Genomic DNA, 53,864 nt, shown 5'->3' on the forward strand with positions numbered 1-53,864 from the left:
GAAAGCTCTCTTGCCATTCACTCCAAATGTGGTCGTCGATGGCCGCTTGGTGACAGGCCAGAATCCCCAATCTGCCAAAGCAACTGCCGAGCAGGTAGCGGTACTGCTCCAGAAGAAGACTGCGTGAGATCCCTCGTTTAACGAGAGGAGCGAAGTCTGCGCCATAGAGTGGTACGGCTGATGCCGAGGCGACGCGCAGCCTCATCTAGATTGCCTTGGCAGCTTTCCAGCGTTTCTTGAACATGACGTAGCTGCGCGGCCCTGCCGACCATGTTCAAGTCGGTTTCGCGAGATGGCGTTTTTCGTGCAGGTGGCTGCTGCGGCTGCTGGGCCTCACACAGCTCCGGCAGCACACGGGCCAGGTACTGCTCGTCTAAACCGTGCTCTCGTAGAAGTTCGCCCGCCGAGAGCATCGCGCGCTCGATCACGTTCTCCAACTCCCGGACATTGCCCGGCCAGACATGTCGTACCAAATAGGGTTGCAAGGCGATCACTATGTCTGCGGCCCCTGGCGGTTGGCCCTGAACCAGTAGACGTTGGCTGATGCCGCGACAGATCAGAGCGATGTCCTCTGGCCGCTCACGTAGTGGCGTAGTCTGCAGGCGCAGGATGTTGAGCCGGTAATACAGGTCGGTACGAAACGCGCCATCTTCCATGGCCGCACGCAGGTCTTGATGGGTGGCGGCGATGATGCGCACGTCGATGGTTATCGGCTCTGTGCCGCTCAGGCGCAGTACCTCGCGCTCTTGCAGCACACGCAACAGGCGTGTTTGCAGCGACACTGGCATGTCGCCAATCTCGTCAAGGAACAGCGTGCCGCGGTGGGCTGCTTCGATCAGGCCCGGCTTGCCGCCTTTGCGCGAGCCGCTAAAGGCACCCTCCTCGTAGCCGAACAGCTCGCTTTCGAGGAGTGACTCCGGAAACGCTGCGCAATTGATGGCGACAAAAGGCCCTTGTCGGCGTGGGCTCTCATTATGGATACCCTGGGCGAGCAGCTCTTTGCCAGTGCCGCTTTCACCCGTAATCAGGATGGTCGAATGGCTGGTGGCAAAACGCTTGGCCAACTGCAGCATTTCGCGATTGGCCGTGCTATTGCCTTCCAGTTGGTCGAGCCTGTATCGAGCAGTGAACGCACCGGGGCGACGCGTGGAGCGGATGCGCTGGTCGGCGCGCTGCACAGCGGTGATGTCCTGGCAGGTCAGCACCAGACCAGTACGTTCGCCGTTCTCCAGGATAGGCAATAAATTGCTGACCACAGCGTGCGAGCCGAGCCGCATCACACGGTTTTCTTCGCTGGCACCATCCTGCATAGCCTGCTGCAGGTCCAGTTCCGGGCATAGCTGCTGCAGCGGTCGACCCAATGCGGCACTAACCGGCATATCCAGCAACTGTGCAAGCGCGGGGTTGAGCGACTGCACCACACCCTGGTTGTCGACGGCCGTGACCATGAAGTTACGTGGCTCGCCGTAGAAGTTGCCACACGAAACAGCCCCACGCTCTGATAGTGGTGCCGCTGAGCTATTCGCATCGCAGATACCGAGCGACTGACAGTCACTCCTCACATCGACTGTATCCATTTGTATCCTGCCGCGCGCTGCGCGGACTTTTCTTACAAATGCGGCTTCTCCCGGATACGCCTCGGATACATGCCACAAGTCAAATGAGCCTGCCTGAACGAAACGGCCCACGGGCCTCGTTCCCTGGCTCGTTCGTCCCTGAGGCCTAATCGTATCGAAACCCGGAGAAGCACCATGTCTCGTCACCCGTTCCCCAACAAGACCCGTCTCGGCCTGCTGACCATCGCCCTGGTCGGCGGCATCAACATGACCTCCGCCGCCTTTGCGGTGGAAGCATTGCCACAAGGCTACCAACTCGCCGCGGCCGAAAAGGCCGGTGAGGGCAACTGTGGCGAGGGCAAGTGCGGTGCTAGTGGCGCCCAGGCCAAAGCCACCCAGGCCGAAGGCAAGTGTGGTGAAGGCAAGTGCGGCGACGCCTCCTTCGCGCGCACCGACGCCAACCATGATGGCCGTGTGTCCCGGGCCGAATTGCTGGCGGTAGCGCCCAAGGCCAATGCCGAGTTCGACGCCATCGATGCCAACCACGACGGCTATCTCTCCGAAGGCGAGGTCTACCAGTTCCGCAAGAACCAGTTCGACGCCAACGGCAACCCGTTCCCGTCCGACCTGTACAGCAAGCTGAGCCAAGCCAAGAACTGACCCCGCTGATGCCCCTCTCCGAGCCGCCGGGGAGGGCACCGGGTGCCAAGGCAAGGTGCGGTGCTTGGCACGCACCCAGCCCATCCTGCTAAAACCTGCTTCAGAAGGAGAACGCCGTGACCCACGCGCTGGTAACAACGTTGTATACCGCCCAGACCCATACCACCGGCGGCCGTGATGGCCGTGGCCGTACTGCCGACGGTCAGCTCGATCTGCCCTTGAGCCCGCCCGGCTCCGGGCGCCCCGGCACCAACCCCGAACAGCTGTTCGCCATTGGCTGGTCCGCGTGTTTCATCGGTGCACTGCGTCGCGCCGGGCAAAAACACAATGTGCGGGTGCCTGAAGACGTGGCGGTTAATGCCGAGGTATCGCTGGGCAACACCGAGGACGGTGGTTTCGCCCTGGCTGCTCGTTTGACGGTGCATCTGCCTGGCCTCGACGCGCCGGTCAAGGAGACGCTGGTGGCCGAGGCGCATCGGATCTGCCCGTACTCCAAGGCAACGCGCGGGAACATCGAGGTGGTTTTCGTGGTGCCTTGATTGCCTCGCATTGCAAAAAAGCCCGCACACCCTCATCGGTGCGTGGGCTTTCAGGTCTGTGTGGGGCTGGGCTTGTTCGCTTGAGCGCCAGCGGTGAGTCAATGAGCGTCGGCGGATGGCTGACTCGGCGGTTGGACTTTGCGCATCAATGGCACCAACACCGTGGCGACCAGGAAGCACACCATGATCACCAGGAAGGCGTCGGCAAAGGTCATCGTTTGTGCTTCGCGCCACGTCAGCGCCCAGAGCTGGTGGAGCGCGGTCTGACTGGCGTCCAGGCTGTTCTGGCCCAATGCCTGAGCATTGCTGCTCCATTGATCGAGCCAGGTGTTCATGGTTTCATTCCGCACGTTCAGATGCTCGGCCAAACGCAGAAAGTGCAGGTTGGTGCGATCGTTGAGCACCGTGGCACACGCGGCGATCCCAAGCGCGCCCCCCAGGTTGCGCATCAGGTTGAACAAGCCCGAGGCATGCTTCAAGCGGGCCGGCGAGAGGGCGCCCAGGGTGAGGGTCACGGTCGGTGGAACCGCCATCTGCTGGGCAAACCCACGGATGGCCTGGGGCAGGAGCAGTTCCCTGGCGCCCCAGTCGTGGGTGATGGGTGAAAAGTCCCACATCGAAAGACCAAACAGGGCCAACCCCAGCATCAGGATCCAGCGCAAGTCCATGCGGTTGGCGAGGAAGGCGTATACCGGGATGGCCAGCAGTTGGAACACGCCGGTGGAGAACACCGCCAAGCCAATATCCAGTGCGCCGTAGCCGCGTACACGGCCCAGGAACAGCGGGGTGAGGTAGATCGTGGCGAAAATGCCGATCCCGGTGATGAAAGAGAACAGGCAACCCAAGGCAAAGTTGCGGTCGCGCAAGGCGCGCAAGTCGACGATGGGCTCGGCGATCTTCAGGCAGCGCCAGATGAACAGCATGCCGCTGAGGCCGGCCACCCAGGCGGTGGTGGAGATCGTGATATCGCTGAACCAGTTCCAGCGTGGGCCTTCTTCCAGCGTGTATTCCAGGCACCCCAGGAACACCGCCATCAGCCCCATGCCCAGGTAGTCGGCGCCTTTGAGCAAACCCAGGTTGGGGCGGTCGACCTTGACCAGCAACGGTACGGCGACGGTGACGAACAGGCCGGGCACCAGGTTGATGTAGAACAACCAGTGCCAGGACGATACGTCGGTGATCCAGCCGCCAACCGCTGGGCCCAGCGTGGGGGCAAGCGATGCGATGGCACCGATCACCGAGGCCGCGATCACGCGCTGCTTGCCGGTGAAATAGATGAACGCTGTGGTGAATACCAGCGGGATCATCGACCCGCCAAGAAACCCCTGCAGTGCGCGAAAGGCGATCATGCTCTGGATGTTCCAGGCCAGTGCGCAGAGCAGGCTGGTCAGGGTGAAGCCTGCAGCCGAGGCCGCGAACAGCCAGCGGGTGCTCATCACCCGCGACAGCCACCCGGAGAGGGGGATGACGATGATTTCCGCGATCAGGTAGGCCGTCTGCACCCAGGCGGTGTCGTCCGCCCCAGCGCTGAGCCCGCCGCCAATGTCCTTGAGCGAGGCCGAAACGATCTGGATATCGATCAGGGCAATGAACATCCCCACGCACATGCAGGCAAAGGCCGCTACCTTTTGAGCGGGCGTGAGCGCCGGCAGCTCGGCGTTCACGGCCGGCCTGCCGTGGCGACGGTCGGTTGCGCCAGAGGTTGTGCCTTGGTATCGATTTCGGCGAATACCGAAAGCCCCGGGCGCAGGGCGCCGAAATCGGCATCGCTGCCTTCCAGGCGCACCCGTACCGGCACGCGCTGCACGATCTTGGTGAAGTTGCCTGTGGCGTTCTCAGGCGGCAACACGCTGAACTGGGCGCCCGTGGCAGGCGCGATGCTCTCGACGCGGCCATGGAAAGTCCGGCCCGGAAGAATGTCCGCGGTGACGCTGACGGCCTGGCCCACTTGCATGCGCGCCAGTTGGTCTTCCTTGAAGTTGGCGTCCACCCACAGGCCGTGAGCCGGGACCACCGAGATCAACTGGCTGCCGGCCGCGGCATAGGCGCCGACTTTGGCCCGGCGGTTGCCCACATAGCCATCCACCGGCGCGCGCAGCTCGGTGTAGGCGATGTTGAGGCGCGCCTGCTGGCGGTCGGCTTCGGCCTGGGCCAGTGCGGCGCGTGTCTGCTCGCGTTGGGTGTCGATCACCGCCAGTTGCTGCCGTGCGGCGAGCAAGCCAGCCTCGGCGTGAGTGCGATCCGCCTGGGCGGTTTTCCAGGTGGCCTCCACGCGCTGGGCGCTTTGCACGGAGACCGCCTGGCTGCTCAGCAGGTTCTGGTAGCGGACCCGGTCGTTCAAGGCGCGCTGCGCTTCGGCATTGCGTGCGTCGATCTGCGCTTTGGCCTGGCCGATGATGGCCTGTTGCAGCAGTTCGACCGCATCGAGGTTGGCCAGGTGGGCGCGCTGTGCGGCGACGGCGCCGTCCGCCTTGGCCAATGCCGCGTTGTAGTCGCGTACATCGATGCGGGCCAGAAGGTCGCCGGCTTTGACGAATTGGTTGTCCACCACCGCGACCTCGGTGATGTAGCCCGGCACCTTGGCGCTGATCACGGTGGTGTCCGCACCCACGTAGGCATCGTCGGTGTCTTCGATGAATCGGGCGGTCGACCACCAGTGGCTGCCGTAGCCTGCCCCGGCAATCACTGCGAGTGTCAGTGTCGCCAGGCGCAGGGCGGCTCTCTTCCCTATCGGTTTCTTTGCAGCGGCTTCGGTGGTTCCGGCCGAGTCGGGGGCTACGCCAACAGGAGCGTTCATGACGGTCAGTCCTCTGAAGAGGCTTGGGTGGGGAAGGGGCTCACCAAGGTGTTGCCTTGGCGATGGGCCTTGCCGGTTTCAGCGCGCCAATGGGTCAGTGGGTCGGCATCGGGGGAAATACGCACACGGTGGTCATCCACGGTAATGCGCTTTCCGGTATTGGCGTCCATCAGCGCCAACGCCACGGGTTCGCCGGTGTGTTCGTCGGCGAGGTAGACCTTTTGCGAGCCTTCGGCGTGCTTGGCGCCCCATGCCATCAAGGTCAGGATCACCGGGCGCAGGTCACGCCCGGCCTCGCTGAGCAGGTATTCGAAGCGCGGCGGGTTGTTTTGGTACGGGTGGCGTTCAAGCAGGCCCGCAGTGACCAGGTCGCCCAGCCGGCGGGTGAGGGTATTGGTGGCGATGCCCAGGCTGTGCTGGAACTCATCGAAGCGACGCAATCCATAGAAGGCATCGCGCAGGATCAAGAGGCTCCAGCCGTCGCCGATGTGATCGAGCGCTCGGGCCACCGGGCAGGGCATGGGTTGGAAACTGGCTTTCTTCATGGTGTCGGCCTCAGGCGTCATCTTCGAATGAAGTTACTATCCGCTTGTAACTTTCATTATGCAAGTGACTGTGGCCGCACTTTTGATGCCCGCTCGTCGGCTAGCCCAACCGCTTACTCCGGCAGTCCGGCCAGGCGCAGCCCGTCGGCAAGTCGGGCAAGGTCTTCGTCCCGGTAGATCGGCAGCCAATCGCGAAGGCCTGATACCCGCAGGCTCGGGTCCAGTACCCGTAGCCGTGCCATGGCCTCTCGGGCTTCATCCAAGCGCCCGCTGAGCGCATGGCTGGCGGCCACCAGCACGGTCGCGGCCAGGAGGCTGGAGAGGTTGCCCAGGGCCTTTTCGGCCCAGCCCAAGGCGCAGTCGAAACGTCCGGCAAAGAAGTGCGCCAGGGCCATTCCCACGTGCATCCTGAACATTTCCGGGTCCAGCGGGCTCAGGCGTGCGGCGTGGGTAAGGTTTTCGATGGCGACGTCGGTTTCACCCCGCAGCGCACGCAATATGCCGCCGAGGAACCAGGCTGGCGCCAGGTTGGGGTTGAGCAGGCGCGCCCTGTCCAGCAGGGCGATACTGCCATCGAGGTCTTTGGTCAGGTGCCCCAGCGCATGCCCGCCACGTGTCAGGGCGACGGCGTCATCCCGGCCAAGTTCCACGGCCAACCGCGCCAATCGCGCACCTTCGGCGATCTCTCGCGGGCGGTCGACCATCCAGCCATTGAGCTTGCGCCAGAAATGGCACCAGGCCGCCATGCCGTAGGCCGAGGCGAACTCCGGGTCCAGCTCGATGGTTGTGTAAAACAGGGACAACGCGTCTTCCACCGCTTCACGCGTGCCGTTGTGCAGTTTTGCCGTGCCGCGCAAGTAGTAGTCGTAGGCGCACAGGCTGTCGGTGGGCTTGCGCTTGGCCCGCTCTATCTCGGCGCGTTCGAGTTGCGGCGCGATGGCCCCCACCACGCTTTCGGCGACCTGGTCCTGGAGCTCGAAAATATCGTCGAGCAAGCCTTCGAAGCGTTCCGCCCAGATGTGGGCACCGCTGGTGACGTCGATCAACTGGCCGGTGATGCGCACTCGGTTCGCAGCCTTGCGCACACTGCCTTCGAGCACATAGCGCACGCCAAGCTTGCGCCCCGCCGCGATGATGTCGACCTGGCGGTCCTTGAAGGTGAAGCTGGAATTGCGGGCGATGACGAACAGCCAGCGGATGCGTGACAGGGCGACAATGATGTCTTCGACAATGCCATCGGCAAAGTAGTCCTGCCCCGGGTCGCCGCTCAGGTTCTGAAAGGGAAGGACCATGATGGAAGGTTTGTCAGGCAGGCTGAGGTTTTGCCCGGGCGCCTGGTCGACGAGCAGCGGCGCGGTGTGCTCCTGGCCAGGCACCTCTTGGGCGTCACCGACGAAGCGATACCCCTTGCGGGCGACCGTACGCAACAGGCGCTGGGCTTCGCCCGAGTCACCGATGGCCTTGCGAACCGCATTGATATGGCTGGCGACCGTTGACTCGGAAACCACCCGTCCGCCCCAGACCGTTTGCAACAACTCGTCCTTGCTGATCACCCGGTCGCGATTGCTGACCAGCAACAACAACAGGTCGAAGACCTGCGGGCCGATGGTCATGACCTCACCGCGCAAGGTCAGCTCCCGGCGTTGTTGGTCAAGCACGTAGTCTTCAAACGCGAATTGCAACGTCTTGTCCCCTGGCCGGGCGCCTTGGGCATCGTGCCCGAGGCGATTGCTCAAAATGTCCGTCGTCGATAATACGGCAGCGCGAAAAGTGCTGCACTGTCCGTACCGATTTGGACGTAAAACCAAGCATTCCTGAAGGTAAATCCAGCCTCTCTGCAAAGACGCCCGAGGTGGATGGGCGCATCGTTCACCTACATCGACGGCAACGGTTGCGGTCGAGCAGAGGAGAGACCCCATGAAAATCGTTGTCATTGGAGGCACGGGCCTCATTGGATCGAAACTGGTCAAGAGCCTGGGCGAGCGCGGCCATGAAGCCGTGGCGGCGTCGCCCAGCACCGGCGTCGACAGCATCACCCGCGAAGGCCTCGCTGCGGCGATGGACGGTGCGGACGTGGTCGTCGATGTCGCCAACGCGCCGTCCTGGGAAGACCAGGCCGTGCTGGACTTCTTCCAGACCTCCACCCGCAACTTGCTGGCCGCCGAGGCCGCTGCCGGGGTTCGCCACCACGTCGCGTTGTCGATCGTCGGTTGCGAGCGCCTGCCAGACAACGGCTACTTCCGCGCCAAGGTCGCGCAGGAGGCGCTGATCAAGGCCTCGGCCATCCCCTACACGCTGCTGCGGGCCACGCAGTTCTTCGAATTCGTCGGCGGCATTGCCCAGGCGGCCACCGTCGGTGACGAGGTGCGTATTTCCCCTGCGCTGATCCAGCCCCTGGCCTCGGTTGACGTGGCGTCGGCGCTGCTCGACGTGGTGCTTGCGGCGCCGGCCAACGGCACGCTCGAAGTGGCTGGCCCCGAGGCCTTGCCGTTGGACGAGCTGGTTCGCCGCTTCCTGCGGCTGACAGGCGATGCGCGCAAGGTCATCCCGGATGTGCATGCCCGTTATTTCGGCTCTGAGCTCGATGACCAGTCGCTGACCCCCGGCGCTGACGCGCGCCTTGGCCGTACCCGCTTCGAAGATTGGCTGGCGCGGTCCTGACAAACCACTTTCACAAGGAGTTACATCATGTTCAGTCGAATCCTGTGCGTCGCGGCGATCGCGGCCCTGTCCATCACCTCGGTATCGGCCGAGGAGCGTCCGGTCAGCAAGGTGTCGGTCGTGTTCGATCATCCCTTGCCGAACGTCCCGGGCAAGAGCATGCGGGGCGTGATCGTCGACTATGCGCCTGGGGCGTCGTCACCGTCCCACCGGCACCCGAAGTCGGCGTTCATCTATGCCACGGTGCTCGAGGGTGAAATACGCAGCAGCGTCAACGGCGAACCGGCGAAAACCTACAAGGTCGGGGAAAACTGGTACGAAGCGCCAGGGGCGTTCCACGGTGTGAGCGCCAACGCAAGCGATACCAAGCCTGCGCGGTTGATGGCCGTGTTCGTGCTCGACAGCACGGAGACGGTGTTGGTCACCCCCAGTTCGAAGTGAGTGACGCCACAAGCCACGGCGCCCGGCAACCCGCCGGGCGCAGTCAACAGGAAGCCAGATGATGAGCACGCTCGAGGAGCCTGTCGCGACGAGCGACAGCACTGGGGCCACGGCAGCACGGCCCAGCAGGAAGAAGCGGGTGGGCATACTGTTGTGTCTGTTGGCCTTGACCGTACTGGTCGCGGGTTGGGCCATTGCCCGCTCGAACAGCGCGACGTCCACCGACAATGCCTATGTTCGCGGTGATGTCACTTCGCTGGCTGCCAAGGTGGCGGGTTATGTCGTCGCCGTCGAGGTCCAGGACAATCAACGGGTACAGGCGGGGGACGTGCTGTTTCGCATCGACGATCGCGATTACCGGGCGCAGCTTGCGCAGGCCGAGGCCAACGTCAAGGCGGCAGAGGCGAGCCTGGCCAATGTCGAGGCCCAAACCCAGCTGCAACAGGCGCAGATCCGCGAGGCGGCGGCCAGTGTGCAGTCGGCAGTGGCACAGCGCAGCCTGGCCAACAAGACCCACGAGCGCAGCCGCAAGCTGATCGTGTACAGCGCCGTCAGCCAGTCGGTGGTCGACCAGACAGACGCCGCCCGCAGTAGCGCCCAGGCAGCGGTATCCGCCGCGTCGGCCACCCTCGATGCCCAGCAGCAGCGCATCGCCGTGCTGATCGCCCAGCGCGAATCGGCCCTGGCGGCGATCGCCCAGGCGCAGGCCGCCCGCGACCTGGCCAGGATCGAGCTGGAGCACACCATCGTGCGTGCGCCGGTGTCCGGTGTCGTCGGCAACCGGCAGGTACGTGTCGGGCGGTTCGTCACCCCAGGCGGGGCCTTGCTGGACCTCGTCCCGGTCGACAACGTGTGGGTCGTGGCGAACTTCAAGGAAACCCAGGTCGAGCGCATCCAGCCGGGGCAGCGGGTGCAGGTGACGATCGACGGCTACCCGGACGGTGCGCTCGAAGGCGTGGTCGACAGCTTCGCGCCCGGCAGCGGGGCCGCGTTCAGCCTGCTGCCACCGGACAATGCAACGGGCAATTTCGTCCGGGTGGTGCAGCGGGTGCCGGTGAAAATCCGCCTTGTGCAGAACCCGCTACCAGGGCGCATCGTGCCGGGGCTGTCGGCGCGGGTCGAGGTTGAAGTCGGCGGTGACTCGTGAACACCTCCGGCTCCGGGGCTCAGGGCGTTGCGCCGATCCAGGGGCAATCACTTCAGGGGCTGCTGCTGATCGCCGGCATCATGCTGGCCGCACTGACCGAGGCCATCGCCAGCAGCGTCCTGGCGCTTGGCCGTAACGACATGTTGGGCGACACCTACGCGACGCCTGACGAATTCGCCTGGCTGGATGTTGGCTATACCGCCTGCAAACTCATCGGCTTCATGAGTGCGGCCTGGCTTCTGGCGCGTATTCAGCCACGTAACGTGATCATCGCGGCGACCTTCGTCATGGGCCTGGCTTGCGGTGTCACGGCCTTCACGGCGAATCTTGAGCTGCTGATCGTGCTTCGCATTCTCCAGGGGCTTGCCGGGGGCGTACTGTTGGTAGGCGGGCAGGCCTTGATCTTTCTCGTCTGTCCACGAGGCCAGCAGCCCATTCTTCAAGCGTTTTTTGCCATGGGGGCGGTCGTTGCACCGGCTACTCTGACGCCAGCCTTGCAAGGGTGGTTGATCGATAGCCAGTCATGGACCTGGATTTTTTTCAGCGTCTTGCCCTTGGCACTGGCCGCGATTGGCGTCCTGCTGATCGCGGGTGTGCCGACCGTCGCGATGCCGACCGCGTCCCGATCTGACGTGGTGGGTATGCTGTTGGTTTTCTCCAGCCTGGGCTGTCTGACCTACGTACTGAGCCAGGGCAGCCGTTGGGACTGGTTCGAAGCACCGCACATCCTGGGGGCCACGGTGATCGGCATCGCGACATTGCTGCTGTTCCTCGGCCATCAGTTCCTGACCCGGCGCCAGGGCGTACTCGACTTCAGCCTGTTCCGTTGCACCGACTTCACCTTCGCGTTCATCGTCAGTTTCGTCGCCGGAGCCGCATTGTTCGGCAGCGCCTACCTGATTCCGGCATTTGCCCTGTCGGTGCTTGCTTTCACGCCCACGGACGCGGGTTTTTTGCTGTTGCCCAGTGGTGCGTGCTTCATCGGCGCGCTACTGCTCGCGGCTTACCTCATGCAGGCCCGTGGTGTCGCGCCATTCGCCACGGTGCCGTTCGGCATTCTGATGATCATGGTCGCGATGTGGATGTTGTCGGGTTCGACCAGTGAAAGCGGGGGGCCTGACATGATGGCCGGCGTACTGCTGCGCGGTCTGGGGCTCGGATTCCTGTTCCTTTCCATCACCCTGATCGCATTCGGCGAGCTTGCGCCTGAAAACCTCGCCAGCGGGATCGGCCTGTTCAACGTCGGTCGCCAGCTTGGAGGGCTGATGGGCGTCGCAGGGCTGCAAACGCTCATCGACCATCAACTGGTCAGCAATGCGGCAATCCTTGGGGCCTATGTCACGAACGGGACGACCGCTGTCGTCGAGCGGCTGGGTAGCATCGCCGCCGTGCTGGGAGGCAAGGGTATGGATGCCCTGGCGGCTGGCCGGGCTTCGATGGTGCTGTTGGCGCGGGCCGTGTCGGGGCAGTCGGCGGTCATTGCCTTCGATATGGCGTTCAACGCGGTGGTGCTGTTGTTCGCCGTCGCGGCGCCGATGTTGGTATGCATCAAGGTTCTGCTCGCGCGCCACGCCAAAAAGCCTGAACCGGAATACCCGGTTCAGGCTCAGTAGGCAGGCAACGCTTACGAAGCGAAATCAGTGGAGAGCGACAGTTCCCGCCACTGCGCCAGCTCTCGCTCGACCGCGCTGTTCTTGGTCTCGATACGCGCAACGGCGTCGCTGCCAAGGGCCAGGCGCAGCGGCGGGTTGGTGGCATTGGCCAAGGTCATCAAGGCTTCGGCCAGTTTCGCAGGGTTACCAGGCTGAGCATGGTTGGCCGCTTGCGCATGGCTGCGCATCATGCCGACGGTGGTGGCATAGTCCGGCAGTTCCAGAGCCGTCTTCACCAGGGATTGGTCATCCAGGAAGTCGGTGCGGAAGAACCCGGGTTCGACGACGGTCACCTTGATGCCCAAGGGCGCCAGCTCCTGATGCATCGCTTCACTGATGCCTTCGACGGCGAACTTGGTCGAACCGTATACCCCCCAACCCATATAGGCTTGGTAGCCACCGAGCGACGAGATGTTGATGATGTGGCCACTGCGTTGGCGGCGCATGTGGGGCAGCACGGCGCGGGTCACGTTGAGCAGGCCAAAGACGTTGGTGGCGAACAACCGTTCGGTTTCGCTGGCGCTGGTTTCTTCGACCGCGCCCAGTACGCCAAACCCCGCATTGTTGACCAACACATCGATCTGCCCGAAATGCTTGATGCCGGCAGCGACCGCTGCGTGGGCGTCTTCCTCGCGGGTCACATCCAGGCGCACCGCCAGCAGGTTGGGGTGTTGGCCCAAGCGGGCCTCGATGTCTTCAGGCTTGCGCGCCGTTGCAATGACCGCGTCGCCAGCCGCCAGGGCGTGTTGAGCGATCAGGGTGCCGAAACCACGGGAAGCGCCAGTAATGAGCCAAGTACGCATGTCAACTCCTCCTGTATCCGACCCTGCACCATGCGGGCCTTCTCGATGAGTTGAGTGAACTTTAAAGCGCTGCTATTCATGTGATAATCCCACTAATTTGACATTGGCCTTTGAGTGATTTTCATCAATGAAGCCGACCAGTACCGCTGACCTGTCGTTGTTCCTGTGTATCGCCCGGCACCTCAACCTGAGCCGCGCCGCGGTAGAGCTGGGGCTTACGCCTTCGGCCTTGAGCCATGCGTTGCGGCAACTGGAAGCTCGCCTCGATGTGCGCCTGTTCAACCGCACCACCCGCAGCGTGGCCCTCACCGAGGCGGGGGAGCGCCTCCATGCCCGGTTGCAACCTGCGTTTCGCGACATCGCGGATGCGCTGGAAGACCTCAACAGCTTTCGCGACAAACCCTCGGGCAACCTGCGGATCACGGCGGGGCGCGCTGCCGCCGAGCTGGCGCTTTTACCCCTGGCCAACCGTTTCCTGACCGCCTACCCGGACGTGCGCCTGGAAATCGTCAGTGACGACGCGCTGGTGGACATGGTCGGCGCTGGCTTCGATGCTGGGGTGCGCTTGGGTGAGCGACTACAGGCCGACATGGTTTCGTTGTCCCTTGGCCCTTACCTGCGCTCGGTGGTGGTCGGCTCGCCCGCGTTCTTCGAGCGTCATCCCATGCCACAACACCCGCAGGACGTGAAGGGGTTGCCTTGCATCGGACACCGCTTCCCCAGCGGCACGCTCTATCGGTGGGAGTTCGAGCGTGGCGGTATCCGGCTGGAAGTCGATGTCCAGGGGCCGTTGATCCTCGGCGATGTCAGCCTGATGTTGGCGCCGGCCCTACAAGGCCTTGGCCTGGCCTATGTGTTCGAGGACATGGCCAAACCGTACCTGGAGTCTGGCCAACTGCAGCAAGTGCTGGGCGATTGGTGCCAGTACTACCCAGGGCTGCACCTGTATTACCCGAGCAGGCGCCAGGTGCCGGCGGCGTTGAAGGCGTTCATCGAGTTTGTACGGGAACATCGCTAGTCTGGTGTTTCAGAAGGACCGCTGAAACAACACCCTAGGGAGGGTGCGGGCAGTTTCGTCGACCAGGGCACAATGATGATCTATACCCAATAGGCGACTTGCAGTGCACTCCGGACGCAGCTTCCGGAAGCGCCCCGACTCTCGCCAGGAGACGCTTCGTGATCAATCTACCCACGACCCGCATGCTGACCCAATACAAGCGTTGGGCAGACCAGTTGTTCTTCAAAAGCCTTGCCCAATTGGCGCCCGACGAGCTTGAACGGCCGCGTGCAGGCCCGATGAAAACCATGATCGCCACGCTCAATCACATGTATGTGGTGGATCGCATCTGGCAGGCACATTTGCAGGGCAGCGAGCACGGTTTCACATCACGCCAGGCCATGCCCCACCCGCAGCTGGACGCACTGTGGCAAGCGCAGCACGAGGTGAACGAGTGGTTCGTCGACTGGGGCACGGCTCAGACACAGGCGTCGCTGGAGAGGTCGATCGATTTCGCGTTCGTTTCTGGCAACCGCGGCACCATGACGGCGGGTGCCATGCTGTTGCATGTGGTCAATCACGGGACCTATCACCGTGGCTGGTTGGTGCAGATGTATTTCGAGATACCTGCCATGCCGCCGATGACCGACCTTTCGATTTACCTCACCGAGGCCGGCTCGTCCCCGATCGTCAATTGCTAGATGTCATGTGTTCGACGATCTTGCTGCGCAACCAGCGTTCGGCAGGGTCGTTGTCGGTCACTTCGGCCCAGGCCATGGACAGCTCCGATGTAGCGATGGGGAAGGGCGGGTCATCGGCCCGCAGGCGGGTGCCATCGATCAACGCCGCCGCAGCGTAGTCCGGGACGCACGCGAGCAGTTCAGTACCCGGAAGGATCGAGCGCAAGCCACTGAACTGAGGCACCGCCAGTACGACTCGCCGGGTACGCCCGACACGGGCCAGGTCGTTGTCGATGTTGCCGCACAAGTCACCGGAAAACGACACCAGCGCATGAGGGCGTTCACTGAAGTCCTCCAGGCTCAGGGGCGCTGGGTCGTCGTCGCCACGCAGGACCTTGACCGTCATGTCACGTAGCTTGCGGCGCTTGGCGTTGGCAGGGAGGTCCGTTGTGTAGCTGACCCCGACAGAGATTTCGCCCGAGGCCAGCATCCCCGACATCATCAGAAAATTTACCCGACGCACCACGATGACCACGTCTGGGGCCTCCTCGCGGATATGCGTCAGAAGGCGCGGGAACAGACCGAACTCGGCATCGTCGGACAGGCCGATGCGGAACGTATCGCGGTTGGTTGCCGGGTCGAAGTCCCGTGCACGGCTGACGGCACTGGAGATGGTGTCCATCGCCGGTTGCAGCTCCCGAAGGATCGCCAGGGCACGCAAGGTCGGCTCGAAACTCCTGCCGTTGCGGACCAGCAAGGGGTCGTCGAAAAGATCGCGAAGCCGGGCCAAGGCGGCGCTGACCGCAGGTTGGCCAAGGAACAGTTTTTCCGCGGCGCGGGTCAGGTTCCTTTCGAACATCAAGGTCTCGAAGATCACCAGCAAGTTCAGGTCTATACGGCGCAGGTCGTTGCGGTTCATCCCGGCTCCTTTTGGGGCTGTTCAGGCAACAAGTATCGTGCAAGTAACACACACTGCTGAACGGACTCGCTTGATTAAATATCAATTGAGCCGCGCGTTTTAATCCTTTGTCCTGCACCTGCCTCATCCCTAGCATTTTTTTCAACGGGTTTCGCTCGTGTTGAAAAGAATAAGGAACCTCCGAACAAGTCACCCAGCAACTGCCAATGGGCGACTTTCGCCCTCCTGCCAGATCACTTGCCGCCCTTCATGCTCTGGCCTTTTCTCCACGCCGGTGTAGCCCGCATCGGCGCATACGACGTTTTCATTGCCATGTAACAACTGAGCGACTTCCGTCACGTCAGCCACATTCGCCGCGGTGCCGTGGACATGATGCACCAGACCCGACTCAGCATCGGCACCGATATGCGCCTTCATGCCGAAGAAGTACTGGTTGCCTTTCTTTGTCTGATGCATTTCCGGATCGCGCTTGCCTGCCTTGTTCTTGGTCGAACTGGGCGCATGGATGATGGTGGCGTCGACAATCGTGCCCTGACGAAACGACAGGCCTTTGTCTTGCAGGTAGTTGTTGATAGTTTCCAGAATTCCTGCCGCAAGCTGATGCTTCTCCAGCAAGTGCCGAAAATTCATGATCGTCGTGTCTTCGGGAATCGGCGCGCTGAGCGTCAGTCGTGCAAACTGGCGCATCGAAGTGATTTCGTACAGTGCTTCTTCCATGGCCGGATCGCTCAGCGAAAACCAGTTCTGCAGCAGGTGAATGCGCAACATGGTTTCCAGTGGGTACGGCTTGCGACCACCGCCGGCCTTTGGGTAATGCGGCTCGATCAATGCCACCAAACCGCTCCACGGTACGACCTGCTCCATCTCGGCCAGGAAGCGCTCACGGCGGGTTTGCTTGCGCTTACCGGCATACTCGAAATCGGAAAAGCTCATCCGACTCATGGTAAGGCTTATTGGGGCGGCTCGTGCTGACTTGATCGGAGAATCCTTATACGTCAGATGCCTGCAAGGTGTTTTTATTTTATGTGATTGAACTCTGGTGCAAGCCTTACGTTGCCTCGAGCAACTTAGCCGGTTTGAGCGGCGTCGCTTGATAGACCAGCAGTTGCCATTGCTCATCGGTTTTCTGCCACGCCATGATCGTTCGATTGTGCAGATGTTTTCGCACGCCCCCGGAGGTGACGTTGGTGATCATCTCGCCAAACGCGATCGCCAGTTCACCCACCCGGGTAACCTTATCGATTTGATGATTGAGGGTGTGATAGATGAACTCCCGAGAGCGACATTTCTCAAGGTAGCTCTTGAGATTGTCGACCACGCCATTGGAGTGGATATAGGTCAGATCCGGGTGGAACAGGTAGCTGAAGATATCCAGATGACCGCCGAGCATGGCGGCACTACGTTGTGCTTCGCAGGTTCGGATCACCAAGTCGATCTGATCGTTATGCGTCATCAGCCGTTCCCCGCGCAGCCGTGACGATGATTTCAATCAGCAGTTTGCCGCCCAAGTCGACGCCGTAACAGGCACGCTGGGGCCAGTGCTGCGGATTGTCGCCGATCCACCGGGCCCAGATTTCATCGACCACCGGCTTGCTGCTCATGTCCGCCAGCAGCACCTGAGCCGACAGCATGCGTGAGGTGTGAGAGCCGAGGCCTTCGAGGTTGGTACTTAACGCGGCCAGGGCCTGGTGAGTCTGGCCGACGATATCCAGCGAGGTGTCCGCAGAGGTTGCCACGGTGTAAACGATGTTGGCGTAGGTGCAGGAACGGCTACGTCCTGCGTGGCCGCTCGGGATGCGTTCAATTTTCTGCATAGGGGGCTTCATCCAGGTTGAAGTAGTGCAGAAGCCAGCATCAACTAGCTTCTGTCATCCGTAATTAAACCGGCTGCGTTGCTTCTTCCGCGGCAATGGCGGCTTGTACGCTTGGACGTGCTTCGATGCGCACCATGAACGATGCCAGTTCCGGCCAGTCCTTGACATCGATATTGAAGAAGGGAAGCCACTTAAGCACGGTGAACAGGTAGGCATCGGCCAGGCCGAAGGTGCCCATCAGGTAGTCTTTGTTCACCAAGCACTCGTTCAGATAGTCCAGGCGCTTGAATAGTTTCTGCCGGAAAATTTCTTTGGTGGACTCAGATATGTCAGCGTTGAACAGCGGCGCGCTGCCGCCATGGATTTCCGAGGTTATGAAGTTCAGCAGTTCCTGTAGACGAGTGCGCTCCCAGGTGCCGTTGGCCGGAGCCAGGGAATTGCCCGGCACCAGGTCGGCCAGGTATTGCAGAATGGCCGGGCCTTCGGTCAGCACCTGGCCGTTGTCCAGTACCAGGGCGGCGACGTAACCCTTGGGGTTGATGTCACGGAAGTCGCGGCCATCGGCGGTGGCTTTGGTCTTGTTGTTGACTCGGATCAGTTCGAAGGGCAGGCCCAGTTCACGCAGCACGATATGCGGCGAGAGGGAGCAGGTCATGGGGGCAAAGTACAGTTTCATGGGTATCTCCTTATAAGCGGGCAGCGCGTACCCGAACGTGTTGCCGTTCCACGCCGGAAACGGCTGTGAACCTCGTTCCAGACATATTGGTGTCATGTCTTCAATTGGTAAAATTACGATCTTATGCACCCATCATTAGGGACTCTTATGTCCATTCAGGCGACTTTTGCTTCGGTACTGCGAACGGTCAGCGGTATGTTGCTGCCGAGGGTCGACTTGCGGATTTCATTGAGAAACGCCTGGGCCGAAGGCGTGCGTTCGCCGGCGGGCGAGCAGACCAAACCGAACTCGCGATAGATCGGTTTGCTCAACTCGAAGACTCGCATACCCCGACGATCCACCGGCAGGGTCGAGGCCGGCACGATGGAAATGCCCATGCCTTCGCTGATCAATGCAAACGCCGTGGTCCAGTCGCGAACGGTGATCTTGATGTCCTTGAGCTTGAGGCCTTCGCGTTCGACCAGTGACTGACCATTGAGGTGGCAGCCGCCGGTGGCGAGGATGAATGGCTCTTCCACCAGATCCTTGAGGGCCACGCTACTGGACGAGGACTTGCGCGCCAGTTCGTGGTTGGCGGGGACGGCCGCCACCCAGGAGTCGCGGCCCAGCAACAGCGCGCCACGGGACGGGCAGGGGTTCATCACCACCCCCAGGTCGATGCTGCTGTTGGCCAGCCATTGTTCGACTTCTTCGTCGGTGCCTTCTAGAGAGACGATTTCGATGCCGGGATGCAGGCGGCTAAAACTTTGCAGGAGCGGCGGCAGCAGGTTAGCGAACACCGAAGGAAAACTGGCGAGTTTGATCCGCCCCAGGTGGCAGCCGCGCGAGGCATCCACCAAGTTCTGGATCGATTCGAACTCGCTGAGCATGCGGCGTGCGCGATCAATGATCTGCTGCCCGATGGCGGTCGCGGTGGTCTGGCGACGGTCGCGCACGAAGACTTTAACCCCCAGAGCTTCTTCCATTTGTGTCAGGGCCTGGCTGGCGCCCGACTGGGTAATGCCATAGCGCTCAGCGGCGCGGGAAACATTTTCGGCGTCAGCCACGGCGACCAGCAATCGCCAATGCATCAGGTTCATCATCTCAGTAGTTCCTCTTATGTTCGGTTAATCGAGATTTAATTTTACGAAGCACCCGCACCGCCTCAGGATCGTCCCTGAATACACAGTGAGGTGTTGGAAAGTGGACAAAACTCTGTCAATGGATCTGGCGGCGAGACCCGCCTCGGCGGCTCCTGTTCTGGTGAGCGTGGCGTTGAGTTCGTTCATGGTCGCGCTGGATGTCACGGCGCTGAATGTGGTGCTGCCGAGCATTGGGCATGACTTGGCAACGGGGATGGATCGGCTGCAATGGATTGCCGGCGCATACACCCTGGTGTTTGCTAGCCTGATGTTGTCCGCCGGGGCGCTGAGTGATCGGCTGGGGGCGAGGAAAGTGTTTCTGTTGGCCCTGTTGGTGTTTACCGGTGCGTCTGTGGCCTGCGGCCTGGCGCCAAGTGTGGTCGAGCTGATTGCAGCCCGGGCGATTCAAGGTATCGGTGCGGCGTTGATGTTACCCAGTTCCATGGCGTTGCTGGTCGAGGCGTATCCCGATGCCAAGGCGCGGGCCAGGGCTGTGGCGCTGTGGGGCGGGATCTCGGCGCTGGCGCTGGTGAGCGGGCCAATGCTCGGCGGCCTGCTGGTGGAGCTGGTCGACTGGCGATCGATTTTCTATTTGAACGTGCCGTTCTGCCTGATTGCCCTAGGCTGCTGCGCGCTGCGCCGCAGTCGCTTGGTCATCCAGCCGCGTTCGATTGATTGGTCGGGGCAGGTGCTTTCGGCACTGGCGCTGGTGTCGTTGGTCTTCGCCCTGATCGAAGGGCCGGTGTGGGGCTGGAGCAATACCTGGGTGATCGCGACGGTGCTGGTGGCGCTGGTTTCGGGCGTGGCGTTCATCTATTCGCAGAAGACCCGGCGTGAGCCGATGCTGCCGCTGAATCTGTTCGAGTCGAGAACCTTTTCCGCCGCCATTGGCGCTGGGTTTCTGCAAACCCTGGCGTATTACGGCAGTCTGTTCGTCCTGCCGTTCGCGTTGCAGGGCCAGGGCCGCACGTCGCTAGAGATTGGGTTGGCGATGATCCCGATGACTATTGCCACCGGGGTGATGGCGAGCCTTTCGGGGCGTTTGTCAAATGCCTTCGGCGCCCGTTCGATCGGTGCCGCCGGCATGCTCTGCGGGGCCCTTGGGGCGGCATTGCTGGCATTGTATGGCCTGGATCGCGTGAGTCTGGTGATCGGTGGGCTGCTGATTGGCCTGGGCGGTGCGACGTTGCCGGTGATCGTCGGCGCCTGTCTGGCGAGTGTACCGAGCGGCAAGGTAGGCGTCGGCTCCGGGGTGCTCAATGCCGCGCGCCAATGTGGCGGCGTGACCGGCATCGCCTTGCTCGGTGCCACTCTTGAGGGGCCGGGCCGCGCCACTGGCGCCTTGTCGATCATTGCCCTGGCGTTTGTTGCCGCTGGCCTGTTGACCGTTTTGCGACTGTACACCGACGAGGTCGATGTCGTGAGTGAGTGCTGACCGGCACGTAGAAGCGCGGCCGGTAAGTGTTGCAATGAAGCGACGTTGCGCTGCCTATCCCCGTATCGAGTGGGCAGGCAACGCAACGTTGTTCTTTGGCGTCAGGTTGTGAAAGAGCGAGCCGGCAAGGCGCCGAATGACGCCTGCCGAAGATGCAGCCAACAGCGATGTTTCAACCCCAGCGACGTACCGTCCCGGTGTCCAGTCCCAACAGGTCGAGCATGCGGCCTACCGTGTGGTCGACCATGTCCTCGATGGATTGTGGCCGGGCATAAAACGCAGGCGCCGGTGGCACCACGATGCCGCCCATTTCACAGATCTGGGTCATGCTGCGTAGGTGCCCCAGGTGCAGCGGAGTTTCCCGCACCATCAGAATCAATGGCCGGCGCTCCTTGAGCGTCACGTCGGCAGCGCGACTGAGCAGGCTGCCGGTGATGCCGGTGGAGATTTCCGAAAGGCTTTTGATCGAGCAGGGTGTCACCAGCATGCCCAGGGTCTTGAACGAGCCGCTGGAAATCGAAGCGCCGATGTCTGCCGGATCGTGTACGACGCTGGCAAGGGCTTTGACATCCGCCACTTTCATGTCGAGTTCATGGGCCAGGGTGATTTGTGCCGATTTGGTCATCACTAGATGCGTGGTGATGCCCAGCTCCCGTAGCAGTACCAGGGTACGTACGCCGTAAATCACCCCACTGGCACCGCTGATGCCGACCACGATACGTCGCTCAGGGCTATTCATGGAAATCCAACGCATTGTCGAAGGCGCTGACCACCGGCGCTTCGCCCGGCAGACCCAAATCGCTCCAGCGCTCGCGCACCCGTTCGTAAACCGTCGGGCGCAACAGGGTGCGGACCGGGAAGTTGCGGATGTTGCGGTAGTCCTTGCAGGCGTTGATCAGCGCCTTGGAGCCGAAGAAACGTTTTTCCGGCGGGTTCTGTGCCGGGTCCAGCGGCGAGCCGCGGGTGTTGCGCAGAATATCGATGTCATCACTCGGCGTGGCGCGGGTGGCCATGGCCCACAGCACCTGATTCATGTCGGTAGGGTCGACGTCCTCGTCCACCGCGACGATCCCTCTGGCCGAGACACCTTTGCGCTTGCCTAACTCCCGCATAAAGGCCGGAGCTTCCGCGTAGGGGAGGGATGCGTGATGTTCAACCTTCTGGACTTTGCTTCTTGCAGGTAGCTCATGCTCCAAATGGCCTTTCCAGCGTGCTGGGTTTTCACCTTGGCGGTATCCGCGGAAAGTCGCCCAATCGAGAATGTTCTCGATCCGGCCTCTGAGCCGGCTGGCAGTTTCTGCCTTCGTGTACCAGAACTGTGCCGGTTCGCTAGGCGAACCGACTTGTTGCTGTAGAACCTTCAACACCAGGTTCGTGTCGACCGCTCCGATAGCCAGTTCACCGATGATTGGATAGGCATAGGCCTCAAGCGTATTTTCCCACTGCTGGACGTGTTTGGGAGTTTTCCAGCCCGCACGGTTGGCTTGGATGTAGGCCGGCGCACACTCTTTGAAGGTCTTATGCCGGACAGCCTCAAGCTTGGCTGCCTGCTGCTTCGCCTTTTTTGCTTCGAGAGGGTCGATACCCTCAAGCAGGCTTTTTCGATGCTCCAGGCTCTTCGAGCGCGCTTCGCTGAGAGAAACGGTGTGTACAGGGCCAAGTCCCATGTCGTGGGTCTTGCCGTTTCTGGTGTAGCGGAATACCCAGGACTTCCCACCTAGTTTGCTGACCTGCAACCAGAGACCGCCGCCATCCCCGTAATAGCCAGGGTCCTTTGCTTTTTGCACCGCGAGAGCGGAGAGCTTGTTGATGCCACGCGCCATGATTCATACCTATTTTTCTACCCACGTTTTACAACTGGATTTGAGTAGATGGTGCAAGACGTTGGTGGACGTGATGTGCAGTGGAGGCCAGTAAAATCGGGGTCTCCATGGAAGTATGTGGATGTTGATGGATATTGCTCGGGCGGACTACGCTTCCGCCACATTTCTCATCAAAGCCCCTGAAAATGGGGCTTTTTTGTGGGTGATGGCTTTTCGACCCGCTTGCAAAAGGCTGCCTGTGATAGCGATTTTTTGGATGAAAAATCGAGTCGAGTCCACTGGCGAGACAGGGCTGGAGGGGTATAATTTGGCAAATTTTGTCAAGCACGGACAAAAAGCCATGAGCACCATGAATATCTCTCTGCCGGATGCCCTCAAGTCCTTTGTCGATGATCAGGTCAGTCAGCGAGGCTACAGCACCAGTAGCGAATATGTGCGGGAGCTGATTCGCAAGGACCAGGATCGGCAGCGTCTGCGTGGCTTGCTGCTGGCTGGAGCTGAATCGGTCCCCGTTGCTCCTGTGGATGGCGACTATTTCGAATCTCTACGCGCCAAGGTTCGTCAGGCTCACCGATGAAGGCCAAGCCCGTCATTCCACGGGCTCTTGCCAACCAAGACGTAGAAGACGCTATCGGCTATTACCTTGGTGAGCAGGCGGAGCAGGCTGCACTCGGTTTTATCGATGCCCTGGAAAAGGCCTATTCCCACATCAGCCGCCACCCGGCCTCGGGCATGCCTCGCTACGCTCATGAGCTGGATTTACCAGGGTTGCTCTACTGGCCGCTGAAACGTCATCCCTATCTGGTGTTCTATGGTGAGCGCGATGACCATGTCGATGTATGGCGCGTTTTACATGGCGTGAGGGACATTCCTGAAGGTTTGGTTGAAAGCGCCTCTCATTAGTGGCGGGATATACCTAGGTGCCGGATGTAAGCATGGCGTTGCCCGCATACGGTACATGAAGAACCGTATCTACGTTTCCGCCTGGCATAACTTTTTTGTCGATGATGTTCTCCATCTACAACGTCCGCAGCATCTCCCAAAACGATGCTCCTACCCCAAGAATACTCTCACCAGCAATCAACCCCGCTGCCGCTGTAATCGCAAACCGCTCAGTGACGTTTGGCCAACGACAGCTGACCAGCCAGGTAAGTACTGCCCCCAAACCCATCATCATGCTGATCGACGCCGGCAATATGAAGGCCAACCCCAATGCGGCCGTACTCGGCAGCCAGCGAGCCGCCCGTTGCGGCAGCAGGCTGTCCAACGCGCCCAGCAGCACGCCAACAAAGCTACCGGCCACGATCGCAAAGCGGATTTCCGGGGAAAGTGCCTGCAGCCCCTGCGTCAGCGTTTGGGCCACGGCCTTCCAGGTCGCCACGGCCGGTGCGGGCCACTGCTCGGTGAGCAGCAGGGCCTGCGGATCGGGAATCAGCGTCAGGTAGACCAGTACGCCAAATACGCTGCCGATAAGGATTCCGATGCATTGCGCGATCAGCTGCTTGTGTGGCGTGGCGCCGATCGCCTGGCCGACCTTGAAGTCGTTCATCAGGTCGGTGGATTGCCCGGCCGCGCCACCTGCCGTGTTGGCGCTCATCAGGTTGATGGTCACCTGGCCCGGGGCGATCAAGCCGAAGCTCAGTTGTGACAGCTTGCCGATAGCACCAATCGGCGCGATGCCGGTGGCGCCGACCACGCGCGCGGCGACCACGGCCAGGCAAACCGCCAATGGAATGCTCAACAGGGCCATCCACCAGTCGATCCCGAACAGTAGTGCTTGCAGGGGCACCACCAGCGCGATGGAGAGCAACAGCCCCGAAGCAGGCCAGGGGGAGAATCGAATCTTGGTGCACGGTGCGCGAGGTGCCCTAAGGTCGGCGGGCAATCGTCGGCGCTCTTGCAACAGCCGAACCGCCAAGGACGTCAGGGGCGCACAAACCATCAGGCTCACGCCGGGCCACAACAACCATTCCACCAGTGCGGCAAACTGTGGGCCGCTGGCGTCTGGGGCGAGCACCACCCAGCCATGGCCGATCAGCCCCGGCGCTAGCCCGCCCCATGCCAGCGCGGCGCCGAACAGCAATGTCAGGCCCACGCGAATGCCGATGATGCTGCCAAAGCCGATGAGCATCAGAGAAGGGTCGGCCGTGAAGGTCAGGCGTTCCAGCGTAGAGGTGGGAGACCAACGCGGTATCGTCCAGGCGAACACGTCAATCCATTTCACCAACCCTGACAGCAGCGCGGCGCTGAAAAGAACCCTGATCCGCGTCATGGCTTCCCGCCCATGGTTGTAGATCTGTTGCAGGGTCTCCAGGGTAGCCATGCCTTCGGGAAACTTCAGGTTAGGGTCGGCGAGCAGGGTGGGGCGCAGGTACCAGGCAATCCAGATGCCCAAGAAACTCACGGAGAAGACCCAGGCCATCATTGGCACCGGGTCCAGTTGGTGGCCGGTGAGCAGTGTATACGCGGGAATGGGCGCGACAAGCCCGCCGGAAACGATGGAGGCGGAGGCCGAAGCCACGGTCTGGTTGATGTTGCTTTCGTGCAGCGACCATGCCGGGCGGCCCTTCCTGCTCCCCGCCAGGCCCTGCCAAAGGGCAAAACCGACCAGCAAGGCGATGATCGACATGTTGAACGACCAGCCGATCTTGAGCCCTGCATAGACATTCGATGGCGTGAGCAAGATGCCCAGCACCACGCCGGTGAGCACTGCTCGCAGGCTCAGTTCACGTTCTACGCGAATCGCGGGAAGAACGGTGGGTGAAGCATGTCCCATGGCAATCCTTTGTAGAAGTTGCAGGCGCCGTCTGGGTTACTGAGTTCCGAATGCCATTAAGGTTCACCGCGCAATGGCCTGTCGCAAGGTGTTTTAGTGGATGAATAAGAGGTTATAAAACCATGTGCGGTCCATGTGGGTTTACCCGCGAACACCGGCGAAGCCGGTGCCCTATACCGCGTCGCATCGTTCGCGGGTAAACCCCACCTAGAGGGGCGTAAAGCAGGAGAGAATCGAGCAAGGCAATTGCAGCCTTACCCCTCAGGCGCTGTTACGCCGCAGATAAAATCATCCGACCCCAACCGGTGCGAGCCATATTCTACGACATAGCCCTCGCCGCGCCGCTGCGCTTCTGCCCGGGCCGTCTGCTGGTCGGCATAGACATCCACGAAATGCCAGGGGTGCCGGTCTCTGAGTACGCCCCAACCCAGGACCCTGCCTTCATGATCAGGGTCTGCCGGGAGGTTCTTGGCCAGGCTGCGAATGCTCATATCGCCCCTCCGTGATACCGGTAATGCCCCACGCTACTACGCTGTGGCCACCTCTGGTTACTGGCTTTGCATCCACCTGGATGGGCGGCCAGCCATGATCCCGGTGTCAGCGCGACAAACGTCAGAGTTGCTCTTCATCTTCCTCGTTGTGCAACACGGCTGGGGCTTGGGCCAGATCGCTAACGGATAGCTGGTCATTGACTCTCTGTACCACAGGTCTATGCTCGAAACGTGGGAAAAAATCCCACGCAGAACAGGCTGACTGGCCTCGGAAGGAATGTGCATACGCACATCGGCACAGACACCGGGATGGAGCACCCGCTGGTTGGCTGGTTGCCCGTAAGGCAATCGGGATTCGTTGGTTGTTGCGTTTGTTTCGAGCGTGAAACTGCAACCCTGAAGCGGAGATTCATCATGCTGCTCAAGAAATGCTTGTTGGCGCTCGCCATTGGCGGCGCTCTTTCGGCATCGCTGGCGTTGGTTCCTGACCAGATCAGTGATTTCTCCAGCGCTTATGCGAAAGATGGTGGTGGTGGCCATGGCGGTGGAGGAGGCGGTCATGGCGGCGGTGGTGGCCATGGCGGTGGAGGGGGCGGTCACGGCGGCGGCGGTGGGCATGGTGGAGGTGGAGGCGGTCACGGCGGCGGCGGTGGGCACGGTGGCGGCGGAGGTGGTGGTGGCCATGGTGGTAGCGGTGGTGGCGGCCATGGCGGAGGTCACGGCGGCGACGGCGGCGGCCACGGTGGCCACAGCGGCTCGGGCCACAGCGGCGAGGGTGGGCATGCCGGCAACAGTGGCCCGGGAAGCGCGAACAGCGGGCATGGCCGCGATGATGGTCGTGATCACGATGAAGGCGGCCTGCATGGCGTTGGCCATGGCGCTGACGATGGCCCCAACCATGATGTCGGCGAGGCGCATGGCGTAGGTCACGGCGCCGACGATGGCCCCAACCATGATGTTGGTGAGGCCCATGGTGTTGGCCATGGCGCCGATGATGGTCCCAGCCACGATGTCGGCGAAGCCCACGGCGTCGGTCACGGTGCCGACGACGGCCCGGCCCATGACGTAGGTGATGATCGCGGCGGTGCTTGACCGCTGAACCCAGGACGACGGGGCCCGGCGCGATGGTCGGGCTCCGTGGTGGGGCAGGGCGTAGGCCAGGATGGTTGTGATGCCTTGGGCAAGCTGCTGGAATGGCCTGGGACCACACCGCTCGCCCGTCGATAAGGAAGACCTGCAATGCAATTGCCTACCTTGCCTCCTTCCCTCTTGCCTGCGTTGAAGCATGTCATGCGGCCGCTGGTGAGGCTGATGCTGCGCAAAGGGGTCACCTTCAACAGCTTCACCCACGTGCTCAAGGAGATCTTCGTGGAGGTCGCCGAGCAAGAATTCCGTATTGATGGCAAGCCGGCGAGCGACAGCCGGATCAGCCTGATCACCGGCGTGCATCGCAAGGATGTGCGGCGCTTGCGCGCCCAACCAGCGGCAGGCGACACCGGCATGCCGGAGGCGGTTTCCTTCGGTGCGCACCTGGTGAGCATCTGGCTGAACCAGGCCCCGTTCTGCGACCAGCCCGGCCAGCCGCGGGCCTTGCCGCGCCTGGCCAGCGTGGGGGGCGACGGCTCGTTCGATAGCCTGGTCGCGGCGCTGAGCACCGATATTCGCGCGCGCGTCGTGCTGGATGAATGGCTGCGCCTGGGCGTGGTGCGGGTGGACGAGCAGGACCAGGTGCACCTGCAGACCCGGGCGTTCATCCCGCAGCGGGGCTTCGAGGAAAAGGTGGCGTACCTGCGCCACAATCTGCATGACCATGCCTGCGCCGCGGTGCACAACCTGACAGAGACAGGCGAGCCGTTCTTCGAGCGCGCGGTGCACTACGACAGCCTGTCCTCGGCGGGTGTCGAGCACCTCAAGACGCTGGTGCAGACCGACGGCATGCAAGTGCTCGTCGCTCTGAACCAGCTGGCGGCCGAGCTGGAAGCGCGCGACCCACCGCCTGCCGATGCCCGCCAGCGCATCACCGTCGGGCTCTATTTCTACACCGAACCCAGCCCGGCCGAGGCGCCCTCTGAAGCCAAGGCCAGCCCGCCATGAACAGGATTGCGCGTCTGGTCGCCAGCCTCGTCGTGCTGTTCGGCCTGCTTGTGCTGCCACCTTTGGCATCGGCAGCACCGGCTTGCGTCGAGCCTGGCGGTATGGGCGGCACCGGCGCGCCAGCGGACAATGGGGGCATTGGCGGCACCGGTGCGCGGCCAGGTGGCGGAGGAATCGGTGGCACCGGGGCTCCGGTCGGGGATGGCGGGGTCGGTGGCACCGGCATTGTCGGCACCATCACCGGCTTTGGCTCGATTTGCGTCAATGGGGCGGAAGTGCATTTCGATGACCAGGTGGCCTTCAGCGAGAACGGCCTGCCAGCGAGCAGCCGGCGCCTGGCGATCGGTCAGGTCGTCGCGGTGGAGGCGTACTCGTCACGCCGGGGGCTGGAGGCGCGCAGCATCGCCATCCTCAATGCTTATGAAGGTCCGGTAACAGGACTTGCCTCTGGCGATACGGCCCTGCGTGTGATGGGCCAGCCGGTGCACGTGGCCACGGGTGCCCGCTTGGCACCCGGCCTGCGCATCGGTGAAACGGTGCGCGTCAGCGGCCTGCGCAATGCCCAGGGCGAGGTCATGGCCAGCCGGATCGATCGTGCGCCAGGCCTGAGGCAGGCCAGCGCTATTGGCGATATCCGGCAAGCAGGCAACCTGCAGGGCCTGGCGCTGAGCAAGCCGCTGCCGGCCACCGGTGAAATACTGGTGCGGGGTGCATGGAATGGCCAGCAACTGGAGGTGGCCAAGGCGAGCCGGGATCCCGCTTTCCCCTTCGCTGGGCGAGTGCGCAACGCGTTGGTGGAAGGGCTGGTGCGCGGGCGACACGGTGATCGCATCGACGTTGGCGGTTTCACGGCCCACGTCGGCGGCGGCCAGGCGTCGAGCCTTGCCATCGGCCAGCGAGTTCGGGTGAGCGGCGTATTCGAGCAGGCGCGCCGCATTCGGGCCGATCGGGTCGAGGTTCTGCACGGGCATTCCGGCGAGGTCGACCACGCGAGCGGGCGGAAGGTCGAGTCGCAAAACCATGAAGGCGCAAAGGCCGGGCACGGACAGGACGGACAGGCTGGAGCTCGGGTGCGCATCGAACACGATGGATCCGGTGGCAAGATCGAGCGCCAGGACGTGTCAGGTTCGGGAGCGCTCGAGCGCCGGGAGCGGATCGAGACGCGTGACGATGGAGACCGTGTGGAGACCCGCGAGCGGATCGAGGTGTTCGAAAACGGTGTGCGTGTGGAGCGCATCGAGCGGATCGAGAAAATCGAGCGCTCCGACCGGTCGGACAAGCCCGAGCGCATCGAAAAAATCGAGCGGGTGGAACGTGTGGAGCGGCCGGACAAAGTCGAACGGCCAGAGAAGGTCGAACGCCCCGAAAAGCCCGACCGCCCGGAGAAAATCGAGCGCCCGGACCACTCGGGGCCGCATTAGCACTGGGCCTGGCCTGATCGCTGGGTGAGCGATGTAAACGTCGATAGGCAATCGCCACGAGGTGAGCATGATACCGATGCGCGCGCTGTTTCCCTGCCTGATGACCCTGGCATTGCCTGCCTTGGCCGATGACCTCAGCCTTTCGACGGGGCTGGACTATTCGCGGGGCGACTATGGCACGGCCGCCACCAGCGAGACCTGGTACATGCCGGTGATCGGCAAGTACGAAGCCGGCCCGATGGTCTACAAGCTCACCATCCCCTACCTGCGCATCACCAACCCTGCAGTGGGCCCCGGCGGCGAGCCGTTGGCGGGTGATGATTGCGGGCGCGTCGAGAGCGGCCTCGGAGACACGGTGGCCAGCGTCGACTACGCGTTGTTCGATGGCCGCGACGGCGGCAACCTGTTGGTGGACCTAGTGGGCAAGGTGAAATTGCCCACGGCTGACGAAGACCGTTGCCTGGGGACAGGCAAAACCGACTACTCCGCCCAGGTCGACCTGGTGCGGGCCTTCGGCGCCATGAGCGGCTTCGCCACGTTGGGCTGGAAGAAGTTCGGTGACCCGGCGGGCAGCGAGTTTCGCGATCCGATCTTCACGTCCGTCGGCCTGGTCGCCCGCCTGGCGCCTGGCACGTCCGCCGGGGCGGCCTACGACTGGCGGCAGAAAGTGACCGCCGATGGCGATGAAATCCAGGAGCTCACCTTGTTCCTGACGCAAAAGCTCGATGCGCATTGGAAGGTCCAGCTCTATGCATTGAAGGGCTTTTCCGATGCGAGCCCCGACACTGGCGGTGGATTACTTCTCAACCGTGCATTCTGAGGCTGGCCTGGCCAGTCACTGTAAGGTCGGTACGGCTGGTAGGCCACGAAGCGTCGCCTCGATATCGGCGATTCGCTTGGCAAGCCTGTCGGCTTCTTCGTGACGTGCCTGGGACCTCAACAGGTCGCGCTTCTGGCGCAGGTTGAGCAGGTTTTTTTGTAGGGCGAGGGCAGAGGTCTGATACGGGTCCATGTCGGTCTCGTGCTGCTGGCATCCGTGCCGCTGTAGGAAAGCGGCGACCGTATCAGCTCGTTCAAACGGGTGAAACTGATGTTTCATACAGGAACTGGGCTTTATGTAATACATGGGCTACGTGTACTTCGGATGGGTCCTACAAAGCGAGTGCTAGATCCGTTTCCATTGATGAGCTGAAACAGGGTGTTTACCCCGTAGGCAGGGGGGCAGGTGCTCGTTACGCGTTCGAACGGCCTGCAGGGGCCACGGCCGGTCATCCCGGGTTTATGGGAAAAGAAATGTTTCAATTGCTTGGCGCAAAGCACGTACTTGCAGGCGGAAAAAACAGAGGGATTGAACCCTTCAACTGATGCACGGCTCGAACCCTGCAAAGGTTCGCACCGAGGTGGATCATGAAAAAGAACACCGGCAGCACGCCCACTCAACGCACGCCAGGTGAAGTCGAACGGGACAACGATGCCTTGCGACCGAACGCCCGACAGCCCGAAGGTGGCAAGACCACGGCCCAGCGCACTGCCGAGCAGGAAGGCGATACGGGGCAGGGGAAGAAAGGGGTCCAATAATGGGCGGGACGCCTCATGCCGATTGCATCAAAAAAGTTGCAGCAAAGTTGCAGTGAAGGCGTGCTGGCTGATCCGGGCCAGGCCCTGAATACGGCTGGACAGCCCTCTATGAAAAGGGTTTCGAGTGTTGTTCAGGTATTCGTTTTATTGCACTCAACCCCCATTTAATTTCAATTAATTTCAGCGTGCCAGCATTCTAAGCTCGTCCTGTCGCCGCGCAGTCCAGCGGCTTCAGGAGTTTTCCATGTCGCATGCTTGTGAATCACAGGGCCCTGCCGTACCGCCTTCCGATGACCTGATCGACTGGTTGCGCATGCTCATGCGCGCCGAGCGTGCCGGTGCCCGGCTGATGCTCGACAGTGCCAGGCAGACCAACGACCCCTTGCTGCTCCAGCGCCTGGAGCAGCTGCACCACGGCGAGGCGGAGAGCTGCCGCCGCCTGCGCAACTGCCTGGAACGTCTCGACGCCAAGCCTGGCGGAGGCATGGGCGAGTTCTATGGCAAGGCCATGGCCATCGCCGACTTGCACGAGCGGCTGCTTTTCATCGCCCGCGGCCAGCGCTGGGTCGCCCGCCAATTGCAGGCCCGCCTGCCTTCGATTGAGCAGCCCTGGCTACGCCAGGAGCTGCAAGTGGTGCTGGGGCTGCACCAGGACACCCCCGACGTTTGAAGCGCGTCCGATTTCCAATACCCACAAGGACACACCATGCCTTTCGAGTTTTCCTCCAACCTGCCCGGCGCCGCGCCGGCCAACCGTACCACCCGCTTCGCCCGTGAACTGCTGGCCCAGGCCGGCCTTGGCCTGGAAGGCGAGCAGCCCTGGGACATGCAACTGCACACCGCCGATGTACCCCAGCGCGCCCTGGCCCAGGGCAACCTTGGCCTGGGCGAGGCCTACATGGACGGTGACTGGGACTGCGAGCAACTTGATGAGTTCTTCACCCGCCTGCTGCGCGCTGGCGTGGCCGAACAAGTCAGCCCGATGGCACTGATCTACCATACGCTGCAGGCTCGCCTGCTCAATCGCCAGACCTCCCGGCGCGCCTGGACCGTGGGCGAGCGCCACTACGACCTGGGCAATGATTTCTACGCCGCCATGCTCGACCCGCGCATGACCTACACCTGCGGCTACTGGAAAGAGGCCGGCGACCTCGCCCAGGCCCAGGAAGCCAAGCTGGACCTGATCTGCCGCAAGCTGGGCCTGCGCCCTGGTATGCGTGTGCTGGACATTGGTTGCGGCTGGGGCAGCTTCATGGGTTTTGCCGCTGAGCGCTATGGTGTCGAGTGTGTCGGGGTGACCATCTCCCGCGAGCAGTGCCAATGGGCCGAGAAACGCTACAAAGGCCTGCCGCTGGAGTTTCGTCTGCAGGATTACCGCGAGCTCGACGAGCGCTTCGACCGCGTGGTCAGCATTGGCATGTTCGAGCACGTGGGGCGCAAGAACCATCGCACGTTCATGGAAGTTGCCGCGCGTTGCCTGGAGGAGGATGGCCTGCTGCTGTTGCACACCATTGGCAAGAACCGACGGCGCGACGTGCCGGACCGCTGGATCGACAAGTACATCTTCCCCAATGGCGATCTGCCTTCGATCGGCCAGATCGGCGATGCCGCCGATGGCCTGTTGGTGGTCGAGGACCTGCATAACTTCGGCGCCGACTACGACCGCACGCTGATGGCCTGGCACGAAAACTTCGAGGCCCATTGGCAGTACTTCGCCGATGAGCTGGGCGAACGCTTCCGACGCATGTGGCGTTACTACCTGTTGTCCTGCGCGGGGGCGTTTCGTGCCCGGGACATCCAGCTGTGGCAATGGGTGATGTCACGCCGGGGTGTGCGCGGCGGTTACCAACGGGTCACTTGAGTCCACGCACCCCCCTGTAGGAGCGGGCTTGCCCCGCGATTAGGCCCGCCCCGATATCACCGTCGCCTGGCAACGGCTTCGCCCTTGATCGCGGGGCAAGCCCGCTCCTACAAGGATTTCACCAGGGGCACTCAAGCGGGCACAGGCTGGTCGCCAGCGTTCATCTGATACGCTTTTTTTCCATGAACCTGAATCTGTAACTGTATCAGTCTCGCGCCGACAATACCCATCAGGCCCAGCCTTTCCAACCGGAGAGCGCTGGGTACGCTGAGCTGCGCCGCATCCGCGCCAGCCAGCCTCCCCGTTCCCGTACATCTCTGTAGAGGTTCCGATGGGCAAGCTCGCACTGTTCCTGGGTGGTTTCCTGTTCCTGACAATCCTGATCGGCCTGCTGGGTACCATTCCGCCCAGTTGAGCCCGTTGTTCGTGGCCCGCTCCCGGGGCCCCAGCTTGTACGATAAGTCGTTCTTTGCGCTGGGAAATCTGTCCACAAAAAACGTGGGTAGGTCTGTGGATAAAGTTCTGCAACCCAAGCTGGCGGCGGGCTCTGTTAAATTGAACAGAATTTGAGCAGCGCTGTCGAAGCCAGCCCGAACCGTCGCTCATGGGCAGACTCGACGCAGCATCTGCAACAGTTCCCGTACCCGCGCCGGCAGCTCGCCGGCCGGATACAGGGCATGCATCTGTGGGTCCTGGCCCGTGCTGGAGGTCAATCGGTAGTCGGGGCAGACCTTTACCAGGCGCCCGGCGCGCACGTACGGGTCACCCACCCAATCTGCCAGGCGCGCGATGCCGGCGCCGGCCAGGGCGCTTTGCAGCACCGCGCCACCTGAGCTCAGGCGCAGGCGAGGGTGCGGGCGCAGGCTGGTGATCTGGCCATCGCGATAGAAGTGCCAGGCCTTGAGGATGCGGGGTGCTGTATGCAGGATGATCGCGTGTTCTTCCAGGGCTTCGGGGTGCCCAGGCGTGCCTTCCTGGGCCAGATAGTCCGGGCTGGCGTACAGGTAGCGTCGGTAGCGCCACAGCGGGTAGCCGATCAGCTCACTGGACTGCGGGAAGGCACCGCGAATGACGAAATCGAACTTGCCTTGCAGCGGGTCCAACGCCAGGTCGCTGAACTGCACATCCAGGGTGACCTGGGGGTGTTGCCGGGCAAACCCTGCCAAGACCTGGGGCAAGCATTGTTGGCTGAGCAGTTCCGGCGCGGCGAAGCGGATCCAGCCTTGGGCGGTGCCGCTGAGCGCGGCCAGTTCGTCCGTCGCGTCCCGTTGCACATCCAGCAAGCGCTCAGCGTGAGGCAGCAGGCGTTCGCCCGCCTCGGTGAGGCTCACGGCACTTGCGCTGCGGTTGAGCAGCTTGGTTCCGGCGTTGTCTTCCAGCGCTTGCACCGCGCGGGTCACGGAGCTGGGCGAGCGCCCCAGGGCGCGGGCCGCGGCAACGAAGCTGCGCTTGTGCGCGACGCTTACGAACGCCTGGATCTCGCGCAGCATATCCAATGCCATGAAAGGCTCCTTGATTGCAGTTTTCGCAATGCGGCATTTCACCATAAGCGCGCGGCTTTGATTAGCCTTGGCGCTCGCCTTGATGCCTGGAGCCCGCCTCATGATGGATATAGCCCTGCTTTCGCTGTTCGCCTTCGCCGCAGGCCTGATCGATGCCGCTGTGGGCGGTGGTGGGTTGATCCAGATCCCTGCGCTGTTCAACTTGTTGCCGAACGCGCAACCGGCAGCACTGCTGGGCAGCAACAAGCTGGCCTCGGTCTGTGGCACATCGTTCGCAGCGCGCTCATTCGTACGCAAGGTGAAACTGGACTGGGGGTTGATCGTCCCGGCGATGCTCAGCGCCTTCGTCATGTCGTTCGTTGGCGCGGCGACGGTGTCCCTGGTGCCGCCAAGCCTGATGCGCCCGGCGGTACTGGTGCTGATCGTGCTGATGGCGGTCTACACCTTCTGCAAGAAGGATTTCGGCACCTTGCACAAGCCCGCCCAGATCGGCCGCAAGGAGCAGTGCCTGGCGGTGCTGATCGGAGGCGCCATCGGCTTCTACGACGGGTTGTTCGGGCCGGGCACCGGGAGCTTTCTGATCTTCCTGTTCATCCGCTTTTTCGCCCTGGATTTTCTCCACGCCTCGGCCTCGGCGAAGCTGGTGAACATCGCCACCAACTTGGCCGCGCTGGTGTTCTTCATCCCATCGGGCAATGTGCTGTGGGCCATCGCCTTGCCCATGGCGGCGTTCAACATCCTCGGCGCCCTGACCGGTACTTGGCTGGCGGTACGCAAGGGCGCAGGCTTCGTGCGCGGGCTGTTCCTGGTGCTGCTGTGCGCGCTGATCGCCAAGTTGTCCTGGGACTTGCTGGCGGGGTAGGTCACATCGCCTGGCGCTGGGCCTCGGCCTGTTCGACGCGGTTGCGGCCATCGGCCTTGGCCCGGTAGAGCGCCTGGTCGGCGCGGGCCAGCAAGGTGTCCAGGTTCACGGCACGCTGCTCGGGGGCGCAACCGGCCACGCCGATGCTGACGGTCACCTGCAGGTGCTGCTCGGCCTGGACCACGCGCAGTTCCTGCACGGCACGGCGCAGGCGTTCGGCGGTGAACTTAGCCTGCTCCGGCGCCAGGCCAGGCACGATGATCACGAATTCTTCGCCGCCCAGGCGGGCGAACAGCTCGCCTTCGTGTAGCTGGTCCTGCAGGGTGCGGGCGAACTGGCGCAATACCTGGTCGCCCACGGCATGACCATGCTGGTCATTGATGCCCTTGAAATGGTCGATGTCGAGCATCATCAGGGTCAGCGGCAAGGCCTGGTCATGTTGTTGACGGCTGTCGAGCAGGGCCATGGCACGTTGGGTGAAGGCGCTGCGGGTGAGGGCGCCGGTCAGGTGATCCACCGTGGCTTGGTGCGCCAGGCGCGCCAGCAGGCAGCGGTTGGCCTGGCTGACACAGGCCACCACCAGCGGGCCGAGCACCAGCATGGCGATGCCCAGGCGCGCCGACATCAACGTGGTGACCCCAGGCACACTCTGCGGCAGGCTGAAATGCATGAGGCTCTGGGCCACGGCGACGATCAGCGTGGTGCCAGCGGTGAAAGCCAGCACGCACACCAGGAACGGTGAGTAGATCCAGGCACACCAGAGCAGCGCGGCGATGGGAAAGGCGATGGCGCCTGGCCCGCCGAATGCGATGCTCAGGGCCAAGGAGGCCAACAACACCAGGATGGGCGTCACACGGATCGCCTGGGTGCCACCGCGTACCAGGGTTCGCAGGTTCGGTGCGGTGAGCAGCATCGGCAGCACCAGCACGTTGGTGGAAAACTGCTCGCTGAACCAGGCCAGCCAGGTGGCCCGCAGCGATTCCTGGAACCACGGCGCTGCCACTACGCAGGCCAGGCTCGCCGCCACCGTGGCGCTTACGGCACAGGCGCCGAATACCCATAGCACGCCCTGTGGCGTGCGCATGCGCCGATGCACACGGGGCAAGCGCGACAACACCTGCCAGAGGGTGGCGACCACGCTCAGGTTGCACAGGTTGAACCACAAGGCAGGCTTCCACGCGCTGCCACTGGCCAGGTCGGCGGCGACCATGGCTACCCAGATGAGCACGAAGCCCCTTGCATTGGCCTGGCGCGGATAACGCAGCAGCAGGCCAGCGAGCACGGCGTTCACCGGCCAGAACAGCGACAGGGATTCGATCGGCCGGGCCAGGATGCCGCCCACGGTCAAAGCGAACGTCAGGCCGAACAGGACCAGGAGGGGAAGCAGGCGCGATTGGGCTGGAAACACCATGGGCTCGACCGGCAAGCGGGAACTGAATCCAGGAAAACGACCGAAGGCACCTGGGGCAATATCGTGTCAGTGTGTTTCGAGAGCGGGGACAATGTCAATTAGCTGGTGTCCTGTCGGTCGAAATGTGAACACATTGATTTTTCGTCGGTTTCTTGACGTCAGCTAGAGGCCGAAGAACCATGGCACCATGAACACCGTGACCAGCATCACCAAAAAGGTGAACGGCACCCCGACCTTCACGAAGTCGGCGAAGCGGTACTGGCCTGGCCCCAGCACCAGGGTATTGACCGGGGAGGACACCGGCGTCATGAACGCTGCCGAGGCCGCCAGGGCCACGGTCATGGCGAACGGGTAGGGCGACATGCCCAGTTGTTGCGCGGTGCTGATCGCCACCGGTGCCATCAATACCGCCGTGGCGGTGTTGGAAATGAACAGGCCGATCACGGCGGTAACCACGAACAGGCACGCCAGGATCGCGCCCGGGCCGGCGCCGCCCAGCAGGCCGACCAGGCCGCTCACCGCCAGGTCGATGCCGCCGGTTCGCTGCAGGGCCAGGGCGAACGGCAGCATGCCGACGATCAGCACCAGGCTTTGCCAATGAATGGCGCGATACGCGCTGTCCATGTCGATGCAGCGCCCGGCGCCCATCAGCAGGCAACCGATCAGGGCGGCCATCACATTGGGCACGGCGCCGCTGACCATCAGGCCCACCATGACCGCCAGGCTCAGCAGCGCAAACGGCGCCTGGGTGCGCGCCGGCGCCACCTGGTCGATTTCCGCCGGCAGGCTCAACACCAGGAAGTCCCGGGGTTGGCCCTGCAACTGGCGTACGGCCTTCCAGGGGCCCACCACCAGCAGTGTGTCGCCCAGGCGCAGTTTTTCCTCCACCAGCTGCGCCTCGATAGCGGTCTGCTCCCGGCGCAGGCCGACCACGTTCAGGCCGAAGCGGCTACGAAAGGCCAGCTCCAGGATGCTCTTGCCGATCAATTGCGAGCCGGGCGGCAGGGACACCTCGGCCATGCCCAGCTCCTGGGATTGGTCGATGAAGTAGGCCGCCTTGAAGTGCAGGGGTTCGAGCTGCATGGTCTGGCACAGGCTGCGCAGGTCGTCGAGGTTGGCGAAGAGGTCGAGCAGCAGCACATCGCCCTGGTGCAGCACCGTGCTGGAGTCGGCCGCGATGACCCGGGTGGTGAACTTGTGCTGGCGCTCGATGCCGATCACGTTGGCGCCATGGCGGGTGCGCAGTTCCAGTTCGCCCAGGGTATGGCCGACCAGAGGCGAATGAGGGCGGATGCGCAGGCGCCGCTCGCGACCGTTGAGCTTGTAGTCCAGCACCAGGTCGAGCAGGGTGCGGCGGGTTTCCACACGGCCGTCCTTGCGCACTTCGCCGCTGAGCCAGCGGCGGGCGAACAGCATGTAGCCAATGCCGAGCACCAGCACCACCAGGCCGAACGGGGTGAAGCTGAAGAAATTGAAGCCCTGCTCGCCATGGCGCACCAGTTCGCTGTGCACCACCACGTTGGGCGGTGTGGCGACCAGGCTGAGCATGCCGCTGATCAGCCCGGCGAAGCTCAGCGGCATCATTAGCCGGCTGGGCGAGAGCTGCAGGCGCGCGGCAATGCTCAATACCACCGGGATGAAGATCGCCACCACGCCGGTCGAGCTCATCACCGAGCCCAGGCCGGCCACGGCGATCATCAGCAGCACCAGCAGGCGCGCTTCGCTGTTGCCGGCGCGTTCGCTCATCCATTCGCCGATGCGGTAGGCGATGCCGGTGCGCACCAGGCCTTCGCCGATCACGAACAGTGCGGCGATCAGCACCACGTTGGGGTCGCTGAAACCGGCCAGGGCCTGCTCGATGGTGAGGATGCCCGAAAGCGGCAGGGCGAGAATCACCAGCAGGGCGACCACGTCCATGCGCGGGCGGTTGACGACGAAGAGAATGACGACGATGGCCAAAAGGCCGAGGACCCAGAGCAGCTCATGGTTCATGGAGAGGGGTGATCCTTCACGCGAGGGGCACGGTAGAGAGTAGCGCTAGTGTGCCGGCGTGTGGTGAAGGAGGTATTGATGCACTGCAAGGCTGCAGTCTGGATGACGGGCTTTCGGTAGGCGCGGCCTCGTGCCGCGAGAGGGCTGCGCAGCAGCCCCCTGCGTACGATGGATCAGTGGCGGTGACGACGGTGGTGGCGGTGGCCGTGGTCGCGGTCGTTGTCACCGATGTGGTTGCCCAGGGCACCGCCTGCAGCACCACCAAGGCCTGCGCCGATGGTCGAACCGGTGGAGCCGCCTACCGCGCGGCCCAGTACCGAACCGCCGGCCGAACCCAGGCCGCCGCCGATGGCCGCTTCGGTTCGGTTGCCCTTGCGTGCACCGACCGCGCCGCCGGCCGCACCGCCCAGGCCTGCGCCAATGGCAGCACCGGTGCTGCCGCCGATCTGTTGGCCAACGATGTTGCCCAGGGCGCCACCCAGGCCGCCGCCGATGGCCGCGGTGCCGTCGCCGGCAAATGCGCCCTGGCAGAGCAGCAAGCCGAGGGCAAGGGAAGGCAGAGTCAGACGCATGATATGAACCTCAAAGGAATCATCAGGGTAAAAGTGCCGCGCCACGGCGGCGGGTCAGGTTGGTAGTGGTATCAATCGTCATCGTCGTCGCGATCACGGTCGCGGTGACGGTAGTAACGGTCGCGACGGTCCCGGTCGCGGTAGCGATGGTCATCGTCATCGCGGTCATAGCGGTAGTAGCGATGGTCGCGATCACGGTCCCGCCAGCCATAGTCATCATCGTCGTAATGGTGGTAGCAGCCGCCCAGCAGCAGCACGGTGGCAATCAATGAAAAGCTCGCAATACGCTTGATCACGATATAGGTCCTTGATCCGCAAAGGTTTACGGGGTACTTCGTGAGACAGGCATCGCTCGATTTGGTTTCTTGCGCGCGCAAGTTTTTCCCGCGCCAGCGATAAGCGGCATGGGTTAGATCGCGAAAGGGCCCGGGCAAGTGCTGGTGCGTAGGTCACCTGGGTTGGCGGACTCGCCCGGGCGTGGGATCAGGTGGCGGGCTGGATGGCGAGGATCACGCCATTGGTGGTCTGCACCAGCACGTAATGATCGGCCAGGCGTACCCAGTGGCTGTCCGTTTCCGGTGCAGGCAGGCCTTTGGCGCGCCAGTCGCGCACGGCCAGTTCGTCGCGCTTGTATGGGTCCGGCGCCTTGTCGCCGACCTTCAGTTCGCGTTCGGTGTGCGGTGCGGTGACGCTTTCCTCTGGCGCACCCGCCGCAGTCGCTGCCAGGGGCAGGCAGGGCAAGGTGGCACCGAGCAGCAGGGCATACAGGGCTTGGCGTGGCTTCATGGAGGGCTCCTTGTAGGCAGGGCATGCCCTATCTGCGACAACGGTTCGCGCAGGACAATTCACTCGCGCTGGCGCCAGTGCTAGAGTCGCCTTCTTTTTTGCCCCCGAGGATGGAACATGCGAGCAATTTTGCCGATCGCCGCAGCACTGGTACTGGCCGGTTGTGCTTCAGCGGCCATGGACGCCGCGCGTAACGGTGCGCCGACCGCCCAGCTCGACTCGGCCAAGACGCCTGACCTTGTCGCCCAGTGCATCCAGTTCAGCTGGCAGGAAGAGGCGGCATTCGGTGTCGATGCCAGCGGCTACCTGGCGCCGCGCAAGCAGGGCGGCTTCACCGTCTATACCCGGGAAGCGGAGTCGTTCGCAGACATCTACCCGCAGGCCGGTGGGACCCGTGTCGACTACTACGCGCAAAGCAACGACACCAACGCCTTGCGCCGTCGCGCTGCCGCAGCGACCTGCCTGTGATTCAGCGCGGCATGTAGCGCAGCTGCCAGCGCCGCGGGATCTTCAGCGAAACCAGGCCCAGCAGCAGGGCCAGCAGAGCGCTGGCGAGCAGCGCGGCGCGGTCGAAGCGCTGCTCCAGCAGAACCCCAGCGATGGCGCCCAGGAACATGCCACTCCAAGGAATCAACTGCACCCGCCAGCCCTCGCGGCGTTGGCCCAGCAAGGTACGCCCCAGGCCCCGACCGAAGCGTGACAGGGCGCCGGTGACGTAGGTCAGGCCAATCGGCAGGCCATTCACTTCCTCCACCACGGCGTTGATCATGCCCATGGCCGTGACCGCCGCCAGCAGCGCGGGCAGTTGCAGCAACTCCGGCAGCAAGGCAGCCAACACCAGCAGGGCGCCGATCAGGCTGAGTAACGGCCAGGGGCGCCGGCCGCTTTTCGCCGCGATGATCACGCCCATGGCGTTGCCCAGGATAAAGGCGCCGATCACCAGCACCAGGCGTAGCACCAGGCCCATCTCGGCGCTGCCCAGCGAGACGGCCAGGCGGGTGGTGTTACCACTCATGAACGAGACGAAATCGCCGGTGGCCATGAAGCCGATGGCGTCGGTCATGCCCGCCAGCACCGAGAGCCCGGCGACGAAATACAGCCCCACGGTGCCGCGGCGCTGCACAGGGTTACGGCATTGGCCATTGGTCGACAGGCTTCCGGGCAGCATCGACTCGCTTCTCCGTCTAGCTCAGGCGAGCTTGCAGGCCGGCGATATGGGCCTGCAGGCGTTCATGTTCGTCGCGCTCGGCGGTGATGTCCTCGAACACGCTGATCAGGTGCTCGGGCTGGCCGTCGGCGTGACGTTGCAACGAGGTACGGGCACGCACCCAAATGTAGCGGCCATCCTTGTGGCGCACGCGTTTTTCCACTTCGTAACGGTCGATTTCGCCCGCCAGCATGCGTTCGAGCAGCACCAGGTTACCGGGCAGGTCGTCGGGGTGGGTGAGCTGCTGGAAGGTCATGCCATACAGCTCTTGTTCGGTATAGCCCAACAGTTCGCAGAAGCTGCCGTTGACGCGGCTCCAGGTGCCGTCCGGGTCGATGTAGGCCAGGGCGCCCCAGGCCAGTTCGAAGATGGTGCGAAAACGCTCCTCGCTCTGGCGCAGCTCCGCCTCGGCCACCTTGCGTTCGGTGACGTCCATGCTGATACCGACCATCTTCACCGAACGCCCGGCGCTGTCCTGCAGCACCGTGGCGCGCGAGGCGATCCAGCGCTGGCTGCCGTCGGGGCGGGTGATGCGGAAATCACATTCGCAGCGGGTGCCGCTGGCCACGGCGCGGGTGTACATGGCGTGCATCTGCATGGCGTCTTCGGGGGCTACGTGCACCCAGAAGTCCTCGTTGTGCCGCACCGGCCAGCCGTACACGTCTTCGACGTTGGGTGAATAGGTCACCTCGTCGCTGACCAGGTTCCATTCCCAGGTGACGATGCGCGCACCTTCCTGGGCCAGCTTCATGCGCATTTCGCTTTCCATGATCTCAGCGGTGTAGCGCCGACGCAGGTCGGTCATCGGCAGCTCGACCACTTCGGCATGCTGCACGCTTTGCAGGGCCTCTTCGCCATAGCGCAGCCAGATCCAATTGACCTTGAGAAAGTCCGCCAGCTTGCGCAGGTTGTCGTAGTCGATCTCGCCGCCGCGGGTCCATTTGTGCACGGCCGTGCGCGAGATGCCCAGTGCCGTGCCTACCGCCTGCAGGGTCAGCTTGTGGTGTTCGAGCAGTTCCTTGAGGCGAAAGGCAAAGCTGTTTTCCGTCATGGTCAGGATCCTGGGCTTGGGCCGAAGCCGGCAGTATACCTGAGCTGTAAACTTCAGGTTGACGGGTTGCGTCAACCTTTTTGTGCAGTTCCATGAGAACGGGCAAGCAGTACGGTCAGGACAGGTAGCCGCCGTCGACATTGAGCGCGGTGCCGGTGGTATAGCTGGACGCCTCGCTGGCCAGGTACAGCACCGCGCCGGCCATCTCGTTGGGGTTGGCCACGCGCTTGAGCGGGATGTGCTGCAGGGCGGCGTTGAGAATGGCGTCGTTCTTGACCAGGGCCGAGGCGAACTTGGTGTCGGTCAGCCCCGGCAGCAGGGCGTTGCAGCGGATACCGAACTGCGCGCATTCCTTGGCGAACACCTTGGTCATGTTGATCACCGCGGCCTTGGTCATCGAGTAGATGCCCTGGAACAGCCCCGGTGAGACCCCATTGATCGAGGCCACGTTGATGATGCTGCCGCCACCGTGCTCGCGCATCAGCTTGCCGGCTTCCACCGACATGAAGAAGTAGCCGCGGATATTCACGTCCACGGTCTTCTGGAAGGCGCCCAGGTCAGTGTCCAGCACATTGCAGAACTGCGGGTTGGTGGCGGCGTTGTTGACCAGAATGTCCAGGCGACCGAACTGCTCGCGGATACCGGCGAACACCTGCTGGATCTGCTCCATCTCGCCGATGTGGCATGCCACGGCGCTGGCCTTGCCGCCTGCGGCGACGATGGCATCGGCTACGTGCTGGCAGCCTTCGAGCCTGCGGCTGGAGACGATCACGTGGGCGCCTTGCTGGGCCAGCAGGTGGGCGATGGCTTCGCCGATACCGCGGCTGGCGCCGGAGACGAAGGCGATCTTGCCGTCGAGGTCGAACAGGGTGGTCTTGGACATGCCGTTTTCCTTGTTGTCAGAGTGAGGACTTGCCGATCACCTGCAGGGCCATCTGCTCCAGCAGCCGGTTCATGTGGATGAACTGGGCGAAGCGCTTGTCCTGGGTCTGGCCGTGGTGGAAGCGGTAGTAGATCTGCTGGACGATGCCGGCCAGGCGGAACAGGCCATAGCAATAGTAGTAATCGAAGTTGTCCAGGCGGATGCCGGCGCGCTCGGCGTAGTAATCGACGAACTGGCGGCGGGTCAGCATGCCCGGGGCATTGCTCGGCTGGCGGCGCATCAGCTGTACCGGTGGTGGGTCATTGGCCTCGATCCAGTAGGCCAGGCTGTTGCCCAGGTCCATCAGCGGGTCGCCGAGGGTGGTCATTTCCCAGTCCAGCACGCCGATGATGCGCATCGGGTTGTCGGCATCGAGGATCACGTTGTCGAAGCGGTAGTCGTTGTGCACGATGCCCGGGCGCGGGTGGTCGGCGGGCATCTTGTCGCGCAGCCAGGCGATCACCTGTTCCCAGTGCGGTGCGTCCGGTGTCAGGGCTTTTTCGTAGCGGCTGGTCCAGCCCTCCACCTGGCGCTGCACGTAGCCTTCGGGCTTGCCCAGGTCGGCCAGGCCACAGGCCTTGTAGTCGACCTGATGCAGCTCCACCAGGCGGTCGATGAAGCTCTTGCACAGGGCCTCGGTGCGACGGGCGTCCAGGCCCAGGGACGGTGGAATGTCCGAGCGCAGGATGATGCCCTTGACGCGTTCCATGACGTAGAACTCGCTGCCGATCAGCGATTCGTCGGTGCAATGCACGTAGGCCTTGGGGCAGTAGGGGAAGCCGCTGTTGAGCTGGTTGAGGATACGGAACTCGCGGCCCATGTCATGGGCGGTCTTGGCCTTGTGGCCGAACGGCGGCCGGCGTAGCACGAACTCCTGTTCCGGGTAGGCGACCAGGTAGGTGAGGTTCGACGCACCGCCTGGGAACTGGCTGATGATCGGGGTTCCGCTCAGCCCAGGCACATGGGCCTTGAGGTAAGGGTCGATGACGGCCGCGTCGAGTTCTTCGCCGGGACGTACCTGGGTGGACTGGTCGGTGAGCGTCATGCGTTTACCTTATTATCGAGCGCGAGGATTATTGGCTAATCTAATTTCCGTAGGCCCTTGGTACAAGCGTGCCAGCGACTCGATAGATGCCGGTGTTGGCACGCGATCAGTGGGCCTGATGAACGCTTGGCTTCAGGCAGCGGGGCAAAAAAAAACCGAAGCCCATCGGCTCCGGTTCTTTTCATCGGCGAGTGCCCATGCCACTCAGGCCGGGAACAGCTCGCTGAGCTTCATCGACAGCATCATGTCGCCTTCGACGCGCAGCTTGCCGCTCATGAAAGCCTGCATGCCATCGGTATCTCCGCTGACGATGCCCTTGAGGGTTTCGCTGTCCATGACCAGGGTGCAGTTGGCGTCCGGGTTTTCGCCTTCCTGCAGGTCGCAGGTGCCATCCTTGACGATCAGGGCGTAGTGCTTGTCTTCATCGGTGATGTTGAAACCGAACACCAGGTCCAGGCCGGCGGCAGCGGATGGGTTGAACTTCTCTTGCATCTTCTTGACGGCATCAGCTACGGAGGTCATGGCGCATTCCTTATAGAGTGATATTCACGTCCCCACGGGGACAACAGGCCGGGCTCATCGGTAGGTGACGAGCTCCGGCGTCCTCAACAGCTGCACATGGGCTTGGCTGTTGAAGGAAGCCAGTACCACGTCGCGGCCACGGAACTTCAAGTGGCTGAGCGACGTGTTGATGATCTGCCAGTTCAGCGCGAAGGCTTGGCTGGGGGTAATACGGGTAACCAGGTGGAGCAGGGCGGCGATGGTGCCGCCGGAGGTGAAGATGGCGATGTTGTCGCCGCTGTTGGCACCTTCGAGCACCCGCTCGAGGCCAGCCCCGACCCGGGCGGTGAACGCCTGCCAGGTCTCCAGGCCGTCGTTTTCATGCTCGCCGTCGTGCCAGCGTTGCACCATCAGGGCGAACAGGCGCTGGAACTCGCTGCGGTTGCTGGCGGCGTTGCGCAGGATATGCAGCGCTTCGGGCTCCTGCGGCAGCAGGCCGGGGAGCAGGGCGCGGATCATGCCGTCGGCGTCGAACTCGTTGAACGCGGCGTCGGTCTCAAGGGCGGGCGTGCGGCAGCCCTGGGCCTGCATGGCCTGAAGGGCCAGGCGTGCGGTGTCCTGCTGGCGGCGCAGGTCGCCGGCCAGGCAACGATCCAGGCGCAGCCCGAGCTGGGCCAGGTGCTCGCCCAGTGCGTGGCTCTGGCGTGCGCCCAGGGGCGAGAGGACATCGTAGTCGTCGGCGCCGAAGGAGGCTTGGCCATGTCGGATCAGGTAGATGTTGCCCACGTAGAGGTCCGGCCGATTGGAGTTGCTGCGAGGTTAGGATGCGACAGACAGGCTGTCAACGAAAAAACATACAAGCGTTTGAAAAGGTCGTTTGAACTGTGTTGCCAGCGTTTTCCCCGGCTGGCAGCGCCCCAAGCGCACCGGTATGCTTGCAACAGTTTCGCGCCCTGAGGCGCTGGTCTATCAAGGAGTCAATGTGGAGTTTCTTGCCGAATACGCAAGCTTTCTCGCCAAAACCGCCACCCTGGTGATCGCCATCCTGGTGGTCCTGTCGGCTATCGCCGGCCTGCGGGGCAAGGGGCGGCGCAAGTCGGGCGGGCAGTTGCAGGTCACCCGCCTTAATGAGTTCTACAAGGATTTGCGCGAACGCCTGGAATCGGGCCTGTTCGACAAAGCCCAGCTCAAAGCCCTGCGCAAGCAGCAGGCCAAGGCGGAAAAACAGCAGAAGAAGGGCAAGGCCAAGGCCGAGGAAAAAGGCCGAGTGTTCGTCCTCGATTTCGACGGCGACATCAAAGCCTCGGCCACCGAGAGCCTGCGCAACGAGATCACCGCACTGCTGACCCTGGCCACCCCGCGTGACGAAGTGGTGCTGCGCCTGGAAAGCGGCGGCGGCCTGGTGCACAGCTACGGCCTGGCGGCCTCACAACTGGCGCGTATCCGCCAGGCCGGCATTCCGTTGACCGTATGCATCGACAAGGTAGCCGCCAGCGGCGGCTACATGATGGCCTGCATCGGCGAAAAGATTGTCAGCGCCCCATTCGCCGTGCTCGGCTCGATCGGCGTGGTCGCCCAGTTGCCCAACGTCAATCGCCTGCTGAAAAAGCACGACATCGACTTCGAGGTACTCACCGCCGGTGAATACAAGCGCACCCTGACCGTGTTCGGCGAGAACACCGAGAAGGGCCGGGAGAAGTTCCAGGAAGACCTGGACATCACCCACCAGCTGTTCAAGGACTTCGTCTCCCGCTATCGCCCGCAGCTGCACATCGATGAAGTGGCCACCGGCGAAGTCTGGCTCGGCGTCGCCGCGCTGAACCGCAAGCTGGTCGACGAGCTGCGTACCAGCGACGAATACCTCAGCGACCGCGCCCGCGAAGCCAACCTGTTCCACCTGCACTACGCCGAACGCAAGAGCCTGCAGGAGCGCATCGGCATGGCCGCCAGCGGCACCGTCGAGAACACCTTGGTGGGGCTGTGGAGCAAACTCGGTCGCCTGCGCTAACACCTTGAGCCCCTTGAAGATTTTTTATGATCAGGGGGTTGCAAGGTCCAAAGAATGTAGACATAATGGCGTCCATCGAAACGCAGCAAGCTTGAAAAAGTGCTGAAGTTTCAAGGAGATAGCGAAGCGTAAGCTGCTAGATCCGAACTTTGAGGCCGAGTAGCAAAGTGGTTATGCTCCGGATTGCAAATCCGTCTACGCCGGTTCGATTCCGACCTCGGCCTCCACTATTCAAAACCCCGTAGATCTAGGTCTACGGGGTTTTTATTTGCATTGAAGAAAGCCTCTAATGGCAGTTGTTCTACAACTCCCAGAGGCTTCAATCTCGTTCACTTATATTTATCGAGCTTGGTCTCCGGCCCATTCTTGGCAATCTCCTGCGCCTTGCCATAGCTTTCGATCAAGCACTTGTACTCAGGGCACACATGCTCTGCCAGGATTTCTGCGAAGCGCGACCCTTCGGCTCTGTTCCATGTGCGCATCAATTCCGCGACGATCGCAAAGGTATCGGTAGGAATCGCCCCCGCTTGGGTGACGCGGGCAATGGTCGTATCGGTCGCGAGCTTGCTCCAGTTGCCAGAGGCATCGACCACGCAATACGCCTTGTAGCCAGCCTGCACTGCGCTGATGGCGGGAAATGCCATGCACACGCTGGTGAGCGTGCCGGCGATGATGAGGGTCTTGCGCCCCGTCTTCTCGATTGCTTCTACGAAAGGTGGGTTGTCCCAGGCGTTGATCTGGCCGGTGCGCGGCACATAGACCGCATGCGGCGCGTACTGGTGGACTTCCGGAATCAATGGCCCGTTGGGCCCATCCGGCACGGAAGCCGTGGTGATGACCGGAATGTTCAGCAAGGTGGCCGTCTTGGCAATGGCGATCACGTAGTTGCGCAGGTCGGGAATGGGGACATCGCGAACCGTGTTGAACAGCCCGCTCTGATGGTCGATAAGCAGGATGACAGAGTCATCCGGGTCTAGCATTCCGTTGGTGGAAGCCATGCTGACACCTCGCAAGCCTAGGGTTGTGTTTCACCGCCCTCGGGAGGTGAGAGCATCAAAAAAAGTAGACGGGCCCTACCGGTTGCGCAAGCAAGGGCAGCCGCATAGACCCGTGTGCGCGGGAGCTCGAAAAAAGGCGACTCGACAGGACTGGAAGTGGGAAGGCTATGCTGAGAAGAGGCCCCACCTCAGGAGATTTCCCATGGCCAAGTGCAAGAAATGCAACGAGGACCTGCAATTCGAGCCAGACGAGCGCAAGGACGGCCAGCAGGTGCAATGCCCGCACTGCAAGTCGCGTTACACGACGCGTTGGGTCGCGTCTTTTCCTGGCGCGCCGTTGAGCTACGAGCTGGTTCCATCGCAAGACTGACCAGGCTGTCGCAACCCGCCAGGGCCGAGCCGGTCATGCGGCAGGCTGCCGGGCTGAGGCCAGCAACTCGCTCTGGGCGTTCTTCAGTTCGCGGGTACGTTCATCGACCCGTTGCTTGAGCACATCGCTGGCGTTCTGCAGCGCGGTATTGGCCTGGTTGATCTCGCTGAAACTGCGGATCAGGCGAATGGCCAGGACCACCAGGGAGCACCTCAGCAGCACGGAAAACAACAGCATGTAGAAGTGCTATTACTTGTTGGTTTTCTCACGCAGTTGCTGGTCCTGTTCGAGCATCGTGGTGATGGCGTCCAGGCGCTCGGCCACCGGAACGGCCTCGATCGCTTCAAGTAATTGGTTGACGACTGGTTGCTTACGCCAGATCAAGGCGACGTGGTTGCTCAGAATGTCGACCGGCGTTCGAAAGTCATCCGGCATGTTTTCGTGAGGATCTCGCCGCAGGAAGGTGAGCGTACGCCGGCGAACGATAGCCCATGACCCAGGGGCGCAATGCGCCCCGTCGCGGTCATGTCAAGGAGATAGGGTCAGTAGCCTGCGACTCTCATCCAGCTCACGGAAACGGTTCGTTCATCGCTGGCAGTTGAATGCCAATGCCTTGATCTCGCCCTCTTCATCGACAGATTTCACGCCCATGCTGTCGGCACCAAGCTCGCCCGCCCTGTTGAATGCCAGGTTGATGGCATCGTCGGCGGAGCTGCCCTGCAGGGTGAAGGTGTCGACCAGGTCGCAGGCGTTGACCGACGAGGCGGTCACCAGGTTTACCTGTTGGCCTTTTTCGGTCAGCTGGGTGGTGCAGCCTGGGAGCAGGGCGGTTACCAGCATCAAGGCTGCCGCGAGGTGTGTGGAGTGGGCCTGATGAAGGGGCATCGTTGGGCATCCGTGGCGTGTGGAACGGGAGCTTCATCATCACCGATTCGGGAGCGGGTGTCTTGTATTGCTGTACCGGCCCAATCGCCGGCAAGCCGGCTCCCACCCGTTTGCGCCGTCCTTGTGGGAGCGGGCTTGTCCCGCGATTAGGTCGGCCCTGGCATCACCGATAGGTGGCAGGGCTACGCCCTTGATCGCGGGACAAGCCCGCTCCCACCAGAGGTTCCTGTTCGGTTCAGAGCTTGGAGACGTCCGGCTGTACAGCTTCGACGGGCGTCTCTTCGGTGGTGGCCATCTGCGTGGGCAGGTTGGACACGGTCACCGCGTACTTGCCTAGGTCCTGCTCCTGGCGCTGGAAGTTGATCGCCACCTTTTCGCCTTTCCAGGACATGACTTCGGTCAGGTAGGAAGCGCCAGAGCTCATCTTGATCCAACGGCTGTTTTGCTCGGCCGGTTCGCCGAACTGCTCGGTGAGCATGTCGGTGACCAGGTAGAGGCTGTTGGCATTGCCGCTGAAGACCAGCTCGCTCACCTGTCCGCCCGCCAGGGTCGCCACCAGGCTGTAGCCAGGGGAAATGGGCAGGTAGGGCAGGCCGCGGATTTCGAAACGATCCGGGTCGGAGGTGGCGACGCGGCAGGGTTCGGTTGGCCTGGTCTCATCGGTAGGGCATTCGGCAACTTGCTTGAGGAAGTCGCCTTGCAGGTCGATACCCAGGAACGAACTCGGTTCCTGGCTCCAGACGCGGTTGGCCTGGCCTGGGCCTGCCCAGGCAGGAAGGGCGACGAGCAGGCTCGCCGAAACAGCCAAAAGGGAGAGAGGCCTCATGGAGTCCGTCCTTGGAAGGAAAAGTGGATATAGGGCTGCAGAATACTCACCCGCGCAGCGCATTCAATGCTGTCAATAGGCTATGCCAGACGTAATAGCATTCTGCCGGTTGAGTAAGACGTTTCGGATAAGTTCAATTTTAAGCGGAAAATTGTGACAGATTTCACACTTTTCGGCAGAGGGCGGCTCGCCAGAAGGCAGAAAAGAAAAACCCGCCGATGGGGGAGGCGGGTTAAAGAACGTACGAAGCAGTTTCAGTGTGCCTATACGTTTGTCAGAAAAACGTGAAGAGCATGTTCACAACCCGTTGGGGGTCTATAGGTGGATCAGGTCCAACTGGCTGATCACGCAAGCCGAGCCATCCTCTGGCGAGGTGGTGTCGCTGTAGTCCACCTGGTTGTAGACCCCGCCATGGAAATTGAAAATGCGCGCTCGCCATGACTCGGCCAGTTGCAAGGCAATACGCCCCGTACGGCCATTGCAGCTCGCGCCCAGAACCACGGCGCCGGAGGCAGCTACCTCGATGCTGATCTCGAATGTTGCATTGAGCGGGACCTCCGCCAGCAGGGTGCTGGTGGGGGCCGTGGCTTGGTTGAACTCCGCACGAAAGCCGTAGGTGAGCTTGCCTTTGTTCCAGAAGATCTTGATGGGTGGGCTGTCATCATCCTTTACGTGCAGTTGGGAGATCACCACCTTTTGTATCGAGTTGACCTTCTCCAGTTTGAACAACTGGTAGTTACGATGGTTGCCGGCGCTGTCCAGGGTCCAGTAGACGGCTTCTTTCCATTCGCAGCGGGTGCGATGGGTGCTTTTGCTGGAAGCGCCCTTGGTCGGTGCGCTCATGCGTACCGAACCGTCGGGCAGGCGTGCAACGTAGTCGGGCAGGGTGGCCAAGGCCACGGCGCCGGTGACTTCCAGTGCGGTGGGGTCGGTGGCGGATTTGGCAACGGGGGTGGTGATGATCAGATTATCGATGTTCACGGCCATGCGGGTTCTCCTTGCAAAAAGACAGGTCCACACTTGTGCGAATCGGGGCAGCAGGCAGGGTTCCGAAAAATGCGCCAGGGCCGGATGAAAAGGCGCCCATAAAAAAGCCCGCCAGGGCGGCGGGCAAGGACGTTTTGAAGGGAGAGCCTCGACATTAACCGGACGGCAGTTAAGCGAGCGTTAAGTGCTGCGCCATTGACCGACGCCAGCGATCAGCCTATACAGGCGTGCCTTTATTTCGTGAGCCCTGCCATGCACGACGAAGACGACCTGCACGAGCCCGAGCACGATCATCTGCTCGACCATGAGTTTTTCGATGACGACTCAGACCCGGAGGCCGATGCCCATGGGGCGTTGGACGAGGCCGAGGAAGACGAAGAGCTGCTGGATGATTTCGAGGACGACGAACACCCGGCCTGGCACGACGACGTGGACGATTGAGCCCACGTCGCCGTGCCGGTGCGCGCGGTTCAGCGGCGGTCGAGGGAGAACCGCCCGGCACCGCTCACGGCCAGCAACAACAGGCCGCCGGTAATGCTCATGTTCTTGAGGAATTGGGTCATGTTGGCGCTACGCTCGGGGTCGACCATGTTCCAGAACGGGTGGCCGATCAAGGCGGTGCCCACTACGAACAGCGCGAGTAGGAATGCCAGTGGGCGGGTGTAGAAGCCGAGCAGCAGCAGGATACCCACCGCGAACTCCATGATCACCGCGACGGCGGCTGCCAACATCGGGGCAGGGGCGCCGAGTGAGGTCATGTAGCCCACCGTGCCTTCGAAGCCGGTGAGTTTGCTCCAGCCGGAGAGGATGAAGAGAATCACCAGCAGGATACGGGCAAGCAGGATGATGATGTCGCGTTGGCCTTCGAACAGGGAGTAGCGCATGGTGGCGTTCCAGTGGAAAGGGACAATTTCACTGTAGCAGCCGCTTCGCTGTTCGCTGTGAGATGGCCCTGCAAGATTTCGCACGCCTGCATGCAGCCGCGTCGCAGAACCGGCCAATACATCGGAGATAAAAAAGGCGCCACCAGGGCGCCTTTTTCAGAATGATATGGTGCGAGTGGCGGGACTCGAACCCGCAAGGCTCACGCCGACAGATTTTAAGTCTGCTGTGTATACCAATTCCACCACACTCGCACGCTTGAAAGGGTCTTGCGACCGGCGCGCTTCCAAGGTGGAAGGGCCTGGCAATCAAGCGCGCTTTATAACCCATCGTTATAGACGAGTCAACCGTACCCCTTATTTTCAGGGGGTAATCGATTTGGCGATCTCGCGTAGGTTCCAGGCCGAGGTGAGTAGGCCTCGGGTATGGCCGTCCATCATCCTGGCATCGTTGCCATGCATCGTGTGGTGCAGATAGCGGACATGGCCGGCAAGCCTGCGGCAGACCGCTTCGAGCTGCGTAGCCGTGCGCTGCAGGTCCTCCTGCAAGCATTGCATTCGATGGTTGGCGGGCATGGTCTTCCTTGAATGGCCGGCGGCGGGTGGACTATAGGGCAATTGACACGCTGCTGTCATTACGCCACTGTTCCGGTCATGGGATCCAATGAGCCTTCGACATGACCTCCGTGACGCCCTCTCCCGCGAATACCCGCGTCGTGCGGCCAAAACTGTTCTGGCGACTAGTGTTCGCCCAGGTCTACTTGCTGGCCATTTTTCTCTACCTGAGCTTGGCGGCGCTGGGTGGGTACCTGCTGATGCTGGGCTTCGATGGTCTGCACCCACAGCCGCAGCGCACCTTGGCGTTGGCGGGCGGCGCAGTGATCGTGCTGGTCTGCCTGTGGCTGCTCAAGGTCGCGATGCCTCGGCGTCTCGGCCCCAAGGTGATCGAGCGGGAAATCTGACGAATCTGCAGCCGGTGCTATGAGAGACCGGGACTTTTGACTACGCTCAGTGGGTGGCCTTGGTAGTGCCCGCGGAGCTTGCATGGTTTTACCCGACAGTCCCTCCCGCCCGGAAATGTCACCTAACCGCTACGAGCAGCTGGTTCAGTCGGTCGTGGACTATGCCATCTACATGCTCGACCCGTCGGGCGTGGTGGTGTCCTGGAACACAGGTGCCGAGCGGATCAAGGGCTACCGTGCCGACGAGGTCATTGGCCAGCATTTCTCGGTGTTCTTCACTCCCCAGGACCGTGCCGATGGCCGCCCGCAGCGCCTGCTGCGCCAGGCCCTGGAGCAAGGCGTGGCTCAAGACGAAGGCTGGCGGGTACGCAAGGACGGCAGCCAGTTCTGGGCGCTGGCGGCCCTGGATGTGATTCGCGACGAGAAAGGGCAGGTCGTCGGCCTGGCCAAGGTAACCCGTGATATCACCGACCGCCGCGAGTCGTCCCTGCAGCTCGATGCCATCCGCGCCCAGCTGTTCCAGGCCCAGAAACTCGAAGCTCTCGGCCAGCTCACCGGCGGCCTGGCCCACGACTTCAACAACCTGCTCACCATCATCCTTGGTGCTGCCCGGTTGGCCCAGGGCAGCCAGGACCTGCAGCGGGTCCGGCGGCTGCTCGAGCATATCGTCAGCGCCGGTGAGCGGGGCACCCAGCTCACCCGGCAACTGCTGACCTTCGCCCGCCACCGGCAATTGAGTGCCACGCGCGTCGCCCCGGCTGAACTGATCGCCTCCACCCGAGGTCTTCTGCAGCATGGGCTGCCGCCGGGCATCGAATTGCAAGAGTGCCTGCAGCCCGACCTGCCGTTGATCGAGGTGGATGTCGCGCAGTTGCAGATGGTGTTGCTCAATCTGCTGTTCAATGCCCGGGATGCCACCGGCGACGAAGGGCGCATCCGGCTGGAGGTGAGCTGTGTCGAACTGGCCGGCGAGGTGGAAGGACTGCACGGTCGTTTCGTTCGCTTCGACGTGCGAGACACCGGCGAAGGCATCGACCCGAAGGTATTGCCACGGATCTTCGAGCCGTTTTTCACCACCAAGCCCTTTGGCAAGGGCACCGGCCTTGGCTTGAGCCAGGCCTATGGATTCGCCAGGCAGAGCAACGGCGCCATCTGCGTGGCCAGCCAAGTGGGCGAGGGGACCTGCATGACCCTCTACCTGCCCGCCTGCCCAGGCGCCATCGACCTCGACCACAACGGGTAACGACCCATGGCAGAACCACTCAAGCGCCTGGCGACGGGCATCGAAGGGCTGGACATACTGCTCAAGGGCGGCCTGTTGGCGGGAGCGTCCTATATCGTCCAGGGGCCGCCAGGGGCAGGCAAGACCATCCTGGCCAACCAGCTGGCGTGTAGCCATGTGCGAAGCGGTGGCCGAGTGCTGGTGGCGACGCTGCTCAGCGAGTCCCACGAGCGCCTGTTCCAATACTTGTCTACCCTGGCGTTCTTCGACCCGACCCTGGTCGGTGACCAGATCCAGTTCGTCAGCGCATTCGATACCCTGGAGCAGGAAGGCCTGGATGCGGTGGTACGGCTGTTGCGCCAGGAAATCGCCCGCCAGCAAGCCAGC

General features: G+C 62.5%; 60 protein-coding genes, 2 tRNA genes and 3 pseudogenes (2 of these 65 only partly in view). 27 read left to right on the forward strand and 38 right to left on the reverse strand.

All coding sequences use genetic code 11. The features are described from left to right. Positions 1-127: the final stretch of a type 1 glutamine amidotransferase domain-containing protein gene (locus K8374_RS08950; RefSeq protein ID WP_224458719.1), read on the forward strand. The gene continues 572 nt to the left of window position 1, outside the view; 127 of the gene's 699 nt are visible here — the last part of the coding sequence; its start codon lies off the left edge, out of view; the stop codon is at positions 125-127. A gap of 10 nt (positions 128-137) precedes the next feature. On the opposite strand, the pseudogene K8374_RS08955 reads toward K8374_RS08950, so the two are convergent. Then, positions 138-1,445, reverse strand: a pseudogene (locus tag K8374_RS08955) (sigma-54 interaction domain-containing protein); the annotation flags it as partial. 306 nt (positions 1,446-1,751) lie between these two features. Here K8374_RS08955 and K8374_RS08960 point away from each other — a divergent pair. Next, positions 1,752-2,216 carry a hypothetical protein gene (locus K8374_RS08960; RefSeq protein ID WP_224458721.1) on the forward strand — a complete coding sequence of 155 codons (465 nt, stop codon included), beginning with the start codon at positions 1,752-1,754 and terminating at the stop codon, positions 2,214-2,216. Between the two features lie 116 nt (positions 2,217-2,332). Further along, positions 2,333-2,755, forward strand: coding sequence for an organic hydroperoxide resistance protein (locus K8374_RS08965; RefSeq protein ID WP_224458722.1), 423 nt, complete (start codon positions 2,333-2,335; stop codon positions 2,753-2,755). A 98-nt stretch (positions 2,756-2,853) separates the two neighbouring features. Here K8374_RS08965 and K8374_RS08970 read toward each other — a convergent pair whose 3' ends face one another. The 4 genes from K8374_RS08970 to K8374_RS08985 all read right to left on the reverse strand — a co-directional run bounded on the left by K8374_RS08970 (position 2,854) and on the right by K8374_RS08985 (position 7,779). Beyond that, complete coding sequence (locus K8374_RS08970; RefSeq protein WP_224459298.1) at positions 2,854-4,362, reverse strand: DHA2 family efflux MFS transporter permease subunit; 1,509 nt, start codon at positions 4,360-4,362, stop codon at positions 2,854-2,856. A 53-nt stretch (positions 4,363-4,415) separates the two neighbouring features. After that, positions 4,416-5,552, reverse strand: coding sequence for an HlyD family secretion protein (locus tag K8374_RS08975; protein WP_224458723.1), 1,137 nt, complete (start codon positions 5,550-5,552; stop codon positions 4,416-4,418). Positions 5,553-5,557: 5 nt separating this feature from the next. After that, the gene (locus K8374_RS08980; protein ID WP_224458724.1) at positions 5,558-6,097 is read right to left on the reverse strand and encodes a winged helix-turn-helix transcriptional regulator; all 540 of its coding nucleotides are present in this window, start codon (positions 6,095-6,097) and stop codon (positions 5,558-5,560) included. Between the two features lie 113 nt (positions 6,098-6,210). Further along, positions 6,211-7,779 (reverse strand): winged helix-turn-helix domain-containing tetratricopeptide repeat protein, encoded by a 1,569-nt coding sequence (locus tag K8374_RS08985; protein ID WP_224458725.1) that lies wholly within the window; start codon positions 7,777-7,779, stop codon positions 6,211-6,213. Positions 7,780-8,014: 235 nt separating this feature from the next. Here K8374_RS08985 and K8374_RS08990 point away from each other — a divergent pair, with 235 nt between their 5' ends. The 4 genes from K8374_RS08990 (at position 8,015) to K8374_RS09005 (ending at position 11,959) form a co-directional block, all read left to right on the forward strand. Next, a complete protein-coding gene (locus K8374_RS08990) occupies positions 8,015-8,758 on the forward strand; it encodes an SDR family oxidoreductase (RefSeq protein ID WP_224458726.1) in 744 nt (247 codons plus the stop codon). Between the two features lie 27 nt (positions 8,759-8,785). Next, positions 8,786-9,199, forward strand: coding sequence for a cupin domain-containing protein (locus tag K8374_RS08995; RefSeq protein WP_224458727.1), 414 nt, complete (start codon positions 8,786-8,788; stop codon positions 9,197-9,199). Between the two features lie 61 nt (positions 9,200-9,260). After that, a complete protein-coding gene (locus K8374_RS09000; RefSeq protein WP_224459299.1) occupies positions 9,261-10,346 on the forward strand; it encodes an HlyD family secretion protein in 1,086 nt (361 codons plus the stop codon). Positions 10,347-10,426: 80 nt separating this feature from the next. Then, positions 10,427-11,959 carry an MFS transporter gene (locus tag K8374_RS09005; RefSeq protein ID WP_224459300.1) on the forward strand — a complete coding sequence of 511 codons (1,533 nt, stop codon included), beginning with the start codon at positions 10,427-10,429 and terminating at the stop codon, positions 11,957-11,959. 11 nt (positions 11,960-11,970) lie between these two features. On the opposite strand, the gene K8374_RS09010 is transcribed toward K8374_RS09005, so the two are convergent. After that, positions 11,971-12,801: an oxidoreductase gene (locus K8374_RS09010; protein ID WP_224458728.1), complete on the reverse strand. Its 831-nt coding sequence runs from the start codon at positions 12,799-12,801 to the stop codon at positions 11,971-11,973. Positions 12,802-12,928: 127 nt separating this feature from the next. On the opposite strand from K8374_RS09010, the gene K8374_RS09015 reads away from it, so the two are divergent. Both K8374_RS09015 and K8374_RS09020 read left to right on the forward strand, forming a co-directional pair. Beyond that, positions 12,929-13,819 carry a LysR family transcriptional regulator gene (locus tag K8374_RS09015; RefSeq protein WP_224458729.1) on the forward strand — a complete coding sequence of 297 codons (891 nt, stop codon included), beginning with the start codon at positions 12,929-12,931 and terminating at the stop codon, positions 13,817-13,819. A gap of 158 nt (positions 13,820-13,977) precedes the next feature. Then, the gene (locus tag K8374_RS09020) at positions 13,978-14,499 is read left to right on the forward strand and encodes a DinB family protein (protein WP_224458730.1); all 522 of its coding nucleotides are present in this window, start codon (positions 13,978-13,980) and stop codon (positions 14,497-14,499) included. Here K8374_RS09020 and K8374_RS09025 read toward each other — a convergent pair. The 6 genes and pseudogenes from K8374_RS09025 to K8374_RS09050 all read right to left on the reverse strand — a co-directional run bounded on the left by K8374_RS09025 (position 14,489) and on the right by K8374_RS09050 (position 18,969). After that, the gene (locus K8374_RS09025) at positions 14,489-15,397 is read right to left on the reverse strand and encodes a LysR family transcriptional regulator (RefSeq protein WP_224458731.1); all 909 of its coding nucleotides are present in this window, start codon (positions 15,395-15,397) and stop codon (positions 14,489-14,491) included. The two genes, K8374_RS09020 and K8374_RS09025, sit on opposite strands and share 11 nt — an antisense overlap. A 225-nt stretch (positions 15,398-15,622) precedes the next feature. Next, positions 15,623-16,339: pseudogene (locus K8374_RS09030) on the reverse strand (IS5 family transposase); the annotation flags it as partial. Between the two features lie 106 nt (positions 16,340-16,445). Then, positions 16,446-16,850, reverse strand: coding sequence for a nuclear transport factor 2 family protein (locus tag K8374_RS09035; protein ID WP_224458732.1), 405 nt, complete (start codon positions 16,848-16,850; stop codon positions 16,446-16,448). After that, positions 16,840-17,211, reverse strand: a complete 372-nt coding sequence (locus K8374_RS09040) for a Rid family hydrolase (RefSeq protein WP_224458733.1) — start codon at positions 17,209-17,211, stop codon at positions 16,840-16,842. The genes K8374_RS09035 and K8374_RS09040 overlap by 11 nt, the downstream gene beginning before the upstream one ends. Before the next feature lie 64 nt (positions 17,212-17,275). Beyond that, a complete protein-coding gene (gene gstA, locus K8374_RS09045; RefSeq protein ID WP_224458734.1) occupies positions 17,276-17,887 on the reverse strand; it encodes a glutathione transferase GstA in 612 nt (203 codons plus the stop codon). Between the two features lie 155 nt (positions 17,888-18,042). Beyond that, entirely contained in the window at positions 18,043-18,969 is a 927-nt protein-coding gene (locus K8374_RS09050) for a LysR family transcriptional regulator (RefSeq protein WP_196154895.1), read from the reverse strand. A gap of 100 nt (positions 18,970-19,069) precedes the next feature. Here K8374_RS09050 and K8374_RS09055 point away from each other — a divergent pair, with 100 nt between their 5' ends. Continuing rightward, positions 19,070-20,443: a DHA2 family efflux MFS transporter permease subunit gene (locus K8374_RS09055; protein WP_224458735.1), complete on the forward strand. Its 1,374-nt coding sequence runs from the start codon at positions 19,070-19,072 to the stop codon at positions 20,441-20,443. Positions 20,444-20,615: 172 nt separating this feature from the next. On the opposite strand, the gene K8374_RS09060 is transcribed toward K8374_RS09055, so the two are convergent. Further along, on the reverse strand, positions 20,616-21,182 hold the full coding sequence (locus K8374_RS09060) for a UbiX family flavin prenyltransferase (protein WP_224458736.1): 567 nt from the start codon (positions 21,180-21,182) through the stop codon (positions 20,616-20,618). Beyond that, positions 21,175-22,266 carry a tyrosine-type recombinase/integrase gene (locus tag K8374_RS09065; protein WP_224458737.1) on the reverse strand — a complete coding sequence of 364 codons (1,092 nt, stop codon included), beginning with the start codon at positions 22,264-22,266 and terminating at the stop codon, positions 21,175-21,177. The genes K8374_RS09060 and K8374_RS09065 overlap by 8 nt, the downstream gene beginning before the upstream one ends. 340 nt (positions 22,267-22,606) lie before the next feature. Between K8374_RS09065 and K8374_RS09070 the strand changes: the two genes are divergently transcribed. Together K8374_RS09070 and K8374_RS09075 are read left to right on the forward strand one after the other, a co-directional pair. Continuing rightward, complete coding sequence (locus K8374_RS09070) at positions 22,607-22,843, forward strand: type II toxin-antitoxin system ParD family antitoxin (protein WP_224459301.1); 237 nt, start codon at positions 22,607-22,609, stop codon at positions 22,841-22,843. Beyond that, the gene (locus K8374_RS09075) at positions 22,840-23,169 is read left to right on the forward strand and encodes a type II toxin-antitoxin system RelE/ParE family toxin (RefSeq protein ID WP_224458738.1); all 330 of its coding nucleotides are present in this window, start codon (positions 22,840-22,842) and stop codon (positions 23,167-23,169) included. Before K8374_RS09070 ends, K8374_RS09075 begins: the two co-directional genes overlap by 4 nt. Positions 23,170-23,284: 115 nt before the next feature. On the opposite strand, the gene K8374_RS09085 is transcribed toward K8374_RS09075, so the two are convergent. From K8374_RS09085 to K8374_RS26430, 3 genes are all read right to left on the reverse strand, one after another. After that, a complete protein-coding gene (locus K8374_RS09085; RefSeq protein ID WP_224458740.1) occupies positions 23,285-25,042 on the reverse strand; it encodes an OPT family oligopeptide transporter in 1,758 nt (585 codons plus the stop codon). A 254-nt stretch (positions 25,043-25,296) separates the two neighbouring features. Further along, positions 25,297-25,533, reverse strand: coding sequence for a hypothetical protein (locus K8374_RS09090; protein ID WP_224458741.1), 237 nt, complete (start codon positions 25,531-25,533; stop codon positions 25,297-25,299). A gap of 57 nt (positions 25,534-25,590) precedes the next feature. After that, positions 25,591-26,571 (reverse strand): hypothetical protein, encoded by a 981-nt coding sequence (locus K8374_RS26430; RefSeq protein WP_411969615.1) that lies wholly within the window; start codon positions 26,569-26,571, stop codon positions 25,591-25,593. A gap of 201 nt (positions 26,572-26,772) precedes the next feature. Here K8374_RS26430 and K8374_RS09100 point away from each other — a divergent pair, with 201 nt between their 5' ends. The 3 genes from K8374_RS09100 to K8374_RS09110 all read left to right on the forward strand — a co-directional run bounded on the left by K8374_RS09100 (position 26,773) and on the right by K8374_RS09110 (position 29,868). Continuing rightward, positions 26,773-27,627 carry a DUF6502 family protein gene (locus K8374_RS09100; protein ID WP_224458743.1) on the forward strand — a complete coding sequence of 285 codons (855 nt, stop codon included), beginning with the start codon at positions 26,773-26,775 and terminating at the stop codon, positions 27,625-27,627. Beyond that, on the forward strand, positions 27,624-29,048 hold the full coding sequence (locus K8374_RS09105; protein WP_224458744.1) for a DUF5666 domain-containing protein: 1,425 nt from the start codon (positions 27,624-27,626) through the stop codon (positions 29,046-29,048). Before K8374_RS09100 ends, K8374_RS09105 begins: the two co-directional genes overlap by 4 nt. Positions 29,049-29,115: 67 nt before the next feature. Further along, positions 29,116-29,868: a hypothetical protein gene (locus tag K8374_RS09110; RefSeq protein WP_224458745.1), complete on the forward strand. Its 753-nt coding sequence runs from the start codon at positions 29,116-29,118 to the stop codon at positions 29,866-29,868. A gap of 15 nt (positions 29,869-29,883) precedes the next feature. On the opposite strand, the gene K8374_RS09115 is transcribed toward K8374_RS09110, so the two are convergent. Then, the gene (locus tag K8374_RS09115) at positions 29,884-30,060 is read right to left on the reverse strand and encodes a hypothetical protein (protein ID WP_224458746.1); all 177 of its coding nucleotides are present in this window, start codon (positions 30,058-30,060) and stop codon (positions 29,884-29,886) included. Positions 30,061-30,455: 395 nt separating this feature from the next. On the opposite strand from K8374_RS09115, the gene K8374_RS09120 reads away from it, so the two are divergent. From K8374_RS09120 to cfa, 3 genes are all read left to right on the forward strand, one after another. Continuing rightward, positions 30,456-30,626, forward strand: a complete 171-nt coding sequence (locus K8374_RS09120; RefSeq protein ID WP_224458747.1) for a hypothetical protein — start codon at positions 30,456-30,458, stop codon at positions 30,624-30,626. A gap of 244 nt (positions 30,627-30,870) precedes the next feature. Further along, positions 30,871-31,296, forward strand: coding sequence for a DUF892 family protein (locus K8374_RS09125; RefSeq protein ID WP_224458748.1), 426 nt, complete (start codon positions 30,871-30,873; stop codon positions 31,294-31,296). Between the two features lie 36 nt (positions 31,297-31,332). After that, entirely contained in the window at positions 31,333-32,487 is a 1,155-nt protein-coding gene (gene cfa, locus K8374_RS09130; RefSeq protein ID WP_224458749.1) for a cyclopropane fatty acyl phospholipid synthase, read from the forward strand. Between the two features lie 602 nt (positions 32,488-33,089). Here the strand turns inward: cfa and K8374_RS09135 are convergent. Then, positions 33,090-33,989 (reverse strand): LysR family transcriptional regulator, encoded by a 900-nt coding sequence (locus K8374_RS09135; protein WP_224458750.1) that lies wholly within the window; start codon positions 33,987-33,989, stop codon positions 33,090-33,092. Between the two features lie 100 nt (positions 33,990-34,089). Here K8374_RS09135 and K8374_RS09140 point away from each other — a divergent pair, with 100 nt between their 5' ends. Continuing rightward, a complete protein-coding gene (locus K8374_RS09140) occupies positions 34,090-34,851 on the forward strand; it encodes a sulfite exporter TauE/SafE family protein (protein WP_224458751.1) in 762 nt (253 codons plus the stop codon). Position 34,852: 1 nt separating this feature from the next. On the opposite strand, the gene K8374_RS09145 is transcribed toward K8374_RS09140, so the two are convergent. The 5 genes from K8374_RS09145 to K8374_RS09165 all read right to left on the reverse strand — a co-directional run bounded on the left by K8374_RS09145 (position 34,853) and on the right by K8374_RS09165 (position 39,612). After that, the gene (locus tag K8374_RS09145) at positions 34,853-36,277 is read right to left on the reverse strand and encodes a sensor domain-containing diguanylate cyclase (protein ID WP_224458752.1); all 1,425 of its coding nucleotides are present in this window, start codon (positions 36,275-36,277) and stop codon (positions 34,853-34,855) included. Positions 36,278-36,424: 147 nt separating this feature from the next. Further along, the gene (locus K8374_RS09150) at positions 36,425-38,254 is read right to left on the reverse strand and encodes an SLC13 family permease (protein ID WP_224458753.1); all 1,830 of its coding nucleotides are present in this window, start codon (positions 38,252-38,254) and stop codon (positions 36,425-36,427) included. 173 nt (positions 38,255-38,427) lie between these two features. Then, positions 38,428-38,826, reverse strand: coding sequence for a glycine zipper domain-containing protein (locus K8374_RS09155; RefSeq protein ID WP_084855678.1), 399 nt, complete (start codon positions 38,824-38,826; stop codon positions 38,428-38,430). 71 nt (positions 38,827-38,897) lie between these two features. Continuing rightward, on the reverse strand, positions 38,898-39,122 hold the full coding sequence (locus K8374_RS09160) for a hypothetical protein (protein ID WP_224458754.1): 225 nt from the start codon (positions 39,120-39,122) through the stop codon (positions 38,898-38,900). 187 nt (positions 39,123-39,309) lie between these two features. Next, on the reverse strand, positions 39,310-39,612 hold the full coding sequence (locus tag K8374_RS09165) for an RcnB family protein (protein ID WP_224458755.1): 303 nt from the start codon (positions 39,610-39,612) through the stop codon (positions 39,310-39,312). A gap of 117 nt (positions 39,613-39,729) precedes the next feature. On the opposite strand from K8374_RS09165, the gene K8374_RS09170 reads away from it, so the two are divergent. Beyond that, positions 39,730-40,080, forward strand: a complete 351-nt coding sequence (locus tag K8374_RS09170) for a hypothetical protein (protein WP_224458756.1) — start codon at positions 39,730-39,732, stop codon at positions 40,078-40,080. A 1-nt stretch (position 40,081) separates the two neighbouring features. Here K8374_RS09170 and K8374_RS09175 read toward each other — a convergent pair whose 3' ends face one another. The 6 genes from K8374_RS09175 to K8374_RS09200 form a co-directional block, all read right to left on the reverse strand. Next, positions 40,082-40,780 carry a YoaK family protein gene (locus tag K8374_RS09175; RefSeq protein ID WP_224458757.1) on the reverse strand — a complete coding sequence of 233 codons (699 nt, stop codon included), beginning with the start codon at positions 40,778-40,780 and terminating at the stop codon, positions 40,082-40,084. A gap of 16 nt (positions 40,781-40,796) precedes the next feature. Beyond that, the gene (locus tag K8374_RS09180) at positions 40,797-41,870 is read right to left on the reverse strand and encodes a PAS domain S-box protein (RefSeq protein ID WP_224458758.1); all 1,074 of its coding nucleotides are present in this window, start codon (positions 41,868-41,870) and stop codon (positions 40,797-40,799) included. 115 nt (positions 41,871-41,985) lie between these two features. Further along, positions 41,986-42,753, reverse strand: coding sequence for an SDR family oxidoreductase (locus K8374_RS09185; RefSeq protein WP_224458759.1), 768 nt, complete (start codon positions 42,751-42,753; stop codon positions 41,986-41,988). 16 nt (positions 42,754-42,769) lie between these two features. Then, positions 42,770-43,837, reverse strand: a complete 1,068-nt coding sequence (locus tag K8374_RS09190) for a phosphotransferase family protein (RefSeq protein ID WP_224458760.1) — start codon at positions 43,835-43,837, stop codon at positions 42,770-42,772. A gap of 204 nt (positions 43,838-44,041) precedes the next feature. After that, a complete protein-coding gene (locus K8374_RS09195) occupies positions 44,042-44,359 on the reverse strand; it encodes an SCP2 sterol-binding domain-containing protein (protein WP_084855671.1) in 318 nt (105 codons plus the stop codon). Positions 44,360-44,413: 54 nt separating this feature from the next. Beyond that, complete coding sequence (locus tag K8374_RS09200; protein WP_224458761.1) at positions 44,414-45,124, reverse strand: histidine phosphatase family protein; 711 nt, start codon at positions 45,122-45,124, stop codon at positions 44,414-44,416. Positions 45,125-45,320: 196 nt separating this feature from the next. Here K8374_RS09200 and sohB point away from each other — a divergent pair, with 196 nt between their 5' ends. Then, positions 45,321-46,346: a protease SohB gene (gene sohB, locus K8374_RS09205; protein WP_084855669.1), complete on the forward strand. Its 1,026-nt coding sequence runs from the start codon at positions 45,321-45,323 to the stop codon at positions 46,344-46,346. A 153-nt stretch (positions 46,347-46,499) separates the two neighbouring features. Next, positions 46,500-46,573 (forward strand) — tRNA-Cys (locus tag K8374_RS09210). Between the two features lie 102 nt (positions 46,574-46,675). Here the strand turns inward: K8374_RS09210 and K8374_RS09215 are convergent. Then, complete coding sequence (locus tag K8374_RS09215) at positions 46,676-47,344, reverse strand: isochorismatase family protein (RefSeq protein ID WP_084855658.1); 669 nt, start codon at positions 47,342-47,344, stop codon at positions 46,676-46,678. A gap of 202 nt (positions 47,345-47,546) precedes the next feature. Between K8374_RS09215 and K8374_RS09220 the strand changes: the two genes are divergently transcribed. Beyond that, positions 47,547-47,714: a hypothetical protein gene (locus K8374_RS09220; protein WP_224458762.1), complete on the forward strand. Its 168-nt coding sequence runs from the start codon at positions 47,547-47,549 to the stop codon at positions 47,712-47,714. A 45-nt stretch (positions 47,715-47,759) separates the two neighbouring features. Here the strand turns inward: K8374_RS09220 and K8374_RS09225 are convergent. The 4 genes and pseudogenes from K8374_RS09225 to K8374_RS09240 form a co-directional block, all read right to left on the reverse strand. Then, a pseudogene (locus K8374_RS09225) lies at positions 47,760-48,155 on the reverse strand (histidine kinase); the annotation flags it as partial. A 144-nt stretch (positions 48,156-48,299) separates the two neighbouring features. Next, entirely contained in the window at positions 48,300-48,599 is a 300-nt protein-coding gene (locus K8374_RS09230; RefSeq protein ID WP_224458763.1) for a hypothetical protein, read from the reverse strand. Positions 48,600-48,834: 235 nt separating this feature from the next. Further along, a complete protein-coding gene (locus K8374_RS09235) occupies positions 48,835-49,425 on the reverse strand; it encodes a hypothetical protein (RefSeq protein WP_143515180.1) in 591 nt (196 codons plus the stop codon). A 315-nt stretch (positions 49,426-49,740) separates the two neighbouring features. Continuing rightward, positions 49,741-50,412, reverse strand: coding sequence for a polysaccharide lyase family 7 protein (locus tag K8374_RS09240; protein ID WP_224458764.1), 672 nt, complete (start codon positions 50,410-50,412; stop codon positions 49,741-49,743). Between the two features lie 252 nt (positions 50,413-50,664). Here K8374_RS09240 and K8374_RS09245 point away from each other — a divergent pair, with 252 nt between their 5' ends. Continuing rightward, on the forward strand, positions 50,665-50,853 hold the full coding sequence (locus tag K8374_RS09245; protein WP_224458765.1) for a hypothetical protein: 189 nt from the start codon (positions 50,665-50,667) through the stop codon (positions 50,851-50,853). A 29-nt stretch (positions 50,854-50,882) separates the two neighbouring features. Here K8374_RS09245 and K8374_RS09250 read toward each other — a convergent pair whose 3' ends face one another. The 3 genes from K8374_RS09250 to K8374_RS09260 form a co-directional block, all read right to left on the reverse strand. Next, positions 50,883-51,296, reverse strand: a complete 414-nt coding sequence (locus K8374_RS09250; protein WP_224458766.1) for a DoxX family protein — start codon at positions 51,294-51,296, stop codon at positions 50,883-50,885. Positions 51,297-51,463: 167 nt separating this feature from the next. Beyond that, positions 51,464-51,548 (reverse strand) — tRNA-Leu (locus K8374_RS09255). A 108-nt stretch (positions 51,549-51,656) separates the two neighbouring features. Then, positions 51,657-51,869 carry a hypothetical protein gene (locus K8374_RS09260; protein ID WP_224458767.1) on the reverse strand — a complete coding sequence of 71 codons (213 nt, stop codon included), beginning with the start codon at positions 51,867-51,869 and terminating at the stop codon, positions 51,657-51,659. Positions 51,870-51,979: 110 nt separating this feature from the next. On the opposite strand from K8374_RS09260, the gene K8374_RS09265 reads away from it, so the two are divergent. From K8374_RS09265 to K8374_RS09275, 3 genes are all read left to right on the forward strand, one after another. Further along, entirely contained in the window at positions 51,980-52,255 is a 276-nt protein-coding gene (locus tag K8374_RS09265; protein WP_411969635.1) for a hypothetical protein, read from the forward strand. An 82-nt stretch (positions 52,256-52,337) separates the two neighbouring features. Further along, the gene (locus K8374_RS09270) at positions 52,338-53,498 is read left to right on the forward strand and encodes a two-component system sensor histidine kinase NtrB (protein ID WP_411969616.1); all 1,161 of its coding nucleotides are present in this window, start codon (positions 52,338-52,340) and stop codon (positions 53,496-53,498) included. 6 nt (positions 53,499-53,504) lie between these two features. Further along, positions 53,505-53,864 carry the 5' end (the start) of an ATPase domain-containing protein gene (locus K8374_RS09275; protein WP_224458768.1) on the forward strand. The gene runs 1,086 nt beyond the window's last position, so only the first 360 of its 1,446 coding nucleotides appear in the window; the start codon lies at positions 53,505-53,507; the stop codon falls past the right edge of the window.

It is taken from the genome of Pseudomonas sp. p1(2021b), assembly GCF_020151015.1.
In the GTDB taxonomy this organism is placed as follows: Bacteria; Pseudomonadota; Gammaproteobacteria; order Pseudomonadales; family Pseudomonadaceae; genus Aquipseudomonas; species Aquipseudomonas putida_K.

Bases quoted from the DNA above. Each gene is read 5' to 3' on its own strand.
- K8374_RS08960 (WP_224458721.1), top strand. From the start codon at position 1,752: ATGTCTCGTCACCCGTTCCCCAACAAGACCCGTCTCGGCCTGCTGACC.
- K8374_RS08970 (WP_224459298.1), bottom strand. From the start codon at position 4,362: ATGTGCGTGGGGATGTTCATTGCCCTGATCGATATCCAGATCGTTTCG.
- K8374_RS08975 (WP_224458723.1), bottom strand. From the start codon at position 5,552: ATGAACGCTCCTGTTGGCGTAGCCCCCGACTCGGCCGGAACCACCGAA.
- K8374_RS08980 (WP_224458724.1), bottom strand. From the start codon at position 6,097: ATGAAGAAAGCCAGTTTCCAACCCATGCCCTGCCCGGTGGCCCGAGCG.
- K8374_RS08990 (WP_224458726.1), top strand. From the start codon at position 8,015: ATGAAAATCGTTGTCATTGGAGGCACGGGCCTCATTGGATCGAAACTG.
- K8374_RS08995 (WP_224458727.1), top strand. From the start codon at position 8,786: ATGTTCAGTCGAATCCTGTGCGTCGCGGCGATCGCGGCCCTGTCCATC.
- K8374_RS09000 (WP_224459299.1), top strand. From the start codon at position 9,261: ATGAGCACGCTCGAGGAGCCTGTCGCGACGAGCGACAGCACTGGGGCC.
- K8374_RS09005 (WP_224459300.1), top strand. From the start codon at position 10,427: ATGCTGGCCGCACTGACCGAGGCCATCGCCAGCAGCGTCCTGGCGCTT.
- K8374_RS09010 (WP_224458728.1), bottom strand. From the start codon at position 12,801: ATGCGTACTTGGCTCATTACTGGCGCTTCCCGTGGTTTCGGCACCCTG.
- K8374_RS09015 (WP_224458729.1), top strand. From the start codon at position 12,929: ATGAAGCCGACCAGTACCGCTGACCTGTCGTTGTTCCTGTGTATCGCC.
- K8374_RS09025 (WP_224458731.1), bottom strand. From the start codon at position 15,397: ATGAACCGCAACGACCTGCGCCGTATAGACCTGAACTTGCTGGTGATC.
- K8374_RS09035 (WP_224458732.1), bottom strand. From the start codon at position 16,850: ATGACGCATAACGATCAGATCGACTTGGTGATCCGAACCTGCGAAGCA.
- K8374_RS09040 (WP_224458733.1), bottom strand. From the start codon at position 17,211: ATGCAGAAAATTGAACGCATCCCGAGCGGCCACGCAGGACGTAGCCGT.
- gstA (WP_224458734.1), bottom strand. From the start codon at position 17,887: ATGAAACTGTACTTTGCCCCCATGACCTGCTCCCTCTCGCCGCATATC.
- K8374_RS09050 (WP_196154895.1), bottom strand. From the start codon at position 18,969: ATGATGAACCTGATGCATTGGCGATTGCTGGTCGCCGTGGCTGACGCC.
- K8374_RS09060 (WP_224458736.1), bottom strand. From the start codon at position 21,182: ATGAATAGCCCTGAGCGACGTATCGTGGTCGGCATCAGCGGTGCCAGT.
- K8374_RS09065 (WP_224458737.1), bottom strand. From the start codon at position 22,266: ATGGCGCGTGGCATCAACAAGCTCTCCGCTCTCGCGGTGCAAAAAGCA.
- K8374_RS09070 (WP_224459301.1), top strand. From the start codon at position 22,607: ATGAGCACCATGAATATCTCTCTGCCGGATGCCCTCAAGTCCTTTGTC.
- K8374_RS09075 (WP_224458738.1), top strand. From the start codon at position 22,840: ATGAAGGCCAAGCCCGTCATTCCACGGGCTCTTGCCAACCAAGACGTA.
- K8374_RS09085 (WP_224458740.1), bottom strand. From the start codon at position 25,042: ATGGGACATGCTTCACCCACCGTTCTTCCCGCGATTCGCGTAGAACGT.
- K8374_RS09090 (WP_224458741.1), bottom strand. From the start codon at position 25,533: ATGAGCATTCGCAGCCTGGCCAAGAACCTCCCGGCAGACCCTGATCAT.
- K8374_RS09100 (WP_224458743.1), top strand. From the start codon at position 26,773: ATGCAATTGCCTACCTTGCCTCCTTCCCTCTTGCCTGCGTTGAAGCAT.
- K8374_RS09105 (WP_224458744.1), top strand. From the start codon at position 27,624: ATGAACAGGATTGCGCGTCTGGTCGCCAGCCTCGTCGTGCTGTTCGGC.
- K8374_RS09110 (WP_224458745.1), top strand. From the start codon at position 29,116: ATGATACCGATGCGCGCGCTGTTTCCCTGCCTGATGACCCTGGCATTG.
- K8374_RS09115 (WP_224458746.1), bottom strand. From the start codon at position 30,060: ATGGACCCGTATCAGACCTCTGCCCTCGCCCTACAAAAAAACCTGCTC.
- K8374_RS09120 (WP_224458747.1), top strand. From the start codon at position 30,456: ATGAAAAAGAACACCGGCAGCACGCCCACTCAACGCACGCCAGGTGAA.
- K8374_RS09125 (WP_224458748.1), top strand. From the start codon at position 30,871: ATGTCGCATGCTTGTGAATCACAGGGCCCTGCCGTACCGCCTTCCGAT.
- cfa (WP_224458749.1), top strand. From the start codon at position 31,333: ATGCCTTTCGAGTTTTCCTCCAACCTGCCCGGCGCCGCGCCGGCCAAC.
- K8374_RS09135 (WP_224458750.1), bottom strand. From the start codon at position 33,989: ATGGCATTGGATATGCTGCGCGAGATCCAGGCGTTCGTAAGCGTCGCG.
- K8374_RS09140 (WP_224458751.1), top strand. From the start codon at position 34,090: ATGATGGATATAGCCCTGCTTTCGCTGTTCGCCTTCGCCGCAGGCCTG.
- K8374_RS09150 (WP_224458753.1), bottom strand. From the start codon at position 38,254: ATGAACCATGAGCTGCTCTGGGTCCTCGGCCTTTTGGCCATCGTCGTC.
- K8374_RS09155 (WP_084855678.1), bottom strand. From the start codon at position 38,826: ATGCGTCTGACTCTGCCTTCCCTTGCCCTCGGCTTGCTGCTCTGCCAG.
- K8374_RS09165 (WP_224458755.1), bottom strand. From the start codon at position 39,612: ATGAAGCCACGCCAAGCCCTGTATGCCCTGCTGCTCGGTGCCACCTTG.
- K8374_RS09170 (WP_224458756.1), top strand. From the start codon at position 39,730: ATGCGAGCAATTTTGCCGATCGCCGCAGCACTGGTACTGGCCGGTTGT.
- K8374_RS09175 (WP_224458757.1), bottom strand. From the start codon at position 40,780: ATGCTGCCCGGAAGCCTGTCGACCAATGGCCAATGCCGTAACCCTGTG.
- K8374_RS09180 (WP_224458758.1), bottom strand. From the start codon at position 41,870: ATGACGGAAAACAGCTTTGCCTTTCGCCTCAAGGAACTGCTCGAACAC.
- K8374_RS09185 (WP_224458759.1), bottom strand. From the start codon at position 42,753: ATGTCCAAGACCACCCTGTTCGACCTCGACGGCAAGATCGCCTTCGTC.
- K8374_RS09190 (WP_224458760.1), bottom strand. From the start codon at position 43,837: ATGACGCTCACCGACCAGTCCACCCAGGTACGTCCCGGCGAAGAACTC.
- K8374_RS09195 (WP_084855671.1), bottom strand. From the start codon at position 44,359: ATGACCTCCGTAGCTGATGCCGTCAAGAAGATGCAAGAGAAGTTCAAC.
- K8374_RS09215 (WP_084855658.1), bottom strand. From the start codon at position 47,344: ATGGCTTCCACCAACGGAATGCTAGACCCGGATGACTCTGTCATCCTG.
- K8374_RS09220 (WP_224458762.1), top strand. From the start codon at position 47,547: ATGGCCAAGTGCAAGAAATGCAACGAGGACCTGCAATTCGAGCCAGAC.
- K8374_RS09230 (WP_224458763.1), bottom strand. From the start codon at position 48,599: ATGCCCCTTCATCAGGCCCACTCCACACACCTCGCGGCAGCCTTGATG.
- K8374_RS09235 (WP_143515180.1), bottom strand. From the start codon at position 49,425: ATGAGGCCTCTCTCCCTTTTGGCTGTTTCGGCGAGCCTGCTCGTCGCC.
- K8374_RS09240 (WP_224458764.1), bottom strand. From the start codon at position 50,412: ATGGCCGTGAACATCGATAATCTGATCATCACCACCCCCGTTGCCAAA.
- K8374_RS09245 (WP_224458765.1), top strand. From the start codon at position 50,665: ATGCACGACGAAGACGACCTGCACGAGCCCGAGCACGATCATCTGCTC.
- K8374_RS09250 (WP_224458766.1), bottom strand. From the start codon at position 51,296: ATGCGCTACTCCCTGTTCGAAGGCCAACGCGACATCATCATCCTGCTT.
- K8374_RS09260 (WP_224458767.1), bottom strand. From the start codon at position 51,869: ATGCCCGCCAACCATCGAATGCAATGCTTGCAGGAGGACCTGCAGCGC.
- K8374_RS09270 (WP_411969616.1), top strand. From the start codon at position 52,338: ATGGTTTTACCCGACAGTCCCTCCCGCCCGGAAATGTCACCTAACCGC.